Source organism: Streptomyces sp. SDT5-1 (assembly GCF_052245995.1).
GTDB lineage: Bacteria > Actinomycetota > Actinomycetes > Streptomycetales > Streptomycetaceae > Streptomyces.
On record NZ_CM125963.1, the window covers coordinates 1,334,908 to 1,389,099 of the forward strand.

Sequence of the window (54,192 nt, forward strand, 5' to 3'; positions counted from 1 at the left end):
GAGCAGGTCGCGCGCCCCGCGTCCCGCGCCGTGCCGGTGCTCGGCGAGGGCGCCCAGGTTCACGTCGTTGGCCGCGAAGGCCGGGATGTCGAGGCCCGCCTCCCGTACGCAGTCGGTGAAGATCTGCCGCACCGGGGCGCCCACCGGCCACGCGAGGTGCAGCGGGTTGAGGGCGGTGCCCTCGGGTTCGGCGACGGCGGAGGGCACGGCGAGGCCCGCGCCGACGCAGCGCCTGCCCGTGGACTCCAGCAGGCGCACGCCCGCCTCCACCACGGAGCGCAGCACGTCCGCCGGGTCGGGGTCGATGATCTCGCAGCCCGGCGTGGTGGCGACGATCACGCCGCCGAGGCCGACGAGCGCCGCCCGGTAGCCGTCGGCGTGCACCTGCGCGGCGAGCGCGACCGGGCCGTCGTCGGCGACCGAAAGGCGGTGCGACGGCCGTCCCTGGGAGCCGGACGCGGCGCTCGGCTTGGCGTCGATGCGGATGAGGCCGAGCGCCTCCAGCTCCGCGGCGACGGCACCCGCGGTCGCCCGGGTCACCCCGAGCTCCGCGGTGAGCACGGCGCGGGTCGGCGCGCGCCCGGTGTGGACGAGTTCGAGCGCGGGACCGAGCGCGCTGCGGCCCCGCTCCAGACGCGGTGGCCGCCCGGCCGTGTCGCCCGCCGTGTGCCCCCCGGTCCCGGAGGCCGCCCTGCCGCCGCCCATCAGCAACTCCTCGCCCTGATCACGCTCAGGAATGGTAGCCGCTCACCGCCCCCGCGGCCGATCCGCGCCCGAGCCCGCCGACCCGCAGCGTGATGTTGAGCCGCCCCTTCAGGCCGAGCCCGCGCGGCGCCGTCCCCGGCTCGGTCCTCGGCACACCGTGGTACGCGAACCGTGACTCCCCGCCGAACACGAACAGGTCGCCGCTGCGCAGTTCGACGTCGGTGTACGGCTTCGTACGTGTCTCGGTGTTGCCGAACCGGAAGACACAGGTGTCACCGAGGCTGAGCGACACCACCGGGGCCGACGACTTCTCGTCGCGGTCCTTGTGCATGCCCATGTGGGCACCGGCGTCGTAGAAGTTGATCAGGGCGATGTCGTACGGCTCGACAGCGCGCCCCTCCCCGTACGCCGCCGTGACCGCCCGCCGGCCGAGCGCCACCAGCTCGTCCGGCATCGGCTTCACGTCCGCCCCGTCACCGTCGACGGCCGTGCGCGCGTACCCGTACGGGAACCAGTGCCAGCCGAGGCCGAACTGCCGCACGCTCATCGTGCCGCCGCCCGGCAGCCGCACCTCGCGCAGTCCCGCGGGCGGGCGCGCCCAGGTGCGGCACAGCTCGACCAGGTGCCGCTGCTCCTCCGCGTCGAGCCAGTCGGGGACGTGGACGGCGCCGGGGGCGACCTCCGTGCGCTCGCGGCCGAACAGTTCGTTCATGCCTCCAGTGTTGCCGAAGGCAAGCCGTGGGACCTGGCTCAGTACGGCCTGAGGCCGTCCGTCCCCTTCGCCGGGCGCGCCGTCGTGTCCTTCGGGTACGAGACGTGGTCGGGGTCACCGTCGGACGTGTAGCGGGCGAGTTTCCCGGACGCCAACTGGTCGAGCCAGTGCGCGGAGCTGTAGTTCGCGTCCTTGCCCTTCGCGGGGGCCGAGCGGACGCGCGGGATCGCGGCCGGGTCGAAAGCGTCGTCGTACGGGGAGGGCGCCGGGTTGGCGCCGACGAGGTAGACACCACGGTTGTCGTACGTCGTGCCGGACGCGCTGCCCTTCAGAGCGAGGTCCGCGGGCTCGGGCTGGATGCCGTACGGGAGAGCGAGGGAGCGGACGGCCGTGCCGGGGACGTCGCGGACGATGTTGCGCTGTCCCGCGGCGATCTGGGCGCGGGCCTTCGCGGGGCCGCTCTGCTCGAGGTTCGCGTGGTCGAGGGTGTGGTTGCCGATCTCGAAACCGTTCTTCTTCAGCCAGGTCAGGGCCTTCTTCTGACCGGTCGCCGCGAAGGCGTCACCGTTCACGAAAAGAGTGGCGCGGGCCTTGAAGCGGGGGTGTTCGCGGGCGACGTCGCGCAGCACACCGACCGCGCAGTCGTCGGTGGGCCGCCCGTCCGCGTCGAGGCGGAGCTGGCTGTCGGTGGAGTCGTCGAAGGTGAGGACGACGGGGTGGGTACCTGCCGGGATGTCGATCCGGCCGGTCTCGTAGTCGGCGGCGGTCACGGGCACGTAGTCCTCGCGGACGAGGCGTTCCAGTTCGGCGCGCAGCTCCTTGGGTGTCCGGTCGTAGGCGCTCTTCGGGTGCTCGAGGATCTGGTGGTACATGAGCACGGGCACCGCGCCGAGTTCATTGGCGCGCACCTTTTCGGGCGCCGGAGGTTTGGCCGGTTTCGCCGCCCCCGAGGGGTGTCCCGGCGTCGGGGAACGGGAATCCTGCCGGTCACCGGCGGAGTCCGGGGACCTGTCCCCCGCTTCTCGCGCATCGCTCCCGGTACCGCCGCAGGAGACGACGGCGAACGCAAGGACCAGCGCGGGCACGACAGTTGCGCCGGCCCGCCGTGGACGGCGAAGACGAAGACGGTGAAGACCACGACGCACGAGACCTCCTGGAGGATCTGCTGATGCGGCTCGACTGGAAGAACTGGCTCCGCTCCCCCACCTCCCGCTCGTCCGGTTCCACTTCCGATCCCGCCGCCAGTACTTCCCCAGCGGGCTTCCCGCGCAGAAGGCCCGTCATCCTCATCGGCGTGCTGCTCGCACTGGTTCTCGCCACAGGCGGCACACTCTCCCTACGCTCCGCACATGACACCGCCCTGAACGTCGTGGGCCTGCCGAGTGACGGAAAGCTGGGCGCATCCCTCGTGCGCTCGGGAACGTTCGAGGTCACGGGCGCGGAGGGCGACCAGCTCAAGGGCACCGAAGTCACCCTCGACGAAAGGCCGTTGCGGACGAGGGCGGTGCGTGCGGGCACCCTCTCCGTCGACCTCGGTGACATCAAGGACGGCCACCACGAGCTGCGTGTCACCCACCCCGGTTCCTGGCCCGGCGGTGACACCGAGGTCGTCCGAAAACTCACGGTCGACACCGAGGCACCACACCTGAAGGTGTCCGACACCAAGGCGGGCGGCTTCCACCGCCCCGTCACCGTCCGGGGCACGGCGGACGGCGCGCGGCGGATATCCGTCGCGGGCCGCACGGCGAAGCCCGCGAAGGACGGGGCGTTCGCGGTCCGGCTGCCGCGCCCACCGGGCCGTACGACGGTCACCGCGACGGACGCCGCGGGCAACACCACCAGGCGCGACGCCGAACTCACGGTGCACCGGCCGCTGTTGAAGGCGGTGCACGTCAGCGCCCAGGGCTGGGCGTCCGACGCGCTGCGCGGCCCGGTCATGAAGATGCTGAAGCAGAAGAAGATCAACGCCGTGCAGCTCGACATCAAGGACGAGCTCGGCGAGATCGGCTACGACTCGAAGGTGCCGCTGGCGAAGAGCGTGGGCGCGGCCAAGGGCTACTACGACGCGAAGAAGGCCATCAAGGAGATCCACGCGGCGGGTGGCACCGTCGTCGGCCGCATCGTGGCCTTCCGTGACCCGATCCTGGCCACCAAGTCATGGAAGTCGGGCCACCGCGACCGCGTGGTGCGCACCCCCGGCGGCGGCGCCTACAACGGCGGCAGCTATGGCGAGCTGTCCTTCACCAACTTCGCGAACAAGGAGGTGCGGCGGTACAACATCGACCTCGCCGCGGAGGCCGCGAGGCTCGGCTTCGACGACATCCTCTACGACTACATCCGCCGCCCCGACGGCCCGATGGCGAAGATGTCCTTCCCCGGTCTCGGTGACACCACCCCGGAGCAGTCGATCGCCGATGTCGTCGGCGAGACCCGCGCGGCCGTCCGCAAGCACGACGCGTTCCTCGGTGTCTCGGTGTTCGGCATCGCCGTCGACCGCCCGAAGGAGATCGCCCAGGACATCGGCCTGCTGGCCCAGGAGGCCGACTACATCGCGCCCATGATCTACCCCTCGCACTGGGCGAAGGGCGAGTACGGGGTGTCCGACCCGAACGCGCACCCGTACCCGATCACCAAGCGTTCCCTGGCGGCGTTCGCGCAGCAGACCCGCCCCACGGACGCACAGATCGTCCCGTGGATCCAGGACTTCTCCCTGGGGGTCTCCTACGGCGACAAGGAGGTCCGCGCCCAGCTCGACGCGGCCCGCTCCGACGGCATCGACGGCTTCCTGCTGTGGAACCCGGGGGTGCGGTATCACGCGGGGGCACTGGACTGAGGCCCGCAGAGTCGTTCAGCCGCGCACCACCCCGATGAGCTCGGTCACCGTACGGGCCATGGCCTCGCGGGCGACGCCCAGGTATTTGCGGGAGTCGACCGCCTCGGGGTGGGCCGTGAGGAACTCGCGGATGGCGGTGGTCATCGCGATGTTGAGGGCCGTGCCCACGTTGACCTTGGCGATGCCGCCGCGGACGGCCGCCGCCAGCTCGTCGTCGGGCACCCCCGACGAACCGTGCAGCACCAGCGGTACGTCGAGGTCGTCGGCGAGCCGCTTGAGCAGGTCGTGGTCGAGGGCCGCCGTGCGGGTCGTCATGGCGTGCGAGGAGCCGACCGCGACGGCGAGCGCGTCGACGCCCGTGTCGGTGACGTAGGCACGGGCCTCGCCGGGATCGGTGCGGGCGCCCGGCGCGTGCGCGTCCAGGGGCGCGGCCCCGTCCTTGCCGCCGACCTGCCCCAACTCGGCCTCCACCCACAGCCCGTTGGCGTGCCCCCAGTCGGCGGCTGCGCGGGTCGCGGCGAGATTCTCGTCGTAGGGCAGGCGCGCGGCGTCGTACATCACCGACCCGAACCCGGCGTCCGCGGCCTGCCGCAGCAGGTCGTCGCTCTGTACGTGGTCCAGGTGCAGTCCTAGGTCGACGCGGGCCGCATCGGCGGCGGCCACCGCGGCGCGGGCCAGCGGCTGGAGCCGGCCGTAGCGGTAGCGGACGGCGTTCTCGCTGATCTGGAGGACGACGGGGGCGTCGGCCGCCTCGGCGCCCGCGACGACCGCCTCGATGTGTTCGAGGGTGATCACGTTGAACGCCGCGACGGCGCCGCGCCGGGCCGCCGCCGCGCCCACGAGGGTCCCTGTTGCTGCGAGGGGCACGGCCCCTCCCTTCTCGAATCCTGGTGCGGGGCGGTCAGTTGGCGTCGAGGATCACCGAGCGGGTGAGGTGGCGGGGGCGGTCCGGGTCGAGTTCGCGGCGCGCGGCGACGGCGACCGCGAGGCGCTGGGCGCGGACGAGTTCGGCCAGCGGGTCGAGGCGGCCCTCGATCCAGAGCGCGCCGGTCCCGGCGACCTGCTCGGCCAGTCCTTCGGGTGCCTCGCCGAGCATCCACGTGGCGGTTCCGGACGTGGTGACGCTGATGGGGCCGTGCCGGTACTCCATCGCCGGGTACGCCTCGGTCCACGACAGGGAGGCCTCGCGCATCTTCAGCGCCGCCTCGTTCGCGAGGCCGACCGTCCAGCCGCGGCCGAGGAACGTGAACTGGCCGCAGTCGACGAGCCCTTCGGGCAGCGGTTCGACGAGCGCGGTGCGCGCGTCGGCGACCGCCTGCTCGGGGTGCAGGCCCAGGTGGGCGCGGAGCAGGGTGAGGGCGGTGGTGGCGAACCGGGTCTGGACGACCGACTGCTCGTCGGCGAAGTCGAGGACGACCAGATCGTCGGCGGCGTCGGCGATCGGCGTGGCCGGGTCGCCGGTGATCGCGGTCGTGCGGGACCTGCCGCGGTGCGCGGCGAGCAGGTCGAGCACCTCCGTGGTGGTGCCGGACCGCGTCAGCGCGATCACGTGGTCGTAGGACCGGCCGGAGGGGAACTCCGACGCGGCGAAGGCGTCGGTCTCGCCCTGGCCGGCCTGCTCGCGCAGTGCGGCGGCGGCCTGCGCCATGAACCACGAGGTGCCGCAGCCGACGATCGCGACCCGCTCCCCCGCGGCCGGCAGCGCCGCCTTGTGCCGGGGCGCCAGGTCGACGGCCCGCGTCCAGCACTCCGGCTGGCTGCTCAGTTCGTTCTCGACGTGGCTTTCCTTGTGGACGTTGCTCATGCCGTGCCCCCACTCCGCGTAGTTCCAGCACCCAGCCGCGCTGCGTATTCCTGCAAGATATAGCGAGCTTTCGCGCATTATCAAGCATTCGTGCGCACGGCGGTTAGGGTCGTGGCACCGAACCGAACGACGAGTTGGAGCCGCCGATGTCCCGCGACGCCCGCTGGAAGTCCCTCCTTGAACTGCTCGTCGAGCGCGGGCGCCTGGACGTGGAGGACGCGGCGAGCGAGCTCGGCGTATCCGCCGCGACCATCCGCCGCGACTTCGACGGGCTCGCCGAGCAGCAGATGCTGGTGCGCACACGCGGCGGCGCGGTCGTGCACGGCGTCAGCTACGAGCTGCCGCTGCGCTACAAGTCCGCGCTCGGCGCCGCCGAGAAGCAGCGCATCGCCAAGGCCGTCGCCGAACTCGTCACGCCCGGCGAGGCGGTCGGCCTCACCGGCGGCACGACCACGACGGAGGTGGCGCGGGCGCTCGCCGTCCGGCCCGAGTTCGCGTCCGGCTCACCGGCCCTGACGATCGTCACGAACGCCCTCAACATCGCCAACGAGCTGGCGGTGCGCCCCCAGTTCAAGATCGTGCTCACGGGCGGGGTGGCGCGCCCGCAATCGTACGAGTTGATCGGCCCGCTCGCCGACGGGGTGCTCGGACAGGTCACGCTCGACACGGCGGTGCTCGGCGTCGTCGGCCTCGACGTCACGCACGGCGCGTCCGCGCACGACGAGGCGGAGGCGGCGATCAACCGCATGCTGTGCGAGCGTGCGGAGCGCGTGGTGGTGGCGGCGGACTCCACGAAGCTCGGCCACCGCGCGTTCGCCCGCATTTGCGACGTGTCCGAGGTGGACGTCCTGGTCACGGACACGGCGGCGGAGAAGTCCCAGTTGGCGCGCTTCGAGGAGGCGGGAGTGCGTGTCGTGACCGTGTGACCCTCCGTCCCGCCCCCCTCCACCCGGCCCCGGAACCCCCTTGTCCGCTCCCCGGGTCCGCTCTACTCTCGACTTTGTGCCGCTATTGAACAAACTCAGGGGCGTCAGCGTCGACGACCCCCGCGCCGCGTCCCTGGCCCGGCTGCGCCTGGCCATCACCGCGTTCTTCGCGCTCGACGGATTCGTGTTCGCCGGGTGGGTGGTGCGGATCCCGGCCGTGAAGGAGCAGACCGGGGCGTCCGCGAGCGCGCTCGGGCTCGCGCTGCTCGGGGTGTCGGCCGGGGCCGTGATCACGATGATGCTGACCGGCCGGCTGTGCCGGCGCTTCGGCTCGCACGCGGTGACGGTGGGGTGCGGCGTGCTGCTCCCGCTCACCGTGATCCTGCCGCCGCTCACCCACTCCCCCGTCGCCCTCGGCCTCGTCCTGCTGGTGTTCGGCGCGGCGTACGGCGGCATCAACGTGGCGATGAACAGCGCCGCCGTGGACCTCGTCGGCGCGCTCGGCAGGCCGATCATGCCGAGCTTCCACGCCGCGTTCAGCCTCGGCGGCATGGTCGGTTCGGGGCTCGGCGGGCTCGTCGCGGCGCACCTGACGCCCACCCAGCACCTGACGGCGATCGCCGCGCTCGGCCTCGTGGTCACCGCGTGCGCCGCCCCGACGCTGCTGCGCCACCCGGCGCCGCGCCCCGCCCACCGCGCACCGGACGAGGCGCACGAGCGCGCCCACCCGCGCATCGACACCCGGACCCGCCTCTTCGTGCTGGTCTTCGGCCTGATCGCGCTGTGCACGGCGTACGGCGAGGGCGCCCTGGCCGACTGGAGCGCGCTGCACATGGAGCAGGACCTCGACGCCCACCCCGGCGTCGCGGCGGCCAGCTACGCGTGCTTCGCGTTCGCCATGACGATCGGCCGGCTCACCGGCACGGCCCTGCTGGAACGCCTCGGAAGGACCCGGACCCTGGTCCTCGGGGGCGCGACCGGCGCGGTCGGGATGCTGCTCGGCTCGCTCGCGCCCTCGGTGTGGCTCGCCCTCGTCGGCTTCGCGATCACGGGGCTCGGCCTGGCGAACCTCTTCCCCGTCGCGATCGAACGCGCGGGGGCGCTCGCGGGGCCGACCGGCGTCGCCGCCGCGTCCACGCTCGGGTACGGCGGCATGCTGCTCGGCCCGCCCGCGATCGGCTTCATGGCGGACTGGTTCTCGCTGCCGGCCGCGCTGACGAGTGTGGCGCTGCTCGCGGCAGTGGCGGCCACGATCGGCTTCGCGACCCGGCGCGTGGCGACGACCTGATCAAAAACCTTGCGTACGCGCACCTGTTCGGCGGCAGACTCTGCACATGCAGATTGCCGAGCACATGCGCAGGGTGGACCACGAGGGCCGGCTGCTGGCCGCCGTCGCCGAGGAGGCGGGCGTCGACGCCAAGGTGTCGACCTGCCCCGGCTGGGAGATCCGCGACCTCCTGCGCCACCAGGGCGCCGTCCACCGCTGGGCCACCGCGTACGTCGCGGAGGGGATACGGAAGCCGCAGCGGATGGAGGACCGTTCCGACCTGGACGGCCAGGCCCTGTTCGACTGGTTCCGCGAGGGCCATCGGCGGCTCGTGGACACCCTGGCGGACGCGCCGGACGACGTGGACTGCTGGACCTTCCTGCCCGCGCCCTCGCCGCTGGCGTTCTGGGCGCGGCGCCAGGCGCACGAGACGACCGTGCACCGGGTGGACGCGGAGTCGGCCCTGTCCCGGATAGGCGGTCACGAACCCACGTCGATCACCCCGGAGTTCGCGGTCGACGGCATCGACGAACTCCTCACCGGCTTCCACGCCCGCGAGCGCAGCCGGGTGCGCTCGGACGTGCCCAGGATCCTGCGCGTACGGGCCGTCGACGCGGACGCGGTGTGGACGGTGCGGATCACGCAGGACCCGCCGGCCGCCGAGCGCGGCGACACGGGTGAGGCGGAGTGCGAGCTGGCCGGGGGCGCGGCGCGCCTCTATCTGGCGCTGTGGAACCGGCTGCCGTTCCCCGAGGTGACGGGCGACCGGGCGCTCGCCGCGCTGTGGCGGGAGCAGTCGGGGGTGTGACTCGGGGGCGACGAGGCGGCGGCCGGGGTCAGCCAAGCCAGCCGGGCCGTACGAGCCCGGACTCGTAGGCGAGGACGACCAGTTGGGCGCGGTCGCGGGCGCCCAGCTTGACCATCGTCCGGCTCACGTGGGTCTTCGCGGTGAGCGGGCTGACGACGAGGCGGCGTGCGATCTCCTCGTTGGACAGGCCGATGCCGACGAGGGCCATCACCTCCCGCTCCCGCTCGGTCAGTTCGGTGAGCGGCGCGGCGGCCTCCGGGGCCTTGGAACGGGCGGCGAACTCGGCGATGAGCCGGCGGGTGACGCCCGGCGAGAGCAGCGCGTCACCGTGCACCACGGCCCGCACGGCGCGCAGCAGTTCGTCCGGCTCCGTGTCCTTGACGAGAAAGCCTGAGGCCCCGGCGCGGATGGCCTCGAAGACGTACTCGTCGAGCTCGAAGGTGGTGAGCATGACCACCTTCACCGCCTCCAGGTCCGCGTCCTCGCCGATCGCGCGGGTCGCCGCGAGGCCGTCGAGCAGCGGCATGCGGATGTCCATGAGCACGACGTCGGGGCGGAGTTCACGCACCAGGCGCACGGCCTCCTCGCCGTCGGCGGCCTCGCCCGCGACCTCGATGTCGCGCTGCGCGTCGAGCAGCGCCCTGAACCCTGCGCGGACGAGCGACTGGTCGTCCGCCAGCAGTACGCGGATCACTTCGGGTCCTCCCGGTTCGTGGCGGTGCGGGGCAGCCGGGCGACGACCCGGAAGCCTCCGTCGTCCCGCGGGCCCGCCTCGATCGTGCCACCGAGGGCGGCGGCGCGCTCGCGCATTCCGGCGAGTCCGTTGCCGCTGCCGCCCGCGTCGGCGCCGGTCGCGGGCCCGTCGTCGTCGACGGTGAGGGTCAACTCGCGCTCCTCGTACGTCAGGTGGACGCGCGCGCGGCGTGACCCCGAGTGGCGCACGACGTTGGTCAGCGCCTCCTGCACGATGCGGAACGCGGCGAGGTCGGCGCCGGGGGCGAGCGCGGCCCGCTCGCCGTCGGTGGTGACGTCGACGGTGAGTCCTGCTCCCGCCGCCTGGTCCACGAGTTCCGGGAGGCGGTCGAGGCCGGGTGCCGGGGTGCGAGGGGCGTCGCCGGGGGTGCGGAGGGTGTCGAGGACCTGTCTGACCTCGCCGAGCGCCTCCTTGCTCGCGGTCTTGATGGTGGTCAGGGCGGTCCTGGCCTGCTCCGGGTCGGTGTCGAGCAGCGCGAGCCCGACGCCCGCCTGCACATTGATCACGGAGATGGAGTGGGCGAGCACGTCGTGCAGTTCGCGGGCGATGCGCAGGCGCTCCTCGTCGGCACGGCGCTTCGCGGCCTTTTCGCGCTCCACGCGCGCGTGCTCCCACTGTTCGCGCCGCACCCGCGCCAGTTCGGCGATCGCCGTGACCGCGAGCACCCAGGCGGCGACGATGCCCTCATCGCCCCACCCTGCGGGCCCGTCGCCGGACGGCGGGAGATACGCGTACAGCCAGTGCCCGATGAGCAGATGCCCCGCCCACAGCACACCGACGGCCGCCCACGCCGCCCACCGGCGGCCCGCCACGATCGCGGAGAAGCAGGCGAGGGCGACGAACAGGAAGACCGGGCCGTACGGCTATCCGGCGCCGAGGTACACGGTGACCAGCACGGCCGTGCCGAACGCGACGGACACCGGGTACCGCTGCCGCCACAGCAGCAGCGCGCCCCCGGCGAGCAGCAGCAGGCGGGCGAACACGTCCAGGTCCGCGCGCTCGCCCGCCTGCCCGTGCGCGGCGAAGTTCGTGCCCACGAGGACGAAGGCGGTGACGAGCAGCGTGGACCGCCACGGCCACCGCCCCGGGGCGCCCCACCGGTCCTGCCGCAGCCACGGCGGCCCGCCCCATGGCCGGGGCGGACCACCGTCACGTACGCGCTGCTCGTCCATGCCGACACGCTAAGCGCCGCGGGCGGCCCCGGGCGTCCGACGTGCGAGGTGATCACACGTACTTCCCCGGGAGTACGGCTACGCGGCGACGCCGACGCTCGCAGCCAGGCGCGCCACCGAGTGCGCGAAGAACGGGGAGCGGTCCTCGACGACCTTGTTGAACTGGCCGAACAGCTCGAAGCCGATGAGCCCGAAGAGCTGCGCCCACGCGGCGACGAGCGCGGCGACCACCTCTGGCGGCAGGTCGGGCGCGAGCTCGGCGGCCATCCGCTCGGCCTCGGGGCGCAGTTCCTCGGACAGCGGGGGCGGGGTCACTCCGCCGCCCTGGTGCGCGTCGCGGACGATCCCGATGAGCAGAAGGCCGACGCGCGCGGCGGCGCGGACGGTGGTGTCCGGAGCGGTGTAGCCGGGCACGGGCGAGCCGTAGATGAGGGCGTACTCGTGGGGGTAGGCGAGCGCCCACTCCCGCACGGCCTCGCACACCGCGGTCCAGCGTTCCAGCGCCGACGACGTGCGGACGAAGCCGGCGTCCGCGTGCTCGGCGGCCACGCCAAGGCCGTCGTACGCGTCGATGATGAGCGCGGTCAGCAGATCGTCGCGGCTGGGGAAGTAGCGGTACAGGGCGGAGGAGACCATGCCCAGCTCGCGGGCGACGGCGCGCAGCGAGAGCTTCGCGGCGCCGTCGTCGGCGAGCTGTCTGCGCGCCTCGTCCTTGATGGCTGCGGTGATCTCCTGCCGGGCGCGGGCGCGCGCTCCTTGCGCGGCACTCGCGTTTCGTGGGGGTGTGCTGCGGCTCGTACTCATGGGTGCAGTGTTCCACGAAAGCGGAGCGCCGCACACATCATGGTGCGCCGCTCAAAAAAGAGAGCACCGCTCTTGCTTTGGATCACGCGACGGGTACACACTGCTCTTAAGCGAGAGCACCGCTCACACTTTCCTGGAGGACCTGATGTCCACATCCACGCACGTCCAGAAGCCCGGCTGGTTCACCGTGAACGTCATGAACCGGACGGTGGCGTGGGTGACCCGCCGGGGTCTCAGCGTGTGGGGCTCCCGCGTCCTCGCCGTCCGGGGCCGCAAGAGCGGCGAGTGGCGCACCACCCCGGTCAACCTCCTGACCGTGGACGGCCAGGAATACCTCGTGGCGCCGCGCGGCCACGTCCAGTGGACCCACAACATGCGGGCCGCGGGCGGCGGCGAGCTGCGCCTGGGCAAGAAGGCCGACGCCTTCACCGCGACCGAGGTCGCCGACGACGACAAGCCGGCCCTGCTGCGCGCCTACCTCAAGCGCTGGAAGGCGGAGGTCGGCGTGTTCTTCAACGGAGTGGGGCCCGACTCCACCGACGACGAACTGCGCCGGATCGCGCCGGACCACCCGGTCTTCCGCATCACGTTCAAGTGAGGCTCAGCGGTCGAGCCGCGCCAGCGCCCGGCCCGCCACGGGGTGCGTGCGCACCAGCTCGCCGAGGGTCGTCGAGCCCCGCGTGATCCTCGCGAACGCGTTCCACGCGGGACGCAGCGAGGTGATCGCGGCGTGCAGCAGGCCCGGCTTGCGCTCGAAGACGGCGAGCATCCGCTTGCCGACGGCCATCTCGACGCCGAGCCCGGCCTTGACCGCGAACGCGTAGTTGAGCGCCTGACGCCGAGCGTCCACCGCGTCGTGCGCCTCGGAGACGCGCACCGCCCACTCCCCCGCGAGCCGCCCCGAGCGCAGCGCGAACGAGATGCCCTCGCGGGTCCACGGCTCCAGGAGCCCCGCCGCGTCGCCGCACACCAGGACCCGGCCGCGGGACAGCGGCGAGTCGTCGGCGCGGCAGCGCGTCAGATGCCCCGAGGAGATCGAGGGTTCGAAACCGGCGAGCCCGAGGCGCGCGATGAAGTCCTCCAAGTACCGCTTCGTGGCGGCCCCTTCGCCCTTCGCCGAGATCACGCCGACGGTGAGCGTGTCACCCTTCGGGAACACCCATCCGTAACTGCCCGGGATCGGCCCCCAGTCGATGAGGACACGGCCGCGCCAGTCCTCCGCGACGGTCTCCGGCACCGGGATCTCCGCCTCGAGGCCGAGGTCCACCTGGTCCATCTCGACGCCGACGTGCGCGCCGATCCGGCTGGCGCTGCCGTCGGCGCCGACCACGGCCCGCGCCAGGATCGTCTCCCCGTCCTGGAGGCCGAGCGCGACCGTGCGCCGGTCGGGCACCGACGAGCCGTGCTGCTCGACGCGCGTGACCGTGACGCCGGTGCGCAGCTCGGCGCCCGCCTTCTGCGCGTGCTCGACGAGCTGGGCGTCGAACTCGGGGCGGTTGATGAGCCCGAACAGCATCTTCTTGGAGCGCTTGGTGCGGGTGTACTTGCCGTTCAGGGAGAACGTCACCGCGCTGACCCGGTCCTTGAACGGCAGCACGAAGCCGGGCGGCAGCGCGTCCCGCGACGGGCCGATGATGCCGCCGCCGCACGTCTTGTAGCGCGGCAGCTCGGACTTCTCCAGGAGCAGCACGCGGCGCCCGGCGCTCGCGGCCGCGTGCGCCGCGGACGCCCCGGCGGGGCCCGCGCCCACGACGACGACGTCCCACACGCTCCCGGCCTGTCCGCCGTCACCCATCTCGTTGCCGTCCGTGCCGTCCGTCGCCGGATTCTCGCTGCTCACGATGGTCTGCTGCTCCCGATTCGCCCATCTTGGAATGCGTGCGCACCTGTCCCAGGCATCCTACGGCGGGCCGTCCGCCGACCCCCTGTGGGAGGATCTTCCGCACACCCTGCACAACGTCGCACCCACGAGGAGCGTGCCCATGTCGCCCCATCCGATCGCCGAGACCGTCGCCTCTCTCATGCCGAGGGCCAAGGCGGAGCTGACCGAACTGGTCGCGTTCAAGTCGGTGGCGGACTTCGAGCAGTTCCCGCGGAGCGAGAGCGAGGGCGCCGCGAACTGGGTGGCCGACGCGCTGCGCGCCGAGGGCTTCCAGGACGTGGCACTGCTCGACACCCCGGACGGCACGCAGTCGGTGTACGGCTTCCTGCCGGGCCCCGAGGGCGCGCCCACGGTGCTCCTGTACGCGCACTACGACGTGCAGCCGCCGCTTGACGAGAGCGCGTGGGTCACGCCCCCGTTCGAGCTGACCGAGCGCGAGGACGGCCGCTGGTACGGGCGCGGCTCGGCGGACTGCAAGGGCGGCGTGCTGCTCCACCTCCTGGCGATCCGGGCGCTGAAGGCGAACGGCGGGGTGCCGGTCAACGTCAAGGTGATCGCGGAGGGTTCGGAGGAGCAGGGCACGGGCGGCCTGGAGCGCTACGCGGAGCAGCACCCCGACCTCCTCACGGCCGACACGATCGTCATCGGCGACGCGGGCAACTTCCGCGTCGGCCTGCCCACGGCGACGGCGACGCTGCGCGGCATGACGCTCGTCCGTGTCGACATGGCGACTCTCGAGGGCAATCTGCACTCCGGCCAGTTCGGCGGCGCCGCCCCCGACGCCCTTGCCGCCCTGGTCCGCGTCCTCGACTCGCTGCGCGCGGAGGACGGCTCGACGACCATCGACGGCCTGGAGGCGGCCGAGTCCTGGGACGGCCTCCAGTACGACGAGGAGGCCTTCCGCAAGGACGCCAAGGTGCTCGACGGCGTCGACCTGATCGGCTCCGGCACGGTCGCGGACCGCATCTGGGCGCGCCCGGCCGTCACCGTCCTCGGCATCGACTGCCCGCCGGTCGTCGGCGCGACGCCGTCCGTGCAGGCGGGCGCCCGCGCGCTGATCTCCCTGCGCGTCCCGCCGGGCGCGGACGCCGCCGAGGCCACGAAGCTGCTCATGGCGCACATCGAGGCGCACACCCCCTGGGGCGCCCGGGTGAAGGTCGAGCAGATCGGCCAGGGCCAGCCGTTCCGCGCGAACACCGCGAGCCCCGCCTACGAGGCGATGGCCGACGCCATGAAGCAGGCGTACGACGGCCAGGAGATGCAGTACGCGGGCCAGGGCGGCTCGATCCCGCTGTGCAACACGCTCGCCTCGCTCTACCCGGAGGCGGAGATCCTCCTCATCGGCCTGAGCGAGCCGGAGGCGCAGATCCACGCGGTGAACGAGTCGGTGTCCCCCGACGAGCTCGAGCGCCTCTCGGTGGCGGAGGCCCTCTTCCTCCAGAAGTACGCCGCCGCGAACTGACCCCGCCCCAGCGCGGATCTGCTCTGGGCCAAGACGTACGGCGTCGTGCCCGCGCCCCTCGTACGGTCGCGGGCATGACGCCCTATGCACCCACCGAGGTCATCGACCTCGCACCCGATCTGCGCATGCTGCGCTTCCCCGTCGGCCAGGCCTATCTGTGGCGCGACGGCACCGAGTTGACGCTCGTCGACGCGGGCGCGCCCGGCGCCGGCGCCCCGATCGCGGACGTCGTACGGGACTGGGGGCACGCCCCCGAGGACGTGCGGCGGATCGTCCTCACGCACTTCCACGAGGATCACGCGGGCGGCGCCGGGGAGTTCGCGCGGCTCAGCGGCGCCGAGGTGTACGCGCACCGCCTCGACGCCCCGTTCGTGCGCGGCGAGACGACCGGTCCGGGCCCCGTGTACGAGGACTGGGAGCGCCCCCTGCACGCGCAGGCCCTGGCCCAGCTCCCGCCGCCGCCCGCCGAACCCGTCCTCCCTTACGAAGTAAGGGAGGTGGAGGACGGCGACACGCTCGACTTCGGCGGCGGGGCGTGCGTGGTCGGCGCCCCAGGACACACCGACGGGTCGATCGGGATCCATCTCCCCCGCCACGGCGTGCTGTTCACCGGCGACGCGATCGCGGTGTCACCGCTCGACAGGCAGGTGATGCTCGGGGTGTTCAATCTCGACAGGGAGCGCGCCGTCGCCTCGTACCGGCGGCTCGCCTCCCTCGACAGCGACGTGGCCTGCTTCGGGCACGGCGCCCCCGTGGCGGGCGGCGCGGGCGCCGTGCTGCGCGCGGCGGTGGAGCGCGCTCATCCGACGGGGACGCCGGCCTCCAGGTAGTGCGCGGCGCCGCGCTCGCGCGCCCTGAGGGCCCAGCGCAGCCGCTCGTAGCGCACGGGTGGCAGCAGCGCGGCGGCCTCGCTCTCCGTCACGAAGCGCCAGGCGCGCAACTCCGGGCCCGGGAGCAGCACTTCGCGGGCGCGTGCGGCCGTGAGCCTGCCGCCGTCGAAGAGCAGGCGCAGGCCGCCGTAGCCGGGCGGCACGGGCGCCTCCCAGTCGACGACCAGGAGGCGGGGCACGTCGTCGAGCACGATCCCCGTCTCCTCGGCCACCTCGCGCATCCCCGCGCGCGCGGGCGCCTCGCCGGCCTCGACGACACCGCCGGGGAACTCCCAGCCGGGTTTGTACGTGGGGTCGACGAGCAGCACGCGGTCCGCGTCGTCGAAGAGCAGCACCCCGGCGGCGACCGTCTCGGCGGTCGGCTCGGGCGTCTGCACGATGTCGCAGGAGGGCGCCTCCCCGGAGTTCAGCGCGGCGGCGATCCGGACGGCGGTCTCGTAGGGGGTGAGGGCGCCGTTGTCGACGGGGTAGGCGTCGGCGGCGAGCCAGCCGCCGAGCGCGGCGCGGTACGGCTCGATGTCGGCGGGCGCCTCTCCGGCGGGGTCACGGGAGCGCAGGATCGTTTCCCCTGGAGCAAGGACCACATGACACACAGGGATCCGCCGGGCCGCGAGGCCCCCGAAGACCTCGTCGCGGTACTCCTGTCGCAGCAGCCCCATCGGCACCACGAGCACGCCGCCCAGCTCGGCGAGGAGCGCGGCGGCGGTGTCGACGACGAGGCGCCGCCAGATCGGCAGGTCCTGATGGTCGCTCACCTCGGCGAGCCGCTTGGCGGGCAGCAGCCGCTCCAGCTCGCCGTCGATCACCTCGGGGTCGAAGAGCGTGCTGTCGGGGATCAGGTCGATCAACTCCCGCGCCGCGGTGGTCTTCCCCGCGCGGGACGCCCCGTTGATCCAGACGATCACGGTTCCCCCTCATCCGTCGGCCCCCTGTGGCTTGCCCGCAACACCCTGCCACGGAAACCAGAAGCTGATGAGGGGATCGTTGCATACGCCAGCGACCGCTGCGAAGGGGTCGGTAGCGGCCGCACGGCGCCCGCCCGCCGCCCAGGGAAGTCGCGGCAGGCGGGCTCTCCGTACCAGGCGGTCGCACGCCATGACACCGCCCGTGCGACTCCGGGTATCGGGGGGAGCCCCGGAGCCGCGCGCGGGAGACCATCAGCCGGACGCGCCCACCGCTGCCCGACGGTCGACGGCCGGCCCCGACAGGGCCTCCCGCGCTTTCTTCGGGCCAGTCAAGCGTGACCGGACGCCGGGCGACACCGTGTGTGCACGTCCGGTGACGGTGCGGAGTTCACACGGGGTGTGCGCCGAACACACGGGGCGGCCCTGGCGAAACGACTTCGACCGTCAAGCGGTTTGCACGTAATTCACCCCATCAAGTGATGTAAGCGGCTCGGGAATCGTTACGCCGCCGTGGCGCGGGAAACCTCCCGCTAGCGTCATCGACCAGGCGCCCAGGACCCCGGCGACCTTGTTCCGCCCGCCCGGTGCCGCCTTTCGGACCCGGCCGGGCCACGACCCGGGGGGCCAGATGCTGCGAAGCGGACAACAGGGCTGCGATCTCGGCGCGTTCGACGACCTGACCGACGTCGGCGACGAGATCCCCATGCCGCGCGTGCGCACCGTCACGGACTGCGTCGTCGTCGAACTGCTGGGCGAGGTCGACATCCTGACCTTCCACCGGCTCGCCCCGCTGCTCGACAGCCTGGCGTCGGGGCCGTACCGCACCGTGGTGGTCGACCTGACGGGCACCACGTTCTTCGACTGCTCCGGACTGCGGCTCCTGGAGCACGCCGCGCGGCGCGCCCGGCAGCGGGACGGCCGCGTCGCCGTCGTCTGCCGCCACCGCCTCACCCTCCGCCTCATCGAACTGGGCGGCCTGACCGGGCTCCTGGCTCCCGCGGAGACCGTGGAGGAGGCGATGGCCGACGACCGGTGAGCCGAGGCGCTCAGACGGCTTGGCGGTGCGCCTCGTGCGCGCCCCGACCCGCGTGCAGGGCCGCTGCCGCCGCGCCCACGAGCCCCGCGTCGGTGCCGGTCGAGGCCGGCACCACCGTGAGGCCCTGCACGAAGGACAGCGTGGCGTAGTCGCGCAGCGCACGGCGCAGGGGCGTGAACAGGAGGTCGCCGGCCTTCGCCACGCCGCCGCCGATCACGGCGATGTCGATCTCCACGAGCGTCGCCGTCGCCGCGATGCCCGCGGCCAGGGCCTGGGCGGCGCGTTCGAAGGAGGCGCGGGCGACCGGGTCCCCCGCGCGGGCGGCGCGGGCCACCGCGGCGGCGGTCTCGTCGCCGTCCGGGCCCGGCCGCCAGCCGTCGGCGAGGGCGCGGCGGGCGATGTTGGGCCCACTCGCGATGCGCTCGACGCAGCCGCGCGCGCCGCACGGGCAGGGGTCGCCGTCGAGGTCGACGCTGATGTGGCCGATGTGCCCCGCGTTGCCCGTGGGGCCCGGGTGCAGTTCGCCGCCGAGGATCAGGCCGCCGCCGACGCCGGTGGACACGACCATGCACAGCGCGTTGTCGTGACCGCGGGCCGCGCCCTGCCAGTGCTCGGCCGCCGTGATCGCCACGCCGTCGCCGATCAGCTCGACGGGCAGTGCGCCGGTGACCGCGCGCACGCGGTCGACCAGCGGGAAGCCGCGCCAGCCCGGCACGTTGACCGGGCTGACCGTGCCGCGCGAGCGGTCCACGGGTCCGGCGCTGCCGATGCCGACGGCCCGCACCCGCGGCCACGCCGCGTCGGACGTCAGCTCACGGAGGACCTCCTCCACCGCCCCCATCACCGTGTCGCCGTCCTCCTGCGCGGGGGTCGGCCGCTGCGCTCGTACGAGGAGGTGGCCCCGGTCGTCCACAAGGGCACCGGCGATCTTGGTGCCGCCGATGTCGAGCGCGGCGACGAGGTCCATGTGCATCAGTGTCTGTTCCCCCGGAAAGGCAGGTCGAATGGGCGGCTGCAGGTCGGCAACCGATCAGTGGTGGACAGTCTCTCCCGCATCTGACAACGTTGTCCAGGCCCTATGCTCGACGGCACACGCCGCGACGACAGGACAGGACAGCGCACAGTGGACCGTACCGCCCGCCGCACCGAGAACCGCTACGGCAACCGACCGACGATGAAGGACGTCGCCGCGCGGGCCGGGGTCGGCCTGAAGACGGTCTCCCGCGTCGTCAACGCGGAGCCGGGGGTCACCGAGGACACCGAGCGCCGCGTCCAGGAGGCGATCGCCGCGCTGGGCTTCCGGCGCAACGACAGTGCGCGGGTGCTGCGCAAGGGCCGTACGGCGAGCATCGGCCTGGTCCTCGAGGATCTGGCGGACCCGTTCTACGGGCCGCTCAGCCGCGCCGTCGAGGAGGTCGCGCGGGCGCACGGGGCGCTGCTCATCAACGGGTCGAGCGCCGAGGACCCCGAGCGGGAGCAGGAGTTGGTGCTCGCGCTGTGCGCGCGGCGCGTGGACGGGCTCGTGGTGATCCCCGCGGGCACGGATCACCAGTATCTGGCGCCGGAGATCGCGGCGGGTGTCGCGACCGTCTTCGTGGACCGGCCCGCCGGGCAGATCGACGCGGACGTGGTGCTGTCCGACAACTTCGGCGGCGCGCGCGACGGTGTCGCCCACCTCGTCGCGCAGGGGCACCGCCGGATCGGGTTCATCGGTGACCAGCCCCGCATCCACACGGCGGTCGAGCGGTTGCGCGGGTACCGGGCGGCGATGGAGGAGGCCGGGCTCGCGGTCGACGAGCGGTGGGTGTCGCTGGGCGTCACGGACCCCGAGCGGGTTCGGCGCGCGGCCGAGGAGATGCTCACCGGCCCCGATCCGGTGACGGCGATCTTCTCCGGCAACAACCGTGTGACGGTCACGGCCGTACGGGTGCTCTCCGAGCGGGACCGTCCGGTGGCGCTGGTCGGGTTCGACGACATCGAGCTGGGCGACCTGTTGAAGCCGGGCGTGACGGTGATCGCGCAGGACGCGGCCCAGCTGGGCCGCACGGCGGCGGACCGCCTGTTCCTCCAACTGGACGGAGCGGCACTCCCGCCGGAACGCATAGAGCTCCCGACGCGCCTGATCCAACGCGGCTCAGGCGAACTCCCTCCGGCGGACTGAGCACCTGCGCTCCCCCGGTGCCGCCCTCGCCACGCGGCACCGGGTTCGACAGCTCGGTGGGGGCGGGCCAGGCCGCACGGAGGCCGAAGAACCCCGGAGGGCCGACGCACCGCTGCCCTCCCCCGGCCGTCCCCGGGGAAGGGCAGCGACGTATCGGGAGGGGTTACTCGGGCTTGGTCGTCAGGTCGCCGCGGCGGGGGGCCGCGTAGGACTCCAGGTCGGCGCGGGTGAGGCCGGAGAGGCGGGCGACCTCGGCGACGTCGAGGGCGCCGCAGTCGAGGCCGCGCAGGAGGTAGCCGGCGAGGGCCTTCGCGGTGGCGGGCTCGTCGGCGATGTCGCCCTCGGCCTGCCGGGCGTACGCGGCGAGGCGCGCGGCGGCGGCCTCGAAGCCCTCGCGGTAGAAGGCGAACACGGCGGCGTACCGGGTCGGGATGTGGCCCGGGTGCATGTCCCAGCCCTGGTAGTAGGCGCGGGCGAGGGCACGGCGCGTGAGGCCGAAGTGCAGGCGCCAGGCGTCGTGGACCTTGGCGGTGGAACCGACGGGCAGGACGTTCGTGGAGCCGTCCGAGACGCGGACGCCGGTGCCGGCCGCGGCGACCTGCATGACCGCCTTCGCGTAGTCGGCCGCCGGGTGGTCGCTGGCCTGGTACGCGGCGGAGACGCCGAGACAGGCGCTGTAGTCGAAAGTGCCGTAGTGGAGGCCGGTCGCCCGGCCCTCCGCCGCCTCGATCATGCGGGCGACCGTGGCTGTGCCGTCGCCGCCGAGGATGGACTGGCTGGTCTCGATCTGGATCTCGAAGCCGATCCGGCCGGGCTCCAGGCCGTGCTGCTTCTCGAACGCCTCCAGGATCCGCACCATGGCCGTGACCTGCTCCGGGTACGTCACCTTGGGCAGGGTCAGGACGAGGCCGTCGGGCAGGCCGCCGTGTTCCATGAGGCCCGTGAGGAAGATGTCGAGCGTGCGGATGGCGCGGTCACGGACCGCCTCCTCCATGCACTTCATGCGGATGCCCATGTACGGGGCGGCGGTGCCGTTCGCGTACGCCTCGGCGATGACGCGCGCGGCGCGGGCCGCGGTCTCGTCCTCGTCGGCGTCGGAGGCCGGCCGGTAGCCGTCCTCGAAGTCGACGCGCAGGTCCTCGACCGGCTCGCGCTCCAGCTTCGCGCGTACGCGGGTGTAGACGGGCTCCGCGAGCTCCTCGCTCAGGCCGAGGACGGCGGCGAAGGAGGCGGCGTTCGGGGCGTGCTCGTCGAGCTGCGCGAGCGCCTTGTCGCCCCAGGTGCGGATGGTGTCGGCGTTGAACGCGTCACCGGGGACGTAGACCGTGTGGACGGGCTGACGGGTGCCGGGGTCCCCCGGGTAGCGGCGGGCGAGTTCCGCGTCGACCGGGGCGAGTGAGGCGCTGATGCTCTCGCTGACCGTGCCCGCGAGGCTCGTCGACACCTTCTCCTGCTGACCCATTCGTGCACTCTCCATATGCTCGATGTTTCCACTTCACGGAATCAACAATCCGTATAGCGAAGTTAACCGTCGGCGTGATCGGCGTCAATGGGTCAATTTCGTCGTCCCGTCACGCGGACGGGGCCGCGCGGTGCGAACACCGCGCGGCCCCGTCGACGTGGGAAGCGTCTCAGCCCTTGCGGGCCTTGACCTCCTCGGTCAGCGCGGGCACGACGTCGAAGAGGTCGCCGACGATGCCGTAGTCGACGAGGTCGAAGATCGGCGCCTCGGCGTCCTTGTTGATCGCGACGATCGTCTTCGAGGTCTGCATGCCCGCACGGTGCTGGATCGCGCCGGAGATACCGGAGGCGATGTACAGCTGCGGCGACACGCTCTTGCCGGTCTGGCCGACCTGGTTGGAGTGCGGGTACCAGCCCGCGTCCACCGCGGCACGCGAGGCACCCACGGCCGCCCCCAGCGAGTCGGCCAGCGCCTCGATGATCGAGAAGTTCTCGGCACCGTTGACACCCCGGCCACCGGAGACCACGATCGCGGCCTCGGTCAGGTCCGGACGCCCGGTCGACTCACGCGGGGTGCGGGAGGTCACCTTGGTGCCGGTGGCGCCGTCCGAGAACGACACGTTCAGCGCCTCGACCGCACCGGCGGCCGGGGCGGCCTCCACGGCCGCCGAGTTGGGCTTGACGGTGATGACCGGCGTGCCCAGCGTGACCGTGGACTTGGTGGTGTAGGAGGCGGCGAACACCGACTGCGTGGCCACCGGGCCGCCGTCGCCGGCCTCCAGGTCCACCGCGTCGGTGATGATGCCCGCCTTGATGCGCAGCGCCAGACGCGCCGCGATCTCCTTGCCTTCCGCCGACGACGGCACCAGCACCGCGGCCGGGGACACCTGCTCGTAGGCGGCCTGCAGGGCGTCGACCTTCGGCACGACCAGGTAGTCGGCGTACTCGGCGGCCTCGTGCGTGAGCACCTTGACCGCGCCGTGCTCGGCCAGGGCGGCGGCGGTGCCGGCGGCGCCGTTGCCCAGCGCCACGGCGACCGGGTCACCGATCCGGCGGGCCAGCGTCAGCAGCTCCAGGGTGGGCTTGCGGACGGCACCGTCCACGTGGTCGACAAAGACCAGAACTTCAGCCATGGGACTTCAATCTCCTGCAATCACAAAGAACTTGGGCGATGGGTGGGGATGGCTGAAGCTCAGATGAACTTCTGGCCCGCGAGGAACTCGGCGAGCTGCTTGCCGCCCTCGCCCTCGTCCTTGACGATCGTGCCCGCCGTGCGCGCCGGACGCTCGGCCGCCTCGGCGACCTTCGTCCAGGCACCCTCCAGACCCACCTGCTCGGCCTCGATGTCCAGGTCGTCCAGGTCCCAGGACTCCACCGGCTTCTTCTTCGCCGCCATGATCCCCTTGAACGAGGGGTAGCGGGCCTCACCCGACTGGTCCGTCACCGACACCACGGCCGGAAGCTGCGCCTCGAGCTGCTCGGAGGCGGTGTCACCGTCACGACGGCCCGTCACCTTGCCGTCCTCGACCGCCACCTCCGACAGCAGCGTCACCTGCGGCACACCCAGACGCTCGGCCACCAGCGCCGGCACGATGCCCGCCGTGCCGTCCGTGGACGCCATGCCCGAGACCACCAGGTCGTAACCGGCCTTCTCGATCGCCTTCGCCAGCACCAGCGAGGTGCCGATCGCGTCGGTGCCGTGCAGGTCGTCGTCCTCCACGTGGATCGCCTTGTCCGCACCCATCGACAGCGCCTTGCGCAGCGCGTCCTTGGCGTCCTCCGGACCCACCGTCAGCACGGTGATCTCCACGTCGTCGTCCGAGTTCTCGGAAATCTGAAGCGCCTGCTCCACCGCGTACTCGTCCAGCTCCGACAGCAGACCATCGACATCGTCACGGTCCACGGTCAGGTCATCGGCGAAACCCCGGTCGCCCGTGGCGTCCGGCACGTACTTCACGGTGACAACGATCCTCAAGCTCACGCCGGCTCTCCTACTGCAATCGTCTTTAACTGGGCGGCTGTCTAGGCAGCATATGCGCCTTGTGCGGACTCTTCCGGTCGGGGCGGCCCGCGCTCCGATCAAAAGGTTACTCGCCAGTACACCCAGGTTATGCCCACTAAGCAAGCGCTTTGAACTGTGACCTTGCCAACCCTGCGTAATCGCGCGGCACAGGAACTTTCAGTCACGCAGGGCGTTGAAGCGGCCCTGGTGGTACAGCAGCGGACGACCGACGCCCGCGAGGTCGCCCGAGACGGCCTCGGCGAGCACGATCTGGTGGTCACCGGCGGGCACCCGGGCGATGACCTTGCAGACGAGCCAGGCGAGCACGCCGTCGAGGATCGGCACGCCCTCGGGTCCCTCGAACCAGCGGGTGGGCGCACCGAAGCGGTCGGCGCCGCTCGTGGCGAACCTGCCGGCGAGTTCGGCCTGGTGCTCGCCGAGTATGTGCACGCCGACGTGCTCGGCCTCGGCGACGGTCGGCCAGCTCGACGAGCCGACCCCGATGCCGAACGAGACGACCGGCGGCTGCGCCGAGACGGAGGTGAGAGAGGTGGCGGTGAAGCCGACGGGGGCGGCACCGGGCGCCGTGACCACCGCGACGCCGGCGGCGTGCTGCCGGAAGACGGAGCGGAGGAGGTCGGGGGTGGCTGCCTGGGCGGTGCGCAGATCGGGCGTGGCCGTCATGGAGTTGTCCTTCTGGCAGGAGGGTTCGAGCGGGGCGGCGTGGCTGCGTCAGACACGCGGACAGCGGGCGCTCGAACATCGAGCCAGGTCCACGTGGACCCGCTCGACGAGAAGGAGTTCCGAAGGCATAAGGTCACCCTGACGATACGTGGTGCGTGCAGTCAAGTGCGTTCCGTCATCTGGGAGATGCGTCACGCACCCGCGTCGCCGCCCGGTCACACAGCGTCGCCGAGCGCGGCGATGACATCGACCTTCCGGGGCTGTCCCGCCGCCCGGCGCACCTCGCGCCCTCGCGCGTCGAGGACCAGGACCGTCGGCGTCTTGAGCACCTCCGCATCGCGCACGAGGTCGAGGCGCGCCTCGGCGTCGATCTCGACGTGGGACACGCCGGGAACCATCGCGGCGACCTCGTCGAGGACGCGCCGGGTGGCCCGGCACGGAGCGCAGAACGCGCTGGAGAACTGCACGAGCGTGGCCCGCTCCCCCAGCTCCTCGCCCAACTGCCCGGCGTCCCACGTCCGTTCGCCCACGCTCACCCTGCTCCTCCTGTACTGCGCCGCCCCTTGTGCAGCGTTCCCGGTCCGCCGACGTATTCCCGGCACGTGACAAGGATCTCGTACGGCGCTGGAACCAGGACTGGCCACCCGGCCGTTGATGGGGCACGATCTGCGCAAGCCGGAAAACCTACGGCCGCGTAACTTACTGAAGGGTCCACCCCCTCCATGGCAGAGCTCGTCTACCGTCCGGTCATCGGCGCCGCGAAAACGATGTTCAAGGCGCTCGACCTGAAGATCGACTGCAAGGGCTCGGAGAACATTCCGCGTACCGGCGGAGCCGTCCTGGTCAGCAACCACATCAGCTACCTGGACTTCATCTTCGACGGCCTCGCGGCTCTGCCGCAGAAGCGTCTCGTCCGCTTCATGGCCAAGGAGTCGGTGTTCCGGCACAAGATCTCCGGCCCGCTGATGCGAAGCATGAAGCACATCCCCGTCGACCGCGCCCAGGGCGAGCACGCCTACCAGCACGCGCTGCGCTCCCTGCGCTCCGGCGAGATCATCGGCGTCTTCCCCGAGGCGACGATCTCGGAGTCCTTCACGCTGAAGAGCTTCAAGACCGGCGCCGTGCGCCTGGCGCAGGAGGCCGGGGTGCCGCTGATCCCGATGGCGCTGTGGGGCACGCAGCGGCTGTGGACCAAGGGGCGTCCGCGGAACTTCAAGCGCCAGCACATCCCGATCACGGTCCGGGTGGGCGAGGCCATGGAGGCGCCGGCCGACCAGTACGCGGGGGCGATCACGCGCCGCCTGCGGGCCGGTGTGCAGGAGCTGCTGGAAGCGGCGCAGCGCGCCTACCCGGTGCGCCCCAAGGGTCCGGACGACACGTGGTGGATGCCGGCACACCTGGGCGGCACGGCCCCGACCCCGGAAGAGGTCAAGGCCGCGGAGGCGGGCTGAGTCAGGCCGGGAGCGCATCGGGCAGGTGCTCCCACAGGTACGGGCGGTCCGGCGCGCCGCGCAGCGCGTCGAGGACCGCCGGGTGCGGCGCCGCGTGCAGCGTCGGATAGTCCGCCTCCCCTGCCTCCGGGTCGGGGACCCACGCCAACCGCTCCCCTTCGAGGGAGAATTGGGCGTCGACACCCGCTTTGTTCCCCCGGCAGTCCTGCCGGTGCCACGCGCCGCGCAGCCGCACGGCCACGAGTCCGTGCAGGCACCATCCCGAGCCCGCGTCGTGCGTGAGCCGCTGGTAGCAGAGGGCGGTCGGAATGTCCTCGGCGCGCAGCAGCGCCGCGAGGGCGTGCGCCTTCGCGTGGCAGATCCCGGTGCGTTGCGCAAGCACGTCGGAGGCGCGCCAGGTGACGCGCGGGTCCCCGCTGTCGGCGGAGTGCGGGACGGTGTCGCGCACGAACTCGTAGGCGGCGCGGGCGTATGCGTATGAATCGGCGACGTCGCGCGCGAGGCGCGCCGCGGTCTCGCGGACGAGCGGATGCTCGTGGTCGATGACGTCGTCGGCCGCCAAGTACGCGGACAGGTCCGGGTTCTGCTGGATCAGCTGCATGCCTCGGGAGCATAGAAATGCGGCCGACCGCACGTCAATACATTTACGGTCGGCCGCATACCTATGCGATTCGAGCGGCTAGCGCGCCATCTCCTCCTTGAGGGCCGCGACGAAGGAGTCGACGTCCTCCTCGCGGGTGTCGAAGGAGCACATCCAGCGGACGTCTCCGGCCGCCTCGTCCCAGAAGTAGAAGCGGTACTTCTTCATCAGGCGCTCGGACACGTCGTGCGGGAGCCGCGCGAACACGCCGTTGGCCTGCACCGGGTAGAGGATCTCGACGCCGTCGACGGCGCGGGCGCCCTCGGCGAGGCGCTGGGCCATCTCGTTGGCGTGCCGGGCGTTGCGCAGCCACAGGTCCTTGGCGTACAGGGCCTCCAACTGCACCGACAGGAAGCGCATCTTGGAGTGCAGCTGCATGGACAGCTTGCGCAGGTGCTTCATGTGGCGCACGGCGTCCTGGTTGAGGACGACGACCGCCTCGCCGAAAAGGGCGCCGTTCTTGGTGCCGCCGAGCGACAGGATGTCGACGCCGACCGCGTTCGTGAACGTCCGCATCGGGACGTCGAGGGACGCGGCGGCGTTGGATATCCGGGAGCCGTCGAGGTGCACGACCATGCCGTGCCCGTGGGCGTGCTCGCAGATCGCGCGGATCTCGGCGGGCGTGTACAGCGTGCCGAGTTCGGTGGACTGCGTGATCGAGACGACCTGCGGCATCGCGCGGTGTTCGTCGTCCCAGCCGTACGCCTGCCGGTCGATCAGCTCGGGCGTGAGCTTGCCGTCCGGGGTGGGCACGGTGAGCAGCTTGAGGCCGCCCATCCGCTCGGGGGCGCCGCCCTCGTCCACGTGGATGTGCGCGGACTCGGCGCAGATCACCGCGCCCCAGCGGTCGGTGACCGCCTGGAGCGCCACGACGTTGGCGCCCGTCCCGTTGAACACCGGGAACGCCTCGGCGGTGGGGCCGAAGTGGCTGCGGATGATCCGCTGGAGATGGTCCGTGTACTCGTCCCCGCCGTACGCGACCTGGTGCCCGTCGTTGGCGAGGGCGAGCGCCGCCATCACCTCGGGGTGGCCCCCCGCGTAGTTGTCGCTCGCGAAACCCCTGGTGTCGGGGTCGTGATGGCGGCGTGCGTCGGTCTTCGGCGGATTCACGGCTTCTCGGTCAGCCACAGACGGGTCCCGTTCAGTTCGGCGGCGGGCCGCTCCCAGACGCCGGTGATGGCCTCGGCCAGCTCCTTGACGTCCGTGAAGCCCGCGAACTTCGCGTTGGGGCGTTCGGCGCGCATCGCGTCGTGCACCAGCGCCTTGACCACCAGGATCGCAGCCGCCTGCTGCGGGCCCGCCTCGCCCCCCGCCTTGCGGAAGGCGTCGCCGAGCGCGAGCGTCCAGGCCTCGGCCGCGGCCTTGGATGCGGCGTACGCCGCGTTGCCCGCGGTCGGCTTCGAGGCTCCCGCGGCGCTGATCAGCAGGTAGCGGCCGCGGTCGCTGCGGGACAGACCCTCGTAGAACGCGAGGGACGTGTGCTGCACCGTGCGGATCAGGAGCTTCTCGAGCAGGTCCCAGTCGGCGAGGTCGGTGTCGGCGAAGGTGGCGCCGCCGCGCCAGCCGCCGACCAGGTGCACGAGGCCGTCGACCCGGCCGAAGTCCTTCTCGATGCGGCCGGCCCAGTCGCGGGTGGCGTGCAGGTCGAGCAGGTCGACGTTGTCACCGATGACGGTGGCACCGCCGTGCGCGTAGCGCGCCTCGTCGACCGCGGCCACCAGGCGCTCCGCGTCGGCGTCGGCGCCGATGACGGTGGCGCCGGCCTCCGCGAGCCGCTTGAGGGTGGCCTTTCCGGCCGGTCCGGCCGCTCCGGCGACCGCGATCACCGCACCGTCCAGCGTGTCCCTGGTCCCGTTGGTGTCGCTCATGTCCGTCGCCTCCTGCTGCTGTTCGCCGTGGCTCACGCGGCCACCCGCTCGGTGCTCTCCGCGGTGATGCCCTTCGTCGAGGCGATCACCTTCTTCAGCTTCTTCGAAAGGGCCTCATAGAACATGCTGAGCGGAAACTCGTCGGGAAGCACCTCGTCCACGAGCTTGCGCGGCGGCAGCGAGGTGTCCAGGGCGTCGGGGCCCTTCGCCCAGGTGGAGCCCGGGTGCGGGGACAGGTACGTGGACACCAGGTCGTACGCGGCGAACCAGTGCACCAGCTTCGGGCGGTCGATGCCGTCGCGGTACAGCTTCTCGATCTCGCCGCACAGCTGGTTGGTGACCTCGGGGGCGCGGTTCCAGTCGATGAACAGCTTGTTGTCGGTCCAGCGCACCACGTCGTGCTTGTGCAGGTACGCGAAGAGGAGCTGGCCGCCGAGCCCGTCGTAGTTCTTGACGCGGTCGCCGGTGACCGGGAAGCGGAACATGCGGTCGAAGAGGACGGCGTACTGGACGTCGCGGCCCTGCGGGACGCCGTCGGCCTCCAGCTTCACGGCCTCCTTGAAGGCGGTGAGGTCGCAGCGCAGCTCCTCGAGGCCGTACATCCAGAACGGCTGGCGCTGCTTGATCATGAACGGGTCGAACGGCAGGTCGCCGTGGCTGTGCGTGCGGTCGTGGACCATGTCCCACAGCACGAACGCCTGCTGGCAGCGCTCCTGGTCGGCGACCATCGCCTTGATGTCCTCGGGCAGTTCGACACCGAGGATGTCGACGGCGGCCTCCGTGACGCGGCGGAAGCGGGCCGCCTCGCGGTCGCAGAAGATGCCGCCCCAGGAGAAGCGCTCCGGCGCCTCGCGCACGGCGATCGTCTCTGGGAAGAGCACCGCCGAGTTCGTGTCGTACCCGGAGGTGAAGTCCTCGAAGGTGATGCCGCAGAACAGCGGGTTGTCGTAACGGGTCGCCTCCAGGTCGGCGAGCCAGTCCGGCCAGACCATCTTCAGCACGACGGCTTCCAGGTTCCGGTCCGGATTGCCGTTCTGCGTGTACATCGGGAAGACCACCAGGTGCTGGAGGCCGTCCCGGCGCTGCGCGGCGGGCTGGAAGGCGAGCAGCGAGTCCAGGAAGTCCGGGACCTCGAAGCCGCCGTCCGCCCAGCGGCGCAGGTCGCGCACGAGCGCCTCGTGGTACGCGGCGTCGTGCGGCAGCAGCGGGGCGAGCTCCTCGACCGCGGATATGACGCGGTCCAGGATCAGCTCGGCGTCGGCCTTCGCCGGGGCGCCCTCGGCCTCGAAGTCGATCGAGCCGTCCTTGCTCTGCAGGGGCCTGAACTCCTCCACGGCGTCCTTGAGCAAGGGCCACGCCGGGTGGTCCACCACCCTGTCGCCGACCACCTGGACCGGAGAATTCTTCCCCTCCGCGCCAGCCTGCACAAGAATTTCCGTCATGTCCCAACCTCCACGGGAGAACCTCGCGTAAGGACACCGTAGGCACGCGAGGTTCCCGACCACAAGGGGGACTCCGGGAAATTATCCTGCGCCACCCCCTAGATCACCGCTGTTTTTCCTGTGGCGCGCGGTGTCGGCGATCGCCTCTACCGCGCCCGCCACGGCCTGCCGGGCGTCCTCCAGCAGCTCGGGGAAACCGAAGAATCCGTGGAACATCCCCGGGAAGTGCCCCTCGGTGACCGCGACGCCCGCGTCCCGCAGCGCCTTCCCGTACGCCCGCCCCTCGTCGCAGAGCGGATCGCAGCCGGCCGTGACGATGTGCGCGGCGGGCAGCCCGGCGAGATCGTCGGCGAGCAGCGGCGACACGCGGGGGTGGGCGGGGTCGCCGTCCGCGCCCAGGTACTGCTCGCGGAACCAGACGCAGTGCGCCGCGGTGAGGAAGTAGCCCTCGGCGTTGGCGTCGAAGGAGCCGGACTTCTGGCGGGCGTCGGTGGCCGGGTAGACGAGGACCTGGCGGGCGACGGCCGGGCCGTCCTCGTCGCGGGCGATCTGCGCGACGACGGCGGCGAGGTTGCCGCCCGCGCTGTCCCCCATCACGGTCAGCGCCTCCGGGTCCGCGCCGAGTTCGCGCGCGTGGTCGGCGACCCAGCACAGCGCGGCGTACGCGTCCTCGACGGCGGCCGGGAAGGGTGCTTCGGGCGCGAGCCGGTAGTCGACGGAGACGACGACGGCGCCCGCGTCGCGGCACACCCTGCGGGCGCTGTGGTCGTGGCTGTCGAGGTCGCAGATGACCCAGCCCCCGCCGTGGAAGAACACGACGACGGGCCGCTCCCCCGCGGCCCCGTCCTGCTCCGGCCGGTACACGCGCACGGGGATCGGGGGCGCGCCGGGCGGCCCCGGTATCTCGCAGTCATCGACGGAACCCACGACGGGCGCGGGGAACGGCGCCTCGGGCAGCTCCGCGAGGATCCGGCGGGCCTCCGCCGCGTCGGTGACGGCGCCGCCGAGGTCGGGGAAGGCGGCGGCGATGGCGTCGACGAGCGGACGGGCCTCGGGCGCGAGCCGGTCGACGTGGTCGGTGGTCATGGGCGGCTCCCGGGTCGGTGGGGTGGTGCGGGGTGACGGACGGATCCCTGCCCAGCGGCGGGCGTCACGCACCGCCCTCGCCGCGGAAGTGCGGAATCACCTTCTCGCCCCACTGCCGCAGCGTCTCCATGCACGCCTCCTGCGGCACGGTGCCCATCTGGATCAGGCACATGATCTCGTCGGCGCCCGCGTCACGGAGGCGTTCGACGTAGGCGATGGCGTCGTCGGCGGTGCCGTACGCGTGGTCGGCGTTGAACGTGGCCGTCGCGGTGGGCCGGACGGGGATGTGGTGCTCGTGGAGGCGGGCGACGACCTGTTCGGCGGCCCTGCGCATCTCCTCCGCCTCGTCCGCGCCCTCCACGACCGCCTCGTCGGGGATGCCGGCGCCGCCGTACCAGTGGCCGATGGACTGCGCGAAGAAGCGCTGGCCGCGGATGCCGATGCCGCGGGCCGTCTCCCGGTCGTCGAGCACGATGGTCGGACACAGCACCGAGAAGTGGTCGTTGACGACCGAGGAGACGTACCGCTCGGCCGTGCGGCCCGCGATCGCCGCGTCGTACGCGGTGCGCATCTCGGCGATGGCCTCCGGGCCGGCGAACCCCATCACCAGCGCGCCGACGCCGAGTTCGGCGGCCTGCCGGAGCGTCTCCGTGCGGCTGCACGCGAGGAAGAGCGGTGGGTGCGGGGTCTGCGCGGGGCGCGGCAGGATCGGGTGCGGGTCGATGTCGAGGAGCGGCCCGTGGTGCTCCAGCTCGTCCTTCTCCCACGCCTTCCCGATGATCCGCAGCGCCTCCTCCACCTCCTGCGTGGTCCGCTCCTTGTCGACGCCGCACAGCGAGGTCTCCTGCGTCGTGCCGCCGCGCCCGGCCCCGAGGTCGAGCCGCCCGCCCGACAACAGGTCGAGCATCGCGGCGCGCTCGGCCACGCGCGCGGGGTGGTTGAAGTTGAACGGCATGCACACCACGCCGTGCCCCACGCGGATGCGGGAGGTGCGCGCCGCGACCCACGTCAGGAAGATCTCCGGCGCCGACATGTGCGCGTACCACTTCAGGGAGTGGTGCTCGACCGCCCAGATCCGGTCGAAGCCCATCTCCTCGGCGAGCACGGCCTGTTCGACGCTGTCCCGCAGCAGCTGGTGCTCGCGTTCGACGGTGGGATCGGCGAGCTGGGCCTCGAAGACGACACTGAACTTCACGGTTCCCTCCCGGGGGCCTGACTGGGCTGTGCTGGGCTGGGGCCATATGACTAATAGCTATATGACGGTCCGTCAGAGAAGGGAAGGGGCACGACCGCCGAAGCACGCTCTACGCTTCCCCGGTAACCCCCTAGCCCCAGGAGCCACCCGTGTTCGACCCCGCGCCCGCGCCCTCGTACCCGTACGCCGGGACCCCCGAGCCGCACCCGCTTCTCACGCCCGTCGTCGGCCTGCTCGGCAGCTGGCACGGGCGGGGTCGTGGCGAGTACCCGACCCTGGACAGCGACTTCACGTACGCGCAGGAGGTCTGCTTCAGCCACGACGGGCGGCCCTTCCTGCGGTACGAGGCGCGGGCCTGGATCACCGACGGCGAGGACGGGCCCGTGCGGCCCGCCGCGCGGGAGAGCGGCTGGTGGCGGATCCAGCCGGAGGGGCGCGTGGAGGCGTTGATCACGCAGCCGACCGGCATCGCGGAGGTCATGGTCGGGCAGGTCGTCGACGGCACGGTCGAGCTCGCCACGCACTCCGTCGGGCTCACCCCTACCGCGAAGCAGGTCGACGCGACGGGCCGCACGTACACGCTCGGCGACGACGGCACGCTCACGTTCACGCACGACCTCGCGGCCGTCGGGCAGCCACTCCAGCACCACCTCTCGGCCCGGCTGCGGCGCGGCGGGGGCTTGCGCGCGTGACCGCCCCTGGCTTCAATGCGGAGCCATGCCGACCCCTCAGCCGCCGCCGACCGCCTGGGCCGTCCTCGGGCTGCTGTCGTTCCCGCCCGGCGAGCGGACCGGGTACGAGCTGAAGAAGTGGGCCGACGCCTCGCTCCGCTTCTTCTACGGCTCCCCCGCGTTCAGCCAGATCTACGCGGAGCTGCGCAGGCTGGAGCGGCTCGGCTACGCCACCTCACGGCGCTCGGGCCCGGAGGAGCCGCGCACCAAACGCACGTACGCCATCACGCGCGCGGGCCGCGACGCGCTCGCCGCGTGGGCGGCCGACGAGCAGGACCCGGCGGCTGTGTCGCTGCGGCACCCGGTGCTGCTGCGCGTGTGGCTCGGGCATCTCGCCGAGCCGGAGCGGCTGCGCACGCTCGTCGAGGCGCACGTGGCGCGCACCGAGGGCGAGTTGAAGGAGGTGCGGGACGCGCTCGCGCGGGCCGACGGCGTGGAGGCGTGGGCGCACCCGCAGATCGCGCTGCGCTGGAGCGAGCGGCATCTGGTGGCCGAAGTCGAGCTGGCGCGGGGCATGTTGGCCGATCTGGACGCGCTGCCGGACTCATCCGGAGTCAACGCGGAGGGGGACGCGCCCACCACCGGGTGAGCGGACTCGCGCGCCGGGTGACCGTCCCGGTAGGACGGGGCGGTCCCGCTGCCCGTACCGTCCGGAGGCGCATTCGCCGTGAGTACCCGTGCCGTTCTCGTCGCCGCCCTGATCACCGGATTGATCCTCGGTGTCGTGGGCACCAGAACCCTGGACTCCGGTCCTTCCCGCAGGCACGGTTCCCTCGTGCAGACGGCCCGTTAGTGTACGAGTCCTGTCGCGTCCCGCGCGGCAGCCGAGCCGCAGTCGACGGAAGCGAGACGACCTTGAACTTCCTCACCATCGGGCATCGCGGAGCCATGGGTCTCGAACCCGAGAACACCCTGCGGTCCTTCGTCGCCGCCGAGCGCGCGGGGCTCGACATCATCGAGCTCGACCTGCACCTGAGCAAGGACGGCGCGCTCGTCGTCATGCACGACGCGGACGTCGACAGGACCACGGACGGCCACGGACCGATCGCCGAGAAGACCCTCGCGGAGATCCGCGGCCTCGACGCCGGACGCGGCGAGCGCGTGCCGGTGTTCGAGGAGGTGCTCGACGCGGTGCAGTCGCCGCTCCAGGCGGAGATCAAGGACACGGCGGCGGCGCGGGCGCTCGCGGACGTGATGCTGCGCCGCGATCTGGTGCACCGGGTCGAGGTGATCTCGTTCCACGCCGAGGCGATCACCGAGATCGCGCGGCTCGTGCCCGGGGTGCGCACGGCGCTCGTCGCGAGCCGCTACGGCACAGCGGTCGTGGAGCGGGCCGTCGCGGCGGGCGCGACGACGCTGGTCCTGAACATCCGGCGGCTCACCCAGGAGATCGTCGAGCACGCCCGCAAGGCCGATCTGCGGATCATCGGCTGGGTCGTGAACACGCAGGACGACCTGCGGCTCGTCCGCGCGCTCGGGCTCGACGGCGCGACCACGGACTACCCGGAGATCAAGCGCACCGGCCGCTTCACGGCGTGACGGGCCGCGTGACCACGTGACGGGCCGCGTGGCTAGTCGTCGAGCGGCTTGACGAGCAGTTCGAACTTCAGGTCGTCGCGCTGCGGGATGCCGAAGCGCTCGTCGCCGTACGGGAAGGGGCTGAACCGGCCCGTACGGCGGTAGCCGCGCCGCTCGTACCAGGCGATCAGCTCCTCGCGGGCGTCGATCACCGTCATGTGCATCTCGGTGACGCCCCATGTCTCGCGGGCCCTGCGCTCGGCCTCCGCGATGATCGTCTTGCCGAGTCCGGCGCCCTGGAGGGCGGGGCTGACGGCGAACATGCCGAAGTAGGCGTGCTCGCCGCGGTGCTCCAGCTGGCAGCAGGCGACGACCGCGCCGTCCCGCTCCACCGTGAGCAGCCGGCTGTCCGGCGCCTCGATGACCTCCAGTACGCCCCGCGGGTCGGTCCGCTGCCCCTCCAGGATGTCCGCCTCCGTGGTCCATCCCGCCCGGCTGGCATCGCCGCGGTAGGCGGACTCGATCAGCGCGACGAGCACATCGACGTCCTCGGGCGTGGCATCGCGGAAGACGAGGTCAACGGTGGTCATGGTCGGCTCTCCGGATTCGTCGGCGGCGGGTGTGGGGCGCCGTCGAGGTTAACGCGGTCGCACTACGCTGCGTCGGCATGGTTCACGTACTGAGCAGCAGGGTCCTGATCCGGCCGACCGATCCCGAGCGGTCGCGGGCGTTCTACGGGGAGGCGCTCGGCCTCGCGGTGTACCGGGAGTTCGGCACCGGGCCAGAGCGGGGCACCGTGTACTTCCTGGGCGGTGGGTTCCTGGAGGTCGCGGGACGGGCCGCCGAGCCTCCGGTGCCGGGGCTCAAGCTGTGGATGCAGGTGGCGGACGTGCGCGCGGCCCACGCGGAGCTGGTCGAGCGGGGCGTCACCGTGACGCGGGAGCCGGTGCAGGAGCCGTGGGGCCTCGTCGAAATGTGGATCCAGGATCCGGACGGGCACGAGATCGTGCTCGTGGAGGTCCCGGAGGAGCATCCGATCCGGTACCGGCCGGGCATCTGAGGCGCGTCCGGCCGCCCGCGCGGAGTCCCGTCTCGCCCGAACGGCCCAGTCCGGAGGGCGTCCCGTACGGGGACGGTCGGTGCGCGGGGGCGCGGGTGGCGCGCGCCACGGGGTTCGCGAACGGCGTGCGGGGAGCGGCCCGCGGACGGAGGATGGCGGGAGTTCGGGATTCGGGCGTGCCGAATCCGGATACGCAGGGATCACGACGCCTCACCGATCCCCCGCAGCCCACCCCAGGAGAGATCCCACATGGCCACGCCGCGGAACACCAGCGCCTCCCGTAAGTCGTCCGTCCCCCGGATCCTGATCATCGGCGCGGGATTCGCCGGGATGGAGTGCGCGCACAAGCTGGAGAAGGAGCTGAAGCCCGGAGAGGCGGTGCTGCGGCTCATCAGCCCCACCGCGCACCAGCTGTATCTGCCGCTGCTGCCGCAGGTGGCCTCCGGTGTGCTCACCCCGCAGTCCGTGGCGGTGCCGCTGCGCCGGATGCTGCGCCGTACGGCGATCGTGCCGGGCGGCGCGATCGGCATCGACCCGCAGGCCAAGGCCGTCGTCGTACGGAAGATAAACGGCGAGGTCAGCGTCGAGCGCTACGACTACCTGGTGCTCACGCCGGGCAGCGTGACCCGGCAGTTCGACATCCCGGGCCTCGACAAGTACGCGGTCGGCGTGAAGACGCTCGCCGAGGCGGCGTGGATCCGCGACCACGTGATCACGCAGCTGGACCTGGCGGCGGCCAGCTCCGACCCGGCGGAGCGCGCGGCGCGCCTCCAGTTCGTGGTGGTCGGCGGCGGCTACGCGGGCACGGAGACGGCGGCGTATCTCCAGCGCCTGACGACCGCCGCGGTCAAGCGCTATCCGGGGCTCGACCCGCGGCTCATCAAGTGGCACCTGGTCGACGTGGCGCCCAAGCTCATGCCGGAGCTGGGCGAGCGGCTCGGCGACAAGGCCATGGACATCCTGGAGCAGCGCGGCCTGCACGTCTCGCTCGGCGTCTCGGTGGCCAGCGTCACCGAGGACACAGTGACGCTCACGGACGGCCGCGAGCTGCCCTGCCACACACTCATCTGGACGGCCGGTGTCGCGCCGAGCCCGCTCGTGGCGACCCTCGGCGCGGAGACGAACCGGGGCCGGCTCGTGGTCACGCCCGAGCTGACCGTGCCGGGGCTCGACGGCGTGTTCGCGCTCGGCGACGCGGCGGCCGTGCCGGACATCGTCAAGGGCGGCGACGCCACGTGCCCGCCGACGGCGCAGCACGCCATGCGGCAGGGCTGGGCGGCGGCCCGCAACGTCCTCGCCTCCGTGCGCGGCACCCCCCTCACGCCGTACCGCCACAAGGACCTCGGCCTCGTCGTCGACCTGGGCGGCATCCAGGCGGTGTCGAAGCCGCTCGGCATCCAGCTGACCGGCCTGCCGGCGCAGGTCGTGGCCCGCGGCTACCACCTCGGCGCGCTGCGCACGCTGACCGCCCGGTTCCGCACGGCGGCCAACTGGGGCCTGAACGCGGTGGCGGGCGACGACTTCGTCCGCACCGGCTTCCAACGCCACCGCCCCGCGACCCTCCGCGACTTCGAGATGACCGACGCGTACCTCTCCCCCGAGGAACTCCAGTCGGTGGTGGCTTCACAGGTCGACGGCCGGTCGATGACGCCGGAGAAGCCGCACCTTCCGATCACCTGACTCCGCTGGGTCGCACGCCCCCCGTTGTCTTCTGGGCAGCCCCGATCTCGGAGCTGCCCAGCTTTCTGCTCCGAAACCTTGAGCAACTCACCCTCGGTGTCGAGGAGTTGCTGACGCACTCCACCCTTTCGAGTGTCGATACCTGAGCCAGAGGCAGCCATCAGGGCCAAGCCGGGGTTCACGCGACCGGCACACCCTCCACATCTCTCCCTCTGACCTGGGCAGTTGACGGCCCGACAACGTTCAATCGGGAGCCCCAAGATCACGTAGACTCCCCGCTCGCCCGGTTCCGGGTGATCACGAAATTGGCATGGGGGAGATCGATGACGGGGTATTCCGTCGAGCCAGAAGTGCTGCGTTCCGCAGCCAAGAAGATCCGCGACGCGGTGGGCGAAGCGGACAAGGTCCATCTCGACAAAATCGCCGAGGACACACCCGACTTCGGCCATTCCGACGCCGAGTTGGCATTCGACGCACTGATGGCCACGTGGCACCAGGCGTTGACCAAGACGCTCAAGGACGAGGGTGAGGAATCGGCCGACAAACTGGCCGACACCGCGCTCGACTACGAGCGCCAGGAGCAGCTCGTCCACGGATCGTTCGCGACTCAGCCGGGACCGGTCCTGTGACGGCCAAACTGGGCGAGACCAGCGACCCGAAGGAACTCATCCCCGGTGAGCCGTCCCAGCTGCGCGCGAGCGTCGACCAACTGACCAAGAAGGCCGGCATGATTGAGGCCATCGGCGACGACCTGCACTCCGTGCGCACACCGGGATGGAACGGCGACGCGAGCGACGCGTTCTGGGACGACTTCTCGCCGCAGAAGAGCAAGTGGTACCGCGGCGCCGACTCGTTGCGGAAGGCCTCTGCCGCGCTCAAGGACTACGCCGGCGTACTCGAGTGGGGGCAGGAGCAGGCCGCGGAGGCCGTGGACCAGTACGACGCCGGTGACGAGAGCGGCGCCGAATCCAGGCTCGAAGAGGCGCGCAGTCAGGTCGAGTCGGCAGGCGACACGGCGAAGAAGAGCTTCGAGAAGGTCGGCGGTTCGGACTCCGCCGCTCCCACCTGGCTGTACTGGGCGTCGCAGGACGCGCAGTCCCAGGCCGGGGAGTCCGCGCTGTCGTTCTGGGAGTCGAAGCAGTTCGACCACAATCCATGGCGGCTGCCCGGCCAAGCCGAGCCTCCCCAGGGCGAGGAGGACAAGAGGGGCAAGTACTACAGGGGCTGGGGCGAGAACCAGGACCAGCAGGCCACCGAAGAACGGCGCGACAAGGCCCTCGGGCTCAGCGCGGACCTCGGGTCGGTCTCCGGCGACGCGAAGGTGTGGGGCGCGGAGGCCTCGGGACACGGCAGCGCGCTCGGCGGAGACGTGTCCGGACGGGCCAGCTTCGACACACTCGGCGTGGAAGGCAGCGCCGGGGCCGGGATCGAGGACAGCAGGCTTCAGGCTCAGGCGTCCGCGAAGGCGTACTTGGCGCAGGGTTCGGCCGAGGGCAAGTACGAGGCCGGCGTGTTCGAAACGTCCGGCAAGGCCACGGGGTTCGTCGGCGGCGAGGCGAACGCCGCCGTGTCCGTCGGCAAGGACGGCGCCCACGCCGGTGGCGAGGCATTCGCCGGGGCCAAAGCGACGGCGGAGGGACATGCCTCCGTCGCCGGTGTCGGCGTCGGTGGCAGCGCCGAGGGCTGGGCGGGCATCGGGGCCGAGGCGCACGCCGACGCCGGCATGAAGGACGGCAAGCTGGTCATCGGGGCCGACGTCGGCGCGGCGCTCGGCGTCGGCGGGCATCTCGGCGGACAGGTCGAGATCGATCCGGGCAAGGTGGCCGACACCCTGGGAGACGCCGGGAGTGCCGCCAAGGACTGGACCACGGACAAGGTCGACGCAATCACCTCCGTCTTCGGATGAGTCGCCGATGCGTGTCCGTTCTCCGACGTCGGCACCGGCTTCGGCCATCACCCACGCGAACTGCTACGAATTGTGCACGCGCACGTCAAGGAGTTGATTCACCATGCCGGAGACCCTTCCGGTACCGCTGACCTGTGAGGTCCCGCCGGGCTGGCAGTCGGCCCCGCCCGAGGAGGTCGGGGCTCCGCACGCCGCGTTCGTGGCCCTCCACCTCGCCTCGCGGGGCTCGGGCTTCATCCCGAACATCACGATCTCGGGCCGTCCCCGCGAAGCCGCCGTCGACCTGCACGAGCTCGCCGACGAGTCGCTGCAGCGGCTGCGGGACACGGTGGGCCCCGTCGAGCTCGTCAAGCGCACCGACGTGGGACCTGGGTTCGCGCAGGGGCTCGCGGGCGCGGCCGCCGTCGTACAGAACGTGCGGGTCTACGCGCAGCAGAACGGCCATCCCGTGCAGCTGTGCCAGAGCCAGGTCCTGCTGCTCGTCGAGGACGTTCACCGGCCGGACCGCTATGCCGAGTTCGAGATCGCGCTGACGGCGCGGGCCGACCAACTGGACGAGGTCCTGGACGACTTCCAGGACTTCCTCCACACCGTGCGCCCGGTGGATCCCGCGGCGGAGTCAGGAAACGAGGCCGGCGGGGCACCGGCGCCGGGCGAAGAGGAGGCATGACGCAGTGGAAGGCATCTTGGCCATCCTGGCCGTCATCGCAGTCTATGTGGCCTGCCTCGTCGTGTCCTCACTGTGGCAACGGTGGCGACGTAACAGGGAGTTGGGCAAGTTCGCGGAGCTGACCTCGCGACTGGGTTGGCAGCACGTCAAGGAGCCCTCGAACGGCGAAGCCGACCGGTTCCTGGGCGACGCGCCCTTTCCGGTCGGCTCCCGCAGGGGGGTGTCCTTTTCGGACTACTGCTACGGCCCCTACCGCGGGCGCGACGCTGCGGCGGTCGAGGGGCGTGTCATCTCCACCTCCATGCCCCACGGCGACATGGGCGACGGTTCCAGCGACGACAGCAGCAGCTCGACGTACGCCGTGTGGTCGGTCCAACTCCCGCACTCCGTCGGCGCGTTCATGGTGCAACGCACCGGGGTGCTGCGGCGGAAGTTCGGGGCGGGCGACGACGCGCTCATCGGGAACCCGGAGTTCGACGAGCGGTTCACCGTGCGGACACTGCAGCCGTCTGTCGCCGCAGCCGCGCTGAACGGGCCGCTCGCCGAGTTCCTGCTCAACGACCCTCGGGCCGCGAAGTACCCGCTGCGGTTCACCGACACGGACCTGATCAGCTGGGACAAGGACGAGCAGTCGCCGAAGGAGATCGAGCCGGCCCTTGAGTTCCTGAGCGATGTCGCCGATCTCGTGGCCGCTCTGCAGCCTGTCGGTGGCGGGCAGTCGGATCAGCAGGCCGGCGTCGGTGCCACGGGGCCCTCGTGGGGCCCGGACGGTACTGGTGGCGCACCGGTCACGGGTGGCAGCACCGCGGCCGCAGGCGGCGACGCGGCCGCCACCGAGGAGCTGATCTCTCTGGTGCAGCAGCAGCTCACGTACTCCGGTGCGCCGTACCGGATCGAGCCGATGCAGTCGTGGTTCGACATCGTGCCGGATCTGGCGGACCCCCGCTGGCAGGGGTGCGACGAGGTGCGGGTGTGGCGCGTGACGCCGGGCGCGGACAAGCGCAGGATCAAGGTCTCCTACGACAGTCACTCGCTCGGCCCCGACGGCAGCATGGGCCCCAGGACCTCGAGCGGATACCCCAATTGGAAGGCCTTCGAGCGCGCGACGAACGCCGGAGCCACGGCGCTGGACCCGAGCCCGCACAACAAGGACTTCGGCATCGCCGTCGTCGCGCAGGTCGGCGCCAAGGCGGGGTGGCGGGGGCCGCGCAACGACGACTGGGTCGGGTACATCCTGTTCGGCGTCATCGCCGTGGCCGTGCTCGGCGCGATCGCGGCAGGTCTTGCCGTGCTGACGGGCGCGGCGCACTGACGGACCGAAGCTCGACAAAAGGCTCGGCCGGGGTTTCCCGGCCGAGCCTTTCGCGTAGCGGCGGTTGATACCACCGCCTCACCTCCCCGCCGCCCGCACCTCCTCGTACGCCTCACGCGACAGCGGCTCTGCATCCCGGGCACCGAGCCGATCCAGCGGAATCCGGTACGTCTCCGGGGACTTCCACGTCGCGATCGACGCGATCACCGTGATGGCGAGGCAGAGCGTGCCGATGGTGAGGGGCACGTTCGAGGAGCCGGGCGGGGCCACCATCGTGAAGACCGTCGGCAGGAAGGCGACGATCGCCAGGCCGATGTTCTGCGCCAGCGCGAACCCGGTGACGCGCCGCGCCGCGGGGAACAGCTCCTGGAAGAAGCAGGCGAACGTCGCGTTCCACGACTGGTAGGCGACACCCCAGGAGAGGACCGCGAGGAGGAACGTCAGCGGCACGTTGTTCGCGCCGACCGCCCACAGGTACGGGTAGCAGAGCAGCCCCGCCACCAGACCGCCGCCGATCATGATCGGGCGACGCCCGAAGCGGTCGGAGAGGTGGCCGAAGACCGGGACGACGAACATGCCGGCGACGTTCGCGGCGATCTGGATCCACAGATAGACGCTGGTGCTCATGCCGACGCCGTAGCCGGACTGCGTCGCGTAGGCGCCGCCGAAGACCGAGACCGTGACGCCGATGACGTTGACCAGCGTCATGCATACGGCACGCAGGATCTCCCGCCAGTTCTCCCTGAACGCCTCGACGAGCGGCACCTTGCGCGCCTCGGGTCCGGTCTCCTGCTGCTCCTCGAAGGCCTTCGTCTCCTCCACGCGCCGCCTGATCAGGAACCCGGCGAGCACGACGACCGCACTGAGCAGGAACGGTATGCGCCAGCCCCAGGACTTGAAGGCCTCGTCGGACAGCAGCATGGACATCGGCAGGAAGATCGCCGCGCCGAGGATCTGACCCGCGACGGTGCCGTGCAGCGCGAAGCTCGCGAGGAAGCCGCGCCTGCCGTGCGGCGCGTGCTCGATGATCATCGCGCTGGCGCCGCTCAGTTCGCCCGCGACGGCGAAGCCCTGCACGAGGCGGACGAGCGTGAGGAGGATCGGGGCGATGATCCCCACCTGCCCGTACGTGGGCAGCAGCGCCACCACGAACGTGGAGACGCCCATCAGGAGCATGGCGAGGACCAGGACGTTCTTGCGGCCCTTCTTGTCTCCCCAGTGGCCGAGCACCGCGGCGCCGATGGGGCGCGCGACGTAGCCGACGGCGTACGTGCCCAGGGAGGCGAGCACGGCGATGGTCGCGTTGCCCTCGGGGAAGAAGATCCCCGGGAAGACGAGGGCCGCGGCCTGGGCATAGATGAACCAGTCGTAGTACTCGAGGGCACTGCCGACCCAGCCGCTTGCCGCGGCCTTTCTCGACATCGTCCGCCCGGCGGCGGTCGCCTCCGCGGTACGCGACTCCTTCGACGCGGTCACGCTCATGGCTCTCCTAGGTGTGATCCGGCCACCGCAGCGAGTAGAAAGCGCTTGCATAACAGACGGCCGCAGCCGTTATTGAAACGCTCCATTAATTGCGGCTCGCCCGCGGCGGCGACGCCGCCCTGCGCGGGTCCGTGACGCCCGCGCCCGACGGTGGCAGACGGCCGCTCCCGACGACCGCGACCCGCAGGCGAGGTCCATACGAACCCGATACGGACGCGCCTGTCAATGGATTCCGGAGGCTTTCCCGTTGGATGGACCCCGGGCAGGCTTCACTCACTGAGTCGTTTCAATACGGTGCCCCGGGCACCTGTCGACGGCGCGCGCCCCGGGCCACCGCCCGGGGCGCCGCCACCGCGAGCCCTCGGACCCCTTGTCCCGAACCGCGCCGCCCGCTTAGGGTCGTTCACAACGGAAAGCGCTTTCCCCCCATCAGCTCTCCGCGAGGAACCCGCATGCCAAGCCCCGCACGTCCGGGATCCCGTCTGCCTGCCGCCGTCGTCGGCACGGGCGCGATCGTCACCGGCAGCCATCTGCCCGCCCTCACCGCCCTGCGCGAGCGCGTCGAGCTCGTCGCCGCCGTCGACGTGGACCAGGACCGCCTCGACGGATTCCGCGCCCAGGCCGCCGACGCCGGCTTCGCGGACGTCTCCGTGCACACCGACCTGACCGCGATGCTGGAGGAGGCGCGGCCCGACCTCGTCCTCATCGGCACCCCGCCGGTCTTCCACCGCGAGCAGACCGTCGCGGCGCTCAAGGCCGGCGCCTGGGTGCTGTGCGAGAAGCCGCTCACCCTGTCCCTCGCGGAGTACGACGAGATCGCCGCGGCGGAAGAGGCCAGTGGGGCGTACGCGTCCGTGGTCTTCCAGCACCGCTACGGCTCCGGCGCCGTGCACGCCCGCGAACTGCTCGCGGAGGGGACGCTCGGCCGCCCGCTCGTCGCCCACTGCCAGACGACGTGGTACCGCGACGCCGCCTACTACGAGGTCCCGTGGCGCGGCCGGTGGGCCAGCGAGGGCGGCGGCCCGGTGATGGGGCACGGCATCCACCAGTACGACCTGATGCTGCACCTGCTCGGCGAGTGGACGGAGATCCGGGCGATGGCGGCCCGGCTCGTGCACGACACGGAGAGCGAGGACGTGTCGACCGCGCTCGTCCGGTTCGAGAGCGGCGCGCTCGCCACGGTCGTCAACTCCGTGCTGTCGCCCGACGAGACGAGCCGCATCCGCATCGACTGCGAGCGGGCCACGGTCGAGCTGACGCACTTGTACGGGCACGCCAACGACGACTGGCGCTACACCCCCGCGCCGGGCGCCGAGCCGCCGCCCGCGCCCGCCGCCGACGTACCCAGCTCGCACACCGCGCAGCTGACCGCGCTGCTCGACGCGTACGACGCCGGCACCCGCCCGCCCGGCAGCGGCCGGAGCGCGCGCAGCACGCTGGAGTTCGCCGCCGCGCTCTACAAGTCGGCGTTCACCGGCGCCACGGTCACGGCCGGCGAGATCGGCCCCGGCGACCCGTTCTACGCCGCCATGCACGGAAACCACCCGGATTGGAGCCCGAAGCAGTGAGCAGCGCCCCGACCTCGCTGAAGGTCACGCACACGCACGGCGACCGCATCGTGGTGAACGCCGCCGGCACCGACCTCTTCTCCTACGTCTACAAGCCCGACCCGGACGCCTTTGAAGCGCGGAAGCCGTACGTGCATCCGCTGCGGACCCTCGCCGGGAACCTCGTCTCGGGCTACCGGCCCAACGACCACCGCTGGCACAAGGGCCTCCAGATGACGGCCAGCCACCTGTCGGGGCAGAACTTCTGGGGTGGCAACTGCTATGTGCACGGCGAGGGTTATCTGCCGCTGCCCGACCGGATCGGCTCGATGCGGCACGAGGGCTTCGACGCGGTCGACGCGTCGGACGACGAGCTGTCCTTCGCCGAGCGCCTCACGTGGATCGAGAACGGGGGCGCCGAATGGGCCCGCGAGCGACGCGGGGTGCGGGTGCACGGGGTGGACCCGGAGTCCGGCTCGTACGCCGTCGACTGGTCGATCGAGCTGACGAACACCCGCGAGGACGGCGAGGAGCTGCGCTTCGGTTCGCCGACCACGGCGGGCCGCGAGATGGCCGGGTACACGGGCCTCCAGTGGCGCGGGCCGCGGGACTTCACCGGTGGGACGGTCTTCGGTCCCGAGGAGTCGCCGGACGCGAGCGGGTCCGTGGCGACGTACGACGCGCCGGGCGCGCTGATGGGCACGCAGGGGCCGTGGCTGGCGTTCACCGCCGAGCACGACGACGTGGACGCCCATTCGACCCTGGTGTTCGCGCACGCTCCCGAGAACGCGGACGCCGTCCACGAGTCGCACTGGTTCGTGCGCGCGGAGCCGATCCCGACGGTCGCGTTCTCCTGGGCGTTCTTCGAGGAGTTCGCGCTGGCGGCGGGCGAGACGTTCCGCTACCGGTACCGGATCGTGGTCGCAGACGGCGCCTGGGACAAGGAGCGGGTCACCACGCGCCTGAAGGAGCTGCCGTGGTGAGCCTGGACAGGCCGCTGCCCGGCGGCGTCGGCCTGTCGCACATCTCGGCGTACGACTGGGAGGCGGCGGACGGCGTCTGCGGCGGCAGCCCGCATCTGCACCTCGTGTGCACGGAGGCGTACGTGGTGACGGGCGGGCGCGGCGCCGTGCAGACCCTGAGCCCGGACGGCTACCGGGACACACCGCTCGAGGCCGGTTCGCTGGCGTGGTTCGAGCCGGGGACGGTGCACCGCATGGTGCAGGGCGAGGATCTGCGGATCACCGTCCTGATGCAGAACAGCGGGCTGCCGGAGGCCGGGGACGCGGTGTTCACGTTCCCGCCGGAGTATCTGGCCGACCCGGAGAAGTACGCGGCCGCGGCGGCGCTTCCCGGTCCGGCGGGCCCGGAGGCGGAGGCCGCCGCGCGGCGTCGCAGGGATCTCGCGGTGGAGGGGTATCTGCCGCTGCGCGAGGCCCTCGCGGCGGGCGACGCGGAGCCGCTGCGGGCGTTCCAGCGGGCGGCGGCGGAGCTGGTCAGGCCGCGCGTCGCCGCGTGGCGCGAGCTGTGGCGCACGGGCGCGCTGGCCGCGGCCGAGCGCACCGGAACGCAGCTCGACGCCCTGGAGAAGGGCGACGCCGACGGCTATCTGGCCGCCTCGACCGCCCACACCGCCACGCCCACCCGCCACGGCGGGTTCGGCATGTGCGGCCGCCGTGAGGAGTACGGCATCGAGGGCGCGACGCTGCCCCGGTAGCACACAGCCCGGCCCGTCCGGCCTCCCGCGGGGACTCGGGTGGCCGGACGGGCCGACCAGCCATGGCCTTCCGTCCGCGCCGGTCTCCTGGACGACGGGATCGCGTCGGACGACGACATCACCGCACGGAGGAGTGACTTCGGCATGCCCAGAAACAGGACGACGAGGTCCTGGGCCGGCGCCCTAGCCCTCGCACTCGGCGCGCTCACCCTGGCCACGGGGTGCGGCGGCGACAGCAGCGCCGCGGGAAGCGGCGGGAAGACCGTGCTGCGCTACACCTGGTGGGGCAATCCCGACCGGGCCGAACGCACCGACAAGGCCGTGAAGTTGTTCGAGAAGAAGCACCCCGGCGTCCGGGTGCAGACGTCGTTCGCCGGCTTCGACTCGTACAAGCAGAAGCTCGCCACGCAGGCCGCGGGTGGTGACGCGCCGGACGTGATGCAGCTCGACTACCGGCAGATCGACCAGTACGCGCGGGGTGGGGTGCTGCTCGATCTCGACAAGCAGCGGCGGCAGTTGGACACCTCGGACATGGACAAGGAGCTGCTGCGCACCGGCAGGGTCGACGACACCTTGTACGCGATTCCGCAGGGTCGTGGTGCCATGACGCTCGTCTACGACGCGCGCCTGTGGCGCAAGGCGGGCATCAAGGCGCCTCGGCCCGGCTGGAGTTGGAGCGAGTGGGCGGACGCGGTGCGCACCGTCGCGCAGCGCACCGGCAAGGCGGGCGCCACCGATCCGGGCCAGAGCGAGGACGCCTTCGAGGTGTGGCTGCGCGGGCGCGGCAAGGCGCTCTACACGAAGGACGGCGCCCCCGGTTTCACGGCCGGCGACCTGGCGGCGTACTGGACGTTCACCGACAGGCTGCGACGGGCGGGCGCGGTCTCCACCGCCGAGCAGACGACGCAACTCGACGGCACCGTGGAGAACACCCCGCTGGGCCGCGGCACCGCCGCGTCCGACATCAACTGGGACGCCCCGGCGAGCGGTTACGAGCCGATGCTCGGTGACGACGTGCGGCTCGCCCCGATGCCCGCGGGCGAGGACGGCACGCCGGGCCAGTACTTCAAGCCGTCGATGTTCGTCGGCGCCGCAGCGGACACGGCGCACCCCGACGAGGCCGCCGAGCTGATCGACTTCCTGGTGAACGACCCGGAGGCGGCGAAGATCCTCGGCGCCAACCGCGGACTGCCGGTCAACGACACGCTGCGCGCGGAGTTGGAGCCGAAGCTCACCGGCTTCGACCGCACGATCGCCGACTACCAGGACTCGATCAAGCACGCGGTCTCCGCTCCGCCGCAGGCGCCGCCTGCCGGTGACATCTCGCTGCAGACCACCTTCCAGCGCGATTACGACCAGGTCTCCTACGGACACCTGAGCCCCCGTGAGGCCGCCGAGGACTACCTCACCGAACTGAAGGCGGAGCTGCGATGAGCACGTTGACGACCGGGCCGAAGCAGGACGGGGCCACCGCGGTCGGCGCGCCCGCGAAGCCCCCTGCCCGCCGAAAGCGCCGCGGCGAGGGCGCGGCGTGGGTGTTCCTCTCCCCCTGGGTGCTGGGTGCGAGCGTCCTGACGGCCGCCCCGATGCTGATCTCCCTGTATCTGTCGTTCACCGACTACGACATGTTCACGTCGCCGCACTGGGTGGGCTTCTCCAATTACGTCCAGATGTTCACCGAGGACCCGCGCTACTGGCGTTCGGTCGGTGCGACGCTGCTGTACGTCGTGATCGCGGTGCCGCTGCAACTCGCGCTCGCCCTGGGCGTCGCGCTCGCGCTGAAGTCGATGAAGCGCGGCAGGGGCTTCTACCGCTCGGCTTTCTACGCCCCGTCACTGCTCGGCGCGTCCATGTCGATCGCGCTGGTCTGGCGGGCGATCTTCAACGACGGCGGACCCGTCTCGCATCTCTTCGGAGGCGGCGGCTGGGTCAACCAGCCGGGCTGGTCGCTGCTGACCGTCGCGCTCCTGACGGTCTGGCAGTTCGGCGCGCCCATGGTGATCTTCCTCGCGGGCCTTCAGCAGATCCCGGCCGAGCTGTACGAGGCGGCGGCCGTGGACGGCGCGAAGCCGCTCCGGCAGTTCTGGTCGATCACCGTGCCGATGCTGTCCCCCGTCCTCTTCTTCAACCTGGTCCTCCAGACGATCCAGGCCTTCCAGGTCTTCACCCCGGCGTTCGCGATCAGCGGCGGCAGAGGTGGCCCCGCCGACTCGACGCTCTTCTACACGCTGTACCTCTACGACCGCGGGTTCACGGCCTCCCACATGGGCTACGCCTCCGCGATGGCCTGGGTGCTGCTGATCGCCATCGGCGGTGTCACCGCGATCCTCTTCAAGACCTCGCGCAACTGGGTCTTCTACTCCAACGAGCCCGAGGGAGCCGCCCGATGAGCGCCACCACGGTCCCCACGTCCTCGAGCGGGCGCCGGCCCTGGCGCCGGATCGCCCTGCACGTCGGCTGTCTCGCCGCGCTCGCCGTGATGCTGTACCCGCTGGCGTGGCTGCTCGCGACGTCGTTCAAGCCGGCGTCCGAGGTGATCGCCAGCCTCAAGCTGCTCCCGTCCCACCTGGAGTGGTCGAACTACTCGACGGCCCTGGACGGCATCGAGGGCGTCTCGGTGGGCCGGCTGCTCACGAACTCCCTGCTGATCGCGGGCGGCGCGGTCCTGGGCAACGTACTGAGCTGCTCACTCGCCGCGTACGCGTTCGCGCGCCTCAGGTTCCGGATGCGCGGCCCGCTGTTCGCGTTCATGATCGCGACGATCATGCTGCCGCACCACGCGGTGCTGATCCCGCAGTACATCGTGTTCAACCAGCTGGGCATGGTGAACACCTACTGGCCGCTGATCCTCCCGAAGTTCCTGGCCACGGAGGCGTTCTTCGTCTTCCTGATCGTGCAGTTCATGCGCGGCCTGCCGCGGGAGCTGGAGGAGGCCGCGACGATCGACGGTGCGGGCCCGTACCGCACGTTCTTCTCCGTGATCCTGCCGCTCACCCGCCCGGCGCTGATCACCACGGCGATCTTCACCTTCATCTGGACGTGGAACGACTTCTTCACGCAGCTCATCTACCTGTCCACACCGGACAAGTTCACGCTGACGCTGGCGCTGCGCTCGTTCGTGGACGCGTCCAGCCAGTCGTCGTTCGGGCCGATGTTCGCGATGTCGGTGCTCGCGCTGCTGCCGATCGTGCTGTTCTTCTTCGCCTTCCAGCGGTTCCTCGTGGAGGGCATGGCCAGTTCGGGGGTCAAGGGATGAGCGTGCGCCGACAGCCGGGCGAGGTGTTCGGCACACGGGTGTCGCTGTTCGCGGACGTACTGAGCATCGGCCTTGTCACGGCGCTCGTCTCGCTGCCGCTGGTGACGGCGCCCGCGGCGCTCTCCACGGCGTGCGCGGTGCTGCGCGGCGCCGCCGAGCACCGGCCGAGCACGGCGGGGCGCTATGTCGCGGTGCTGCGCGCCCGCTTCCGTGCGGGGGACGTGGGGGCCGGTGCCGCTCTGCTGCTGGCGCTCGGCCTCGTGGCGGCGGACGCGGCGCTCGCGGCGGCGGGCCTGCCGGGGGCGGCGGTGTTCGCGGGGGCGGCGGGACTGCTCGCGGCGGGCGCGCTCGTGGTGGGGCTGCGGGCGTGCGGCCGCGAGGAGTCGGTGAAGGACTGGCGGGCAGCGGTGCGCGCCGCCGCCCGCGACGCGGCCCTCGATCTGCCCGGCAGCGCGCTGGTGCTGCTCGCGGTGGCGACCTGCGCGCTGTGCGCGTGGATGCTGCTGCCTTTGGCGTTCCTGGTGCCGGGGCCGCTGGCGCTCGCGCTGGTGGCGGTGGCGGGCCGGGCTCAGGGACCGGTGCGGCTCAGTGCGGGCCGCCTCCCAGTCGCCCTTCCAGCTGGAGGAGCAACTCACCCAGAAGGGAGCTGAGTTGTTGGTCCTTGCCGTCGCCGAGGCCCGAAAGGATGGAGCCCTCGTACGCGAGTTGACTCGGCAGCAGCTCGTCGACGAGGGCGCGGCCCTCGTCGGTGAGGCTGAGGTGCGAGACGCGGCGGTCGCGGGTGTCGCCGCGGCGGTCGATCAGGCCGCGCTCCTGGAGCTGCTTGAGGCGCTTGGTGACGGCGGCGCCCGAGGCGAAGGTCTCGCGGGCGAGGTCGCCGGGCGTGAGCTCGCGCCCGGTCCTGCGCAACGTGCCGAGCAGGTCGAACTCGGCCCTGCTCAGGCCCGCGTGCCGCAGCGGCGCGTCCTCGGCCTGCTGGAGCAGGGCCGCGCACCGGTTGATGCGGCCGATGATCTCCATGGGACCGGTGTCGATGTCGGGTCGTACGGCGTGCCACTGCCGTACGACCGACGAGACGATGTCGAGCGGCCCCGTTGCCGCCGCGCCTTGCTGCGTGCTCATGCCTGCCTGACCGGACCTTCCTCATCGGCCGAACGTTGTGCGTCCGCCACTATCCGCTACCGCGGGGCGCCCGCACCACTCGGGGATCCCGCCTCCGCGTCGGCCGCCTGCCGGCGGACCGTGGCCGCGAGCGTCCGGTGTCCCGACTGCTCGGCGGCGAGCACCCGCTCCTCGGGCAGCGCCCGCTGCCACCATTCGCCCGCGGCGGTGTCGGCGGCGGCGCGCAGGTCGACGAGGGCGGCGGCGAGACGGCGCCGGGCGGTCTCCAGCGCGGCGTGCCCGGGGGCCGGCTCGGCGAGGGTGCGCTCGGCGGTCTCGCGGGCGGCCTCGCTCGCGGTGAGGGCCTGCTCGATGCCGTCGGTGGCGCGCCGGTTGGTGACGGCGATGGCCGCGACGACGCCGAGCACGGCTCCGACGAGGGTGTCGACGACCCGGTCGCCGATCAGCTCGCCGGGCTCCTGGTAGCGGGCGAACTCGGTGACCAGGAGGGCCATCGGCGTCACGCACAGGCTGCCGAGCCAGTAGTTGCGGGTGATGAGCGCCTCGGCGCCGAACGCGCAGACCAGGACGCACAGGACGAGCGCGGCCTTGCTGGTGTGGGCGAGCGGGACGACGGCGGCGAAGACGAGGACGCCCGCGATGTTGCCGACGACGCGCTGGACGCCGCGCTTCCAGGACAGCGCCAGGTTGGCCTGGTAGATCGAGGCGGCGGTGACAAGGGCCCAGTAGGGGCGGCCGACGCCGAGGGCCATCGAGGCGTATCCGGCGAGGGCGCAGCCGACGAACGTGCGCACGGCGATGGGCAGCAGCGGCGAGCCGGGGCCGATCCGCCGCCACAGCGAGGGCCTGCCGCCCGCCAGCTCTGCCTCGATGCCGAGCAGCTCGTCGTCCATCCCTGCGATCCGCGCGGGCCGCGGCACCGCTCCGGCTCCGCGCAGTCCGTCCGCCCAGGAGCGCAGCTGCCCGGCGTCGGTGTCGGAGGGGGCGGCGATGGCGACCTCGGCGCGCAGCACGAGCCGCTCAAGGGAGCGCCGCGCCTCGGTGCGCGCCCCCGTGGCGAGCAGCGACTGCCACGCGGCGTGCACGGCGGCGGCAGCGGCGCCGCGGGCGGGCGCGTGCTCGGGCCGCTCGACGTACGCGGCGGCGGCGTGCAGGGCGCGTGCGGTGGCGCGCCGCTCGGGGCCGTGCGGGCGTACGAGGGCGGGGGCCATGCCGACGAGCCAGGAGACGGCGCCTGCGGCGAGCATCAGCGCGAGGTGGCCGGGTGCCTGTTCGATCCGCTGCGGCGCGAACAGGGTCGCGGAGCTGATGAACGTGAAGATCAGGTTTCCGGGCGGGCCGATCCGGGTCGCGTCGCAGAGCGCCTTCTGCACGGCGGCGAGCAGCGCGCCGACGGCGACGAGGACGGCCGTGGAGGACGTGAGCGAGGCGGTGACCATGGCGATCGCGACGCCCGCGAACATGCCGGCGACCACGCCCGCGAGGGCGCGGGCACGGGCCGAGTACGGGAGGTTGTGCCCGAACAGGGCGCACAGGCTGCCCGCCATCGTGTACATGGCGAGGTCGAGGCGGCCGAGCGCGAGCAGCGTCAGGTTGGGTATCGCGGAGGCGACGACCACGCTGGTCGCGGGCTTGATCCAGACGTCGGACGGCTTGTTGAGGCGCAGCACTCCGGCGAGCGGGAGGCGGTGGACGGTGCGGGGGCGAGATGTCGGTGGTGTGCTGCTCATAAGAAAACTTTAGCAGGTGTTTTACCCGTAAAGCTTTCCCGCGCACTGCACCGTGATCGGTTCCACACCGCGCCCACGCGACCGCCCGTGCTCCCCTGCGCCGCCATACGCCCCCGTCCGCCGGGGCATCTCCTGGACGTAAGGAGACGACGACATGGGGGACCCGGTGCACGGACCGCTCTCGGCCGCCTGGCTGCTGGTCGCGCTGTGCGCGGCGACCGGCGCGTACTGCCTGCTGCGGATGCGCAGCACCGTCGAGGAGCAGCGCCGCACGGCGGGCGGCGAGGCCCTGATGGGATTCGGGATGGCGCTGATGGCCGTGCCGGCCGCGGTGCTCACTCCCCCGCACTGGGCGTGGCTGCTGTACGCGGCGGTGTTCGGCGGCGCCGCGCTGCGCGCGCTGTGGGCCGCCCGGGGCGGCGCCCACCACCTGCACCACCTCGTCGGCACGTTCGCGATGGCATACATGGCGGTGGCCATGGCCGTCCGCCCCGAGGCACACGCGCATCATGGCGGCGCGGGCGCCCCGGTACTCACGGGCGCCCTGCTCCTCTACTTCGCCGTGTACGTCCTGTGGTCGGGCGCGCGTCTGGTTCCGGCCGCGACCGCCCCCGCCGGGGCGCCGGTGGCCGCACCGGGCTGGGGCGACCGGCCGGAGCTCGCGCGCGCCTGCCGCCTCTCCATGGGGATCGGGATGCTGGCGATGCTGCTCACGATGTAGCGCGCCGGGCGCGGCGCCCCACTACGGGAACAGCACGATCCCCGCCGCGATCACCACCACCACGGCGATGATCAGCAGAATCGTCGCCAGCGTCCCGCGGTGCTTGACCCGCTTTCTCGGTCCGCCGCCGCGCGGCCGGTCCTCGGGCATCCGGGAGCCGGGCGAGCGCTGGTAGAAGTCGGTGTCTCCTGGGTCGGTCATGGTCGTCACTCCCTCCTCCTGCGCCACCCGACGGGTTCCCTCGACGGCCGGAGCCAACCACCCGCGCGGCGATCGGCCCACCCGTGCGGCGATCAACGAAACCGTGGCGTGCGTCACTTGCCGCGCGAGCCCATACCCGTGGGTAGCCCCGGCCTCATAGGGTGACGGCCATGACGGTCCCCGTAGCACTGTTGCTGCTCGGCGCCCTGGCCGCTCTGGTGGCGCCGCGACTGCTGGCGCGCGCGGACTGGACGGAGCGGGAACCGATCGTCGCGCTGTGGGCGTGGCAGTGCGTGGTCGCCGGTGTCCTGCTGTGCTGTGTGCTCGCGATGACGCTGAGCGCGGCGGCGGCCTGGAGCGAGGTGCGCGGCCAACTCTTCGCGGCGGCGCCGCACGGGGTGGTGGACGCGTACGCGCTGCGCGCCGCCGGAGGCTGGGCGGCGACGCTCGCCGTGACGCTCGCCCTGGGCGGCGCGTGGACGGTGGCGATGCTCGTCCGCGAGGTACTCGCGTCCCGGGCGAGGCGCCGCGCGCGCCGGTCCGAACTCCTGGAGCGGGCGCCGCTGTTGCCGGGCGAGGAGCCGGGCCCCGACCGCCTCGTGATCCTGGAGGGCAGGCGCCCCGACGCCTGGTGGCTGCCGGGGCCGACGCCGCAACTGGTGCTCACCACGGCCGCGTTGCAGCGGTTGAAGGGCCGTCAGCTGGACGCGGTGCTCGCGCACGAGACGGGCCACGCGCGCTGGCGGCACGACTGGCTGCTGCACTGCTCGGGCGCGCTCGCCGCCGGTTTCCCGCAGGTCCCGGTCTTCGCCTCGTTCCGGAACGAGATGCACCGCCTGGTGGAGCTCGCGGCGGACGACGTCGCCTCGCGCCGCTTCGGCCGCATGAGCATCGCGCTGGCCCTCGTGGAACTCAACGAGGAGCGTGGTGTGTTCGACCCGTGCACGCCGTTGCAGGCCCACGTGCCGCAGCGGGTGCACCGGCTGCTCGCGCCGCAGTCCCGCCTGACACCGGGGCATCGGCTGCGCCTGACCGCCGCCGCGGCCCTGGTCCCGCTCGTCCCGCTCCTGGTCACCTTCGTCCCGGCGCTCCGCGCGCTCGGCTAGACCTCGTCGGGCGCCACCTTGTAGCCGGCCACGGAGGGCCAGCGGACCGTCAGTACGACGGACTCCTCCTCGGCGTACCAGGAGTGGTCGACGCCCTTGCCCCACACGACGTAGTCGCCCTGCCGGGCCAGGAGCACGCTGCGGCCCGGCAGTTCCACGCGGAAGCGGCCGCTGATGAGGACGAGGAGGGCGGTGCGTTCCTTGCCGGTCACCTACCGGGCCCGCTCGTCGCCCGCCGGGTGGACGCCCCACTTGATCTCCACGTCCGCGCTGTGCCGGGGATCGCCGGCGTCCTTGAAGTGCCCGAGCAACCACCCCCGGTCCAGCGCCGCGTCCTGCCCCGCATTGCCCACGTAGACGCTGTCGTTCATGGCCCGGAAGCTAACACCCGCTCGGGGACTTCCGCGCGCCACGCCGCCGGTTCCGGGATGGCCCCGGCGGTGCCCGATGCGCGAGGATCTTCTCCATGCACCCGGCACGGCT

The 54,192-nt window shown here is 72.1% G+C and carries 56 protein-coding genes and 2 pseudogenes (2 of these 58 cut by a window edge); 30 read left to right on the forward strand and 28 right to left on the reverse strand.

All coding sequences use genetic code 11. The features are described from left to right. The 3 genes in view from ACTWJ8_RS06310 to ACTWJ8_RS06320 are tightly spaced (at most 38 nt apart) and all read right to left on the reverse strand, a layout consistent with a single transcriptional unit that may run on beyond the window. Positions 1-705, reverse strand: the 5' portion of a protein-coding gene (locus ACTWJ8_RS06310) for an ROK family protein (protein ID WP_356381529.1). 555 nt of this gene lie to the left of the window's left edge; only the first 705 of its 1,260 coding nucleotides appear in the window; it begins with the start codon at positions 703-705; its stop codon lies off the left edge, out of view. A 25-nt stretch (positions 706-730) separates the two neighbouring features. Continuing rightward, positions 731-1,417 (reverse strand): alpha-ketoglutarate-dependent dioxygenase AlkB family protein, encoded by a 687-nt coding sequence (locus tag ACTWJ8_RS06315; RefSeq protein WP_443263237.1) that lies wholly within the window; start codon positions 1,415-1,417, stop codon positions 731-733. Between the two features lie 38 nt (positions 1,418-1,455). Continuing rightward, the gene (locus ACTWJ8_RS06320; RefSeq protein ID WP_356381535.1) at positions 1,456-2,325 is read right to left on the reverse strand and encodes a polysaccharide deacetylase family protein; all 870 of its coding nucleotides are present in this window, start codon (positions 2,323-2,325) and stop codon (positions 1,456-1,458) included. Positions 2,326-2,522: 197 nt separating this feature from the next. Here ACTWJ8_RS06320 and ACTWJ8_RS06325 point away from each other — a divergent pair, with 197 nt between their 5' ends. Then, entirely contained in the window at positions 2,523-4,250 is a 1,728-nt protein-coding gene (locus ACTWJ8_RS06325; protein WP_443263238.1) for a putative glycoside hydrolase, read from the forward strand. 15 nt (positions 4,251-4,265) lie between these two features. Here ACTWJ8_RS06325 and ACTWJ8_RS06330 read toward each other — a convergent pair whose 3' ends face one another. Together ACTWJ8_RS06330 and ACTWJ8_RS06335 are read right to left on the reverse strand one after the other, a co-directional pair. Continuing rightward, positions 4,266-5,117, reverse strand: coding sequence for a class II fructose-bisphosphate aldolase (locus ACTWJ8_RS06330; RefSeq protein ID WP_443263239.1), 852 nt, complete (start codon positions 5,115-5,117; stop codon positions 4,266-4,268). A gap of 34 nt (positions 5,118-5,151) precedes the next feature. Continuing rightward, entirely contained in the window at positions 5,152-6,054 is a 903-nt protein-coding gene (locus tag ACTWJ8_RS06335; RefSeq protein WP_356381543.1) for an SIS domain-containing protein, read from the reverse strand. A 146-nt stretch (positions 6,055-6,200) separates the two neighbouring features. Here ACTWJ8_RS06335 and ACTWJ8_RS06340 point away from each other — a divergent pair, with 146 nt between their 5' ends. The 3 genes from ACTWJ8_RS06340 (at position 6,201) to ACTWJ8_RS06350 (ending at position 9,055) form a co-directional block, all read left to right on the forward strand. After that, entirely contained in the window at positions 6,201-6,980 is a 780-nt protein-coding gene (locus ACTWJ8_RS06340; RefSeq protein WP_356381546.1) for a DeoR/GlpR family DNA-binding transcription regulator, read from the forward strand. A 76-nt stretch (positions 6,981-7,056) separates the two neighbouring features. Beyond that, positions 7,057-8,268, forward strand: a complete 1,212-nt coding sequence (locus ACTWJ8_RS06345) for an MFS transporter (RefSeq protein ID WP_443263240.1) — start codon at positions 7,057-7,059, stop codon at positions 8,266-8,268. Between the two features lie 46 nt (positions 8,269-8,314). Next, complete coding sequence (locus ACTWJ8_RS06350) at positions 8,315-9,055, forward strand: maleylpyruvate isomerase family mycothiol-dependent enzyme (RefSeq protein ID WP_443263241.1); 741 nt, start codon at positions 8,315-8,317, stop codon at positions 9,053-9,055. 28 nt (positions 9,056-9,083) lie between these two features. Here ACTWJ8_RS06350 and ACTWJ8_RS06355 read toward each other — a convergent pair whose 3' ends face one another. The 3 genes and pseudogenes from ACTWJ8_RS06355 to ACTWJ8_RS06365 all read right to left on the reverse strand — a co-directional run bounded on the left by ACTWJ8_RS06355 (position 9,084) and on the right by ACTWJ8_RS06365 (position 11,785). After that, the gene (locus tag ACTWJ8_RS06355) at positions 9,084-9,749 is read right to left on the reverse strand and encodes a response regulator (RefSeq protein ID WP_443263242.1); all 666 of its coding nucleotides are present in this window, start codon (positions 9,747-9,749) and stop codon (positions 9,084-9,086) included. After that, a pseudogene (locus ACTWJ8_RS06360) lies at positions 9,746-10,981 on the reverse strand (sensor histidine kinase). The gene ACTWJ8_RS06355 and the pseudogene ACTWJ8_RS06360 overlap by 4 nt, the downstream one beginning before the upstream one ends. Positions 10,982-11,059: 78 nt before the next feature. After that, positions 11,060-11,785 (reverse strand): TetR/AcrR family transcriptional regulator, encoded by a 726-nt coding sequence (locus tag ACTWJ8_RS06365; protein ID WP_356381557.1) that lies wholly within the window; start codon positions 11,783-11,785, stop codon positions 11,060-11,062. Positions 11,786-11,930: 145 nt separating this feature from the next. On the opposite strand from ACTWJ8_RS06365, the gene ACTWJ8_RS06370 reads away from it, so the two are divergent. Continuing rightward, positions 11,931-12,383 (forward strand): nitroreductase family deazaflavin-dependent oxidoreductase, encoded by a 453-nt coding sequence (locus ACTWJ8_RS06370; protein WP_356381560.1) that lies wholly within the window; start codon positions 11,931-11,933, stop codon positions 12,381-12,383. Positions 12,384-12,386: 3 nt separating this feature from the next. On the opposite strand, the gene ACTWJ8_RS06375 is transcribed toward ACTWJ8_RS06370, so the two are convergent. Continuing rightward, entirely contained in the window at positions 12,387-13,625 is a 1,239-nt protein-coding gene (locus ACTWJ8_RS06375) for a geranylgeranyl reductase family protein (RefSeq protein WP_443263243.1), read from the reverse strand. 142 nt (positions 13,626-13,767) lie between these two features. On the opposite strand from ACTWJ8_RS06375, the gene ACTWJ8_RS06380 reads away from it, so the two are divergent. Both ACTWJ8_RS06380 and ACTWJ8_RS06385 read left to right on the forward strand, forming a co-directional pair. After that, the gene (locus ACTWJ8_RS06380) at positions 13,768-15,129 is read left to right on the forward strand and encodes a dipeptidase (protein WP_356381563.1); all 1,362 of its coding nucleotides are present in this window, start codon (positions 13,768-13,770) and stop codon (positions 15,127-15,129) included. Between the two features lie 74 nt (positions 15,130-15,203). Beyond that, positions 15,204-15,959, forward strand: coding sequence for an MBL fold metallo-hydrolase (locus ACTWJ8_RS06385; protein ID WP_443263244.1), 756 nt, complete (start codon positions 15,204-15,206; stop codon positions 15,957-15,959). Here the strand turns inward: ACTWJ8_RS06385 and ACTWJ8_RS06390 are convergent. Then, complete coding sequence (locus tag ACTWJ8_RS06390; RefSeq protein ID WP_356381569.1) at positions 15,929-16,924, reverse strand: NUDIX domain-containing protein; 996 nt, start codon at positions 16,922-16,924, stop codon at positions 15,929-15,931. The two genes, ACTWJ8_RS06385 and ACTWJ8_RS06390, sit on opposite strands and share 31 nt — an antisense overlap. Positions 16,925-17,552: 628 nt before the next feature. Between ACTWJ8_RS06390 and ACTWJ8_RS06395 the strand changes: the two genes are divergently transcribed. After that, positions 17,553-17,960 (forward strand): anti-sigma factor antagonist, encoded by a 408-nt coding sequence (locus ACTWJ8_RS06395; RefSeq protein ID WP_443263245.1) that lies wholly within the window; start codon positions 17,553-17,555, stop codon positions 17,958-17,960. 10 nt (positions 17,961-17,970) lie between these two features. Here ACTWJ8_RS06395 and ACTWJ8_RS06400 read toward each other — a convergent pair whose 3' ends face one another. Then, complete coding sequence (locus ACTWJ8_RS06400; RefSeq protein ID WP_356381575.1) at positions 17,971-18,933, reverse strand: ROK family protein; 963 nt, start codon at positions 18,931-18,933, stop codon at positions 17,971-17,973. 105 nt (positions 18,934-19,038) lie between these two features. Between ACTWJ8_RS06400 and ACTWJ8_RS06405 the strand changes: the two genes are divergently transcribed. After that, positions 19,039-20,121 (forward strand): LacI family DNA-binding transcriptional regulator, encoded by a 1,083-nt coding sequence (locus ACTWJ8_RS06405; protein WP_356381578.1) that lies wholly within the window; start codon positions 19,039-19,041, stop codon positions 20,119-20,121. 163 nt (positions 20,122-20,284) lie between these two features. On the opposite strand, the gene ACTWJ8_RS06410 is transcribed toward ACTWJ8_RS06405, so the two are convergent. From ACTWJ8_RS06410 to ACTWJ8_RS06430, 5 genes are all read right to left on the reverse strand, one after another. After that, a complete protein-coding gene (locus tag ACTWJ8_RS06410; RefSeq protein ID WP_356381676.1) occupies positions 20,285-21,583 on the reverse strand; it encodes a DUF6986 family protein in 1,299 nt (432 codons plus the stop codon). A gap of 169 nt (positions 21,584-21,752) precedes the next feature. Further along, on the reverse strand, positions 21,753-22,715 hold the full coding sequence (locus ACTWJ8_RS06415; RefSeq protein WP_443263247.1) for an electron transfer flavoprotein subunit alpha/FixB family protein: 963 nt from the start codon (positions 22,713-22,715) through the stop codon (positions 21,753-21,755). A 59-nt stretch (positions 22,716-22,774) separates the two neighbouring features. After that, positions 22,775-23,563: an electron transfer flavoprotein subunit beta/FixA family protein gene (locus ACTWJ8_RS06420; protein ID WP_443262072.1), complete on the reverse strand. Its 789-nt coding sequence runs from the start codon at positions 23,561-23,563 to the stop codon at positions 22,775-22,777. Between the two features lie 198 nt (positions 23,564-23,761). Further along, the gene (locus tag ACTWJ8_RS06425) at positions 23,762-24,268 is read right to left on the reverse strand and encodes a flavin reductase family protein (RefSeq protein WP_356389439.1); all 507 of its coding nucleotides are present in this window, start codon (positions 24,266-24,268) and stop codon (positions 23,762-23,764) included. Between the two features lie 215 nt (positions 24,269-24,483). Further along, positions 24,484-24,804, reverse strand: coding sequence for a thioredoxin family protein (locus ACTWJ8_RS06430; RefSeq protein ID WP_356389441.1), 321 nt, complete (start codon positions 24,802-24,804; stop codon positions 24,484-24,486). A 186-nt stretch (positions 24,805-24,990) separates the two neighbouring features. On the opposite strand from ACTWJ8_RS06430, the gene ACTWJ8_RS06435 reads away from it, so the two are divergent. After that, entirely contained in the window at positions 24,991-25,719 is a 729-nt protein-coding gene (locus tag ACTWJ8_RS06435; protein WP_356389443.1) for a lysophospholipid acyltransferase family protein, read from the forward strand. A 1-nt stretch (position 25,720) separates the two neighbouring features. On the opposite strand, the gene ACTWJ8_RS06440 is transcribed toward ACTWJ8_RS06435, so the two are convergent. The 6 genes from ACTWJ8_RS06440 to ACTWJ8_RS06465 form a co-directional block, all read right to left on the reverse strand. Further along, entirely contained in the window at positions 25,721-26,320 is a 600-nt protein-coding gene (locus ACTWJ8_RS06440) for a transglutaminase domain-containing protein (protein ID WP_356389445.1), read from the reverse strand. A gap of 78 nt (positions 26,321-26,398) precedes the next feature. After that, positions 26,399-27,469: a threonine aldolase family protein gene (locus ACTWJ8_RS06445; protein WP_356389447.1), complete on the reverse strand. Its 1,071-nt coding sequence runs from the start codon at positions 27,467-27,469 to the stop codon at positions 26,399-26,401. Beyond that, positions 27,466-28,227, reverse strand: coding sequence for an SDR family NAD(P)-dependent oxidoreductase (locus ACTWJ8_RS06450; protein ID WP_356389641.1), 762 nt, complete (start codon positions 28,225-28,227; stop codon positions 27,466-27,468). The genes ACTWJ8_RS06445 and ACTWJ8_RS06450 overlap by 4 nt, the downstream gene beginning before the upstream one ends. 32 nt (positions 28,228-28,259) lie before the next feature. After that, a complete protein-coding gene (locus ACTWJ8_RS06455) occupies positions 28,260-29,669 on the reverse strand; it encodes a DUF6421 family protein (protein ID WP_356389449.1) in 1,410 nt (469 codons plus the stop codon). An 81-nt stretch (positions 29,670-29,750) separates the two neighbouring features. Then, positions 29,751-30,755, reverse strand: coding sequence for an alpha/beta hydrolase (locus ACTWJ8_RS06460; RefSeq protein ID WP_356389451.1), 1,005 nt, complete (start codon positions 30,753-30,755; stop codon positions 29,751-29,753). 64 nt (positions 30,756-30,819) lie between these two features. Continuing rightward, positions 30,820-31,950, reverse strand: a complete 1,131-nt coding sequence (locus tag ACTWJ8_RS06465; protein WP_443263248.1) for an LLM class flavin-dependent oxidoreductase — start codon at positions 31,948-31,950, stop codon at positions 30,820-30,822. 149 nt (positions 31,951-32,099) lie between these two features. Between ACTWJ8_RS06465 and ACTWJ8_RS06470 the strand changes: the two genes are divergently transcribed. The 4 genes from ACTWJ8_RS06470 (at position 32,100) to ACTWJ8_RS06485 (ending at position 34,220) form a co-directional block, all read left to right on the forward strand. After that, entirely contained in the window at positions 32,100-32,642 is a 543-nt protein-coding gene (locus tag ACTWJ8_RS06470; RefSeq protein WP_443263249.1) for an FABP family protein, read from the forward strand. Positions 32,643-32,667: 25 nt separating this feature from the next. Next, complete coding sequence (locus tag ACTWJ8_RS06475) at positions 32,668-33,270, forward strand: PadR family transcriptional regulator (protein WP_443263250.1); 603 nt, start codon at positions 32,668-32,670, stop codon at positions 33,268-33,270. 78 nt (positions 33,271-33,348) lie between these two features. Continuing rightward, a complete protein-coding gene (locus ACTWJ8_RS06480) occupies positions 33,349-33,474 on the forward strand; it encodes a hypothetical protein (protein ID WP_356389620.1) in 126 nt (41 codons plus the stop codon). 62 nt (positions 33,475-33,536) lie between these two features. Beyond that, positions 33,537-34,220, forward strand: coding sequence for a glycerophosphodiester phosphodiesterase (locus ACTWJ8_RS06485; RefSeq protein WP_443263251.1), 684 nt, complete (start codon positions 33,537-33,539; stop codon positions 34,218-34,220). 32 nt (positions 34,221-34,252) lie between these two features. Here the strand turns inward: ACTWJ8_RS06485 and ACTWJ8_RS06490 are convergent, their stop codons facing one another. Then, the gene (locus ACTWJ8_RS06490; protein ID WP_443263252.1) at positions 34,253-34,789 is read right to left on the reverse strand and encodes a GNAT family N-acetyltransferase; all 537 of its coding nucleotides are present in this window, start codon (positions 34,787-34,789) and stop codon (positions 34,253-34,255) included. Between the two features lie 77 nt (positions 34,790-34,866). Between ACTWJ8_RS06490 and ACTWJ8_RS06495 the strand changes: the two genes are divergently transcribed. The 6 genes from ACTWJ8_RS06495 to ACTWJ8_RS06520 all read left to right on the forward strand — a co-directional run bounded on the left by ACTWJ8_RS06495 (position 34,867) and on the right by ACTWJ8_RS06520 (position 40,827). Then, positions 34,867-35,259 carry a VOC family protein gene (locus ACTWJ8_RS06495; protein ID WP_356389626.1) on the forward strand — a complete coding sequence of 131 codons (393 nt, stop codon included), beginning with the start codon at positions 34,867-34,869 and terminating at the stop codon, positions 35,257-35,259. A gap of 249 nt (positions 35,260-35,508) precedes the next feature. Continuing rightward, entirely contained in the window at positions 35,509-36,939 is a 1,431-nt protein-coding gene (locus ACTWJ8_RS06500) for an NAD(P)/FAD-dependent oxidoreductase (protein WP_443263253.1), read from the forward strand. 323 nt (positions 36,940-37,262) lie between these two features. Beyond that, positions 37,263-37,568, forward strand: a complete 306-nt coding sequence (locus ACTWJ8_RS06505; RefSeq protein ID WP_356389630.1) for a type VII secretion target — start codon at positions 37,263-37,265, stop codon at positions 37,566-37,568. Continuing rightward, positions 37,565-38,845, forward strand: a complete 1,281-nt coding sequence (locus ACTWJ8_RS06510) for a putative T7SS-secreted protein (protein ID WP_443263254.1) — start codon at positions 37,565-37,567, stop codon at positions 38,843-38,845. The genes ACTWJ8_RS06505 and ACTWJ8_RS06510 overlap by 4 nt, the downstream gene beginning before the upstream one ends. Before the next feature lie 103 nt (positions 38,846-38,948). Continuing rightward, positions 38,949-39,515 (forward strand): hypothetical protein, encoded by a 567-nt coding sequence (locus tag ACTWJ8_RS06515; RefSeq protein WP_356389635.1) that lies wholly within the window; start codon positions 38,949-38,951, stop codon positions 39,513-39,515. A gap of 100 nt (positions 39,516-39,615) precedes the next feature. After that, positions 39,616-40,827, forward strand: coding sequence for a hypothetical protein (locus tag ACTWJ8_RS06520; protein WP_443263255.1), 1,212 nt, complete (start codon positions 39,616-39,618; stop codon positions 40,825-40,827). Positions 40,828-40,905: 78 nt separating this feature from the next. Here ACTWJ8_RS06520 and ACTWJ8_RS06525 read toward each other — a convergent pair whose 3' ends face one another. Continuing rightward, complete coding sequence (locus ACTWJ8_RS06525) at positions 40,906-42,309, reverse strand: MFS transporter (protein ID WP_356389639.1); 1,404 nt, start codon at positions 42,307-42,309, stop codon at positions 40,906-40,908. 452 nt (positions 42,310-42,761) lie between these two features. On the opposite strand from ACTWJ8_RS06525, the gene ACTWJ8_RS06530 reads away from it, so the two are divergent. The 7 genes from ACTWJ8_RS06530 to ACTWJ8_RS06560 all read left to right on the forward strand — a co-directional run bounded on the left by ACTWJ8_RS06530 (position 42,762) and on the right by ACTWJ8_RS06560 (position 49,479). Then, positions 42,762-43,877 (forward strand): Gfo/Idh/MocA family protein, encoded by a 1,116-nt coding sequence (locus tag ACTWJ8_RS06530; protein WP_443263256.1) that lies wholly within the window; start codon positions 42,762-42,764, stop codon positions 43,875-43,877. Beyond that, positions 43,874-44,839, forward strand: a complete 966-nt coding sequence (locus ACTWJ8_RS06535) for a PmoA family protein (RefSeq protein ID WP_443263257.1) — start codon at positions 43,874-43,876, stop codon at positions 44,837-44,839. The genes ACTWJ8_RS06530 and ACTWJ8_RS06535 overlap by 4 nt, the downstream gene beginning before the upstream one ends. Then, complete coding sequence (locus ACTWJ8_RS06540; RefSeq protein ID WP_443263258.1) at positions 44,833-45,573, forward strand: cupin; 741 nt, start codon at positions 44,833-44,835, stop codon at positions 45,571-45,573. Before ACTWJ8_RS06535 ends, ACTWJ8_RS06540 begins: the two co-directional genes overlap by 7 nt. 144 nt (positions 45,574-45,717) lie before the next feature. Next, positions 45,718-47,007 (forward strand): ABC transporter substrate-binding protein, encoded by a 1,290-nt coding sequence (locus tag ACTWJ8_RS06545; protein WP_443263259.1) that lies wholly within the window; start codon positions 45,718-45,720, stop codon positions 47,005-47,007. Beyond that, positions 47,004-47,963 carry a carbohydrate ABC transporter permease gene (locus ACTWJ8_RS06550; protein WP_443263260.1) on the forward strand — a complete coding sequence of 320 codons (960 nt, stop codon included), beginning with the start codon at positions 47,004-47,006 and terminating at the stop codon, positions 47,961-47,963. Before ACTWJ8_RS06545 ends, ACTWJ8_RS06550 begins: the two co-directional genes overlap by 4 nt. Further along, positions 47,960-48,829, forward strand: a complete 870-nt coding sequence (locus tag ACTWJ8_RS06555) for a carbohydrate ABC transporter permease (RefSeq protein ID WP_443263261.1) — start codon at positions 47,960-47,962, stop codon at positions 48,827-48,829. Before ACTWJ8_RS06550 ends, ACTWJ8_RS06555 begins: the two co-directional genes overlap by 4 nt. Further along, positions 48,826-49,479, forward strand: coding sequence for a hypothetical protein (locus ACTWJ8_RS06560; RefSeq protein ID WP_356383828.1), 654 nt, complete (start codon positions 48,826-48,828; stop codon positions 49,477-49,479). The genes ACTWJ8_RS06555 and ACTWJ8_RS06560 overlap by 4 nt, the downstream gene beginning before the upstream one ends. On the opposite strand, the gene ACTWJ8_RS06565 is transcribed toward ACTWJ8_RS06560, so the two are convergent. Beyond that, entirely contained in the window at positions 49,415-49,951 is a 537-nt protein-coding gene (locus tag ACTWJ8_RS06565; RefSeq protein ID WP_356383825.1) for a MarR family winged helix-turn-helix transcriptional regulator, read from the reverse strand. The two genes, ACTWJ8_RS06560 and ACTWJ8_RS06565, sit on opposite strands and share 65 nt — an antisense overlap. Before the next feature lie 56 nt (positions 49,952-50,007). Continuing rightward, positions 50,008-51,681: an FUSC family protein gene (locus tag ACTWJ8_RS06570; protein WP_443263262.1), complete on the reverse strand. Its 1,674-nt coding sequence runs from the start codon at positions 51,679-51,681 to the stop codon at positions 50,008-50,010. 166 nt (positions 51,682-51,847) lie between these two features. Here ACTWJ8_RS06570 and ACTWJ8_RS06575 point away from each other — a divergent pair, with 166 nt between their 5' ends. After that, the gene (locus tag ACTWJ8_RS06575; protein ID WP_356383895.1) at positions 51,848-52,402 is read left to right on the forward strand and encodes a DUF5134 domain-containing protein; all 555 of its coding nucleotides are present in this window, start codon (positions 51,848-51,850) and stop codon (positions 52,400-52,402) included. Between the two features lie 21 nt (positions 52,403-52,423). Here the strand turns inward: ACTWJ8_RS06575 and ACTWJ8_RS06580 are convergent, their stop codons facing one another. Beyond that, positions 52,424-52,603, reverse strand: coding sequence for a hypothetical protein (locus ACTWJ8_RS06580; protein ID WP_356383819.1), 180 nt, complete (start codon positions 52,601-52,603; stop codon positions 52,424-52,426). A 170-nt stretch (positions 52,604-52,773) separates the two neighbouring features. Here ACTWJ8_RS06580 and ACTWJ8_RS06585 point away from each other — a divergent pair, with 170 nt between their 5' ends. Continuing rightward, positions 52,774-53,709, forward strand: coding sequence for a M56 family metallopeptidase (locus ACTWJ8_RS06585; RefSeq protein ID WP_356383816.1), 936 nt, complete (start codon positions 52,774-52,776; stop codon positions 53,707-53,709). Here ACTWJ8_RS06585 and ACTWJ8_RS06590 read toward each other — a convergent pair. Further along, a pseudogene (locus ACTWJ8_RS06590) lies at positions 53,706-54,080 on the reverse strand (signal peptidase I). The gene ACTWJ8_RS06585 and the pseudogene ACTWJ8_RS06590 sit on opposite strands and share 4 nt — an antisense overlap. Positions 54,081-54,175: 95 nt before the next feature. Between ACTWJ8_RS06590 and ACTWJ8_RS06595 the strand changes: the two are divergent. After that, positions 54,176-54,192, forward strand: the start of a protein-coding gene (locus tag ACTWJ8_RS06595) for a phosphatase PAP2 family protein (protein ID WP_443263264.1). It continues 664 nt past the right edge of the window; the window shows 17 of its 681 coding nt (coding positions 1-17); it begins with the start codon at positions 54,176-54,178; the stop codon falls past the right edge of the window.

Excerpts from the sequence above, each read along its gene's own strand:
- ACTWJ8_RS06415 (WP_443263247.1), bottom strand. The coding sequence starts at position 22,715 with ATGGCTGAAGTTCTGGTCTTTGTCGACCACGTGGACGGTGCCGTCCGC.
- ACTWJ8_RS06410 (WP_356381676.1), bottom strand. The coding sequence starts at position 21,583 with ATGGGTCAGCAGGAGAAGGTGTCGACGAGCCTCGCGGGCACGGTCAGC.
- ACTWJ8_RS06570 (WP_443263262.1), bottom strand. The coding sequence starts at position 51,681 with ATGAGCAGCACACCACCGACATCTCGCCCCCGCACCGTCCACCGCCTC.
- ACTWJ8_RS06550 (WP_443263260.1), top strand. The coding sequence starts at position 47,004 with ATGAGCACGTTGACGACCGGGCCGAAGCAGGACGGGGCCACCGCGGTC.
- ACTWJ8_RS06565 (WP_356383825.1), bottom strand. The coding sequence starts at position 49,951 with ATGAGCACGCAGCAAGGCGCGGCGGCAACGGGGCCGCTCGACATCGTC.
- ACTWJ8_RS06560 (WP_356383828.1), top strand. The coding sequence starts at position 48,826 with ATGAGCGTGCGCCGACAGCCGGGCGAGGTGTTCGGCACACGGGTGTCG.
- ACTWJ8_RS06460 (WP_356389451.1), bottom strand. The coding sequence starts at position 30,755 with ATGACCACCGACCACGTCGACCGGCTCGCGCCCGAGGCCCGTCCGCTC.
- ACTWJ8_RS06385 (WP_443263244.1), top strand. The coding sequence starts at position 15,204 with ATGACGCCCTATGCACCCACCGAGGTCATCGACCTCGCACCCGATCTG.
- ACTWJ8_RS06495 (WP_356389626.1), top strand. The coding sequence starts at position 34,867 with ATGGTTCACGTACTGAGCAGCAGGGTCCTGATCCGGCCGACCGATCCC.
- ACTWJ8_RS06350 (WP_443263241.1), top strand. The coding sequence starts at position 8,315 with ATGCAGATTGCCGAGCACATGCGCAGGGTGGACCACGAGGGCCGGCTG.
- ACTWJ8_RS06395 (WP_443263245.1), top strand. The coding sequence starts at position 17,553 with ATGCTGCGAAGCGGACAACAGGGCTGCGATCTCGGCGCGTTCGACGAC.
- ACTWJ8_RS06435 (WP_356389443.1), top strand. The coding sequence starts at position 24,991 with ATGGCAGAGCTCGTCTACCGTCCGGTCATCGGCGCCGCGAAAACGATG.
- ACTWJ8_RS06380 (WP_356381563.1), top strand. The coding sequence starts at position 13,768 with ATGTCGCCCCATCCGATCGCCGAGACCGTCGCCTCTCTCATGCCGAGG.
- ACTWJ8_RS06515 (WP_356389635.1), top strand. The coding sequence starts at position 38,949 with ATGCCGGAGACCCTTCCGGTACCGCTGACCTGTGAGGTCCCGCCGGGC.
- ACTWJ8_RS06455 (WP_356389449.1), bottom strand. The coding sequence starts at position 29,669 with ATGACGGAAATTCTTGTGCAGGCTGGCGCGGAGGGGAAGAATTCTCCG.
- ACTWJ8_RS06530 (WP_443263256.1), top strand. The coding sequence starts at position 42,762 with ATGCCAAGCCCCGCACGTCCGGGATCCCGTCTGCCTGCCGCCGTCGTC.
- ACTWJ8_RS06585 (WP_356383816.1), top strand. The coding sequence starts at position 52,774 with ATGACGGTCCCCGTAGCACTGTTGCTGCTCGGCGCCCTGGCCGCTCTG.
- ACTWJ8_RS06580 (WP_356383819.1), bottom strand. The coding sequence starts at position 52,603 with ATGACCGACCCAGGAGACACCGACTTCTACCAGCGCTCGCCCGGCTCC.
- ACTWJ8_RS06425 (WP_356389439.1), bottom strand. The coding sequence starts at position 24,268 with ATGACGGCCACGCCCGATCTGCGCACCGCCCAGGCAGCCACCCCCGAC.
- ACTWJ8_RS06335 (WP_356381543.1), bottom strand. The coding sequence starts at position 6,054 with ATGAGCAACGTCCACAAGGAAAGCCACGTCGAGAACGAACTGAGCAGC.
- ACTWJ8_RS06440 (WP_356389445.1), bottom strand. The coding sequence starts at position 26,320 with ATGCAGCTGATCCAGCAGAACCCGGACCTGTCCGCGTACTTGGCGGCC.
- ACTWJ8_RS06555 (WP_443263261.1), top strand. The coding sequence starts at position 47,960 with ATGAGCGCCACCACGGTCCCCACGTCCTCGAGCGGGCGCCGGCCCTGG.
- ACTWJ8_RS06370 (WP_356381560.1), top strand. The coding sequence starts at position 11,931 with ATGTCCACATCCACGCACGTCCAGAAGCCCGGCTGGTTCACCGTGAAC.
- ACTWJ8_RS06400 (WP_356381575.1), bottom strand. The coding sequence starts at position 18,933 with ATGCACATGGACCTCGTCGCCGCGCTCGACATCGGCGGCACCAAGATC.
- ACTWJ8_RS06450 (WP_356389641.1), bottom strand. The coding sequence starts at position 28,227 with ATGAGCGACACCAACGGGACCAGGGACACGCTGGACGGTGCGGTGATC.
- ACTWJ8_RS06545 (WP_443263259.1), top strand. The coding sequence starts at position 45,718 with ATGCCCAGAAACAGGACGACGAGGTCCTGGGCCGGCGCCCTAGCCCTC.
- ACTWJ8_RS06340 (WP_356381546.1), top strand. The coding sequence starts at position 6,201 with ATGTCCCGCGACGCCCGCTGGAAGTCCCTCCTTGAACTGCTCGTCGAG.
- ACTWJ8_RS06505 (WP_356389630.1), top strand. The coding sequence starts at position 37,263 with ATGACGGGGTATTCCGTCGAGCCAGAAGTGCTGCGTTCCGCAGCCAAG.
- ACTWJ8_RS06315 (WP_443263237.1), bottom strand. The coding sequence starts at position 1,417 with ATGAACGAACTGTTCGGCCGCGAGCGCACGGAGGTCGCCCCCGGCGCC.
- ACTWJ8_RS06490 (WP_443263252.1), bottom strand. The coding sequence starts at position 34,789 with ATGACCACCGTTGACCTCGTCTTCCGCGATGCCACGCCCGAGGACGTC.
- ACTWJ8_RS06500 (WP_443263253.1), top strand. The coding sequence starts at position 35,509 with ATGGCCACGCCGCGGAACACCAGCGCCTCCCGTAAGTCGTCCGTCCCC.
- ACTWJ8_RS06405 (WP_356381578.1), top strand. The coding sequence starts at position 19,039 with ATGCTCGACGGCACACGCCGCGACGACAGGACAGGACAGCGCACAGTG.
- ACTWJ8_RS06365 (WP_356381557.1), bottom strand. The coding sequence starts at position 11,785 with ATGAGTACGAGCCGCAGCACACCCCCACGAAACGCGAGTGCCGCGCAA.
- ACTWJ8_RS06525 (WP_356389639.1), bottom strand. The coding sequence starts at position 42,309 with ATGAGCGTGACCGCGTCGAAGGAGTCGCGTACCGCGGAGGCGACCGCC.
- ACTWJ8_RS06475 (WP_443263250.1), top strand. The coding sequence starts at position 32,668 with ATGCCGACCCCTCAGCCGCCGCCGACCGCCTGGGCCGTCCTCGGGCTG.